The sequence below is a fragment of the Martelella sp. K41-7 genome (genome assembly GCF_055808365.1).
Map to the genome: position 1 here is coordinate 173,014 of NZ_JBVVRV010000002.1, position 56,349 is coordinate 229,362.

The following is a 56,349-nucleotide window of genomic DNA, read 5'->3' on the forward strand; positions in this document are numbered from 1 at the left end:
TTGAAACCCAGCGGCGCTGGAACATTCCGGTCGTAACCGTGATCAACAACAATTCCGGTTTTGGCCAGGGCACGCCGAAGGTTGCCTCGTTTTACGAGGGACGTTCAGGTTCGCCCGAAGAGATCAACCGGTTCGGTCCGACGGATTTCTGTGCGCTGGCCAAGACTTTCGGTGTTGACGGCTATCGCGTGGAGCGCGCTGAGGATCTGGGGCCGGTTCTGAAAGCCGCGATCGCGGCCCGTAAACCCGCGCTTGTCGATGTTGTGACGGATATCCATCCGCGCGCGCCGGAAGCCTGGTCTCCGGCTGCGGGTTGAGATGATGATGGCGCAGGAGGCGGGAAGCGAGACGTTGGCGTGTTGCACGACAGCACGAACGATCCTGCCTTCACGACGTTTGCATTTGGACATTCTTCTGGCTATGTCTCGTTTTTCGAGCCTCTCCGAGATGGAAACTGCCTTGGTCAGAAGAAGACAAGCGCCGACTGCTTCCAGCGGCACAAAAGACTACAGGATTAATTCCGGCCTTGCGCGTGGCCTGGCGGTTCTCAAGGCATTTGGCCCTGACAACAGGCCGATCGGTAACGCCGAGATCGCCGCGCGTGTCGGGCTGTCCAAGGCGACTGTCTCGCGGCTGACGTTTACGCTCACAGAGCTCGGCTACCTCAATTACGATGAGGAGGTGGGGCGCTATTCGCTCGGGCCGGCCGTTCTCACGCTTGGTTATGACGTGATGGCGCAGATGGAGATTCGCGATATTGCGCGGCCCTACATGCAGTCGCTTGCCGAATATGCCAATGCCAGTGTCTATCTCGGTACCGCCGATGGCAATGAGATGATCTATATCGAGGCCTGCCGCACCAAGGCTTCGATGGCGATCCGCCTTGGTGTCGGCTCGCGCATTCCGCTGATCTGCACCGGTATGGGCCGAGCCTTCCTTGCTGCGCTGCCGGAAAGGGAGCGGGAAGCGCAGATCAGCGCGGTCTCGGGAAATTACGGCGATAACTGGCCGGCCGTGGAAGCCAGGGCGCGGGCGCAAATCGCCTTTGCAAAGGAGAACGGCTTCGCTCTCAGCGATGGCGACTGGATCGTTGAGGCCAATTCCGCCGGCACTGTGGTGCGTCGGACGGACGGCTATCCGGTCTATGGCATCAATGTCGGCGGCTTGCGCTCGATCGTCACCAATGAACGGCTGGAGCACGACCTTGCGCCGCGGCTGCTGGATGTGGCCCGCGAGATAGAGCACCTCGCCCGCGGCGTACTCTGAAGGCGTCCGGTTTTCGCAAGCCTCATCCGGGTGAGGGACATCGGTCAACCGCGGTTGTTCTCGCGGGCGGGAGAGTGGCCTGGGAGGTGGCATGAACCAGTCGGACCGGGAGAATGAGCCGCATCGAAAGCGACGGGGGCGCCCCAGGCAGGATGCTGGCGACTTTTCCACCGGTCACGAGCGCCCCTTCGTTCTCTCTCTTGCGCGCGGCATATCAATTCTGCGGGTTTTCCGGGCGGAAGATCATGTTCTGGGAACCCAGGCGGTGGTCGAGCGGACCGGTTTGCACAAGACGACCGTTTCGAGACTTCTGTGCACGCTCACCAGGCTTGGCTATCTGCGCTATCTGCCCGAATATGGAAAATATGCGGTCTCCAACCAGGTCCTGACGCTTGGCTATTCGGCGGTCGGCCGGTTCGGCTTCATCGAAGCGGTGCGTAGTCACATGGACCGGATTGCCGAAAATGGCGATTGCGGCGTGGCGCTTTCGGTGCGTGACGGCACGGAAATGATGTTCGTGGAACTGGTTCGCCGTCCGAGCGCCGTTGCGCTGAACCTGAATGTCGGATCACGCATTCCCGTTTGCGAGACGGCGCCGGGCCGCGCCTGTCTGGCCTCCATGTCGGCAGAGGAGCGGGCGGAGGTCTTCGCAAGTCTTGCCGCCCGCTATGGCGAGACCTTTGAAAACGAGAAAAAGCCGTTGCTCGAGGCGGTGCTCGAGCGCGTTGCCCGCAACGGATATTCCGATGCGTTTGGCGAATGGGTTCCCAACCACAATGCGGTCGGGGTTGTGCTTCGCGCGCCCGTGACTGGCGATATCTTCACCCTCAGCGTTGGCGGAAATGCCGGTATGCTTCCGGCCGACCGGCTGACGAATGTGCATCTGCCGATGTTGCTGCAGGCCGCCGCGGAAATTTCTGCGCCGATGCTGGCCGGTTGTGATGTCGGCAAAGTGCCGAAATAGAAGAAATCACGGTGTTTTTCGCTATTTAAGCTGGCAAGTCCTGTCGACATTGATGCACTTTTGAAATAGAATTTCAAAAGTGGTTGTTGTCCCAAGCCACGGGTAGCGGATCGTATGGTAGGAGAGCCGGATTGATCGCTTCCCAAGAGGAGGAAAACGGGGCTGGGAGGAATTTATGAAAAAGTTTGCAGCTTTCGCTGTCGGTCTGTCGATGGCAGTCGGCACTCTTGCCGGTGCGGCGAGCGCCGAACCGATCGTCATCAAGATCGGACATGGTTCGGAGGGTGATCTGCACCTGCCGGGCGCCGGTCGTACGGCCTGCGTTGCAGCGATGAAGGACTATCTGAGTACATCTTCCGATGGCCAGATCGAGCTCGAGGTTTATCCCGACAGTTCGCTTGGCGGCGCCCGTGCGATGATCGAATCGGCGCAGGCCGGCGTGATCCAGATGGCCGGTGTTTACACGTCGATCATGGTTCCCTTCATGCCGGAAATGGCGATCACGCAGATTCCCTATGTCTTTCCCGACAGCCTGACCGCCTGGCAGGTCATGGAAGGTCCTTTGGGGGACGAGCTGGCCGAGGGCTTCCTTGAGCGTACCGGCCTCAGGGTTCTGGCCTGGCCGGAAGGAGCGGGTTTCCGCAATATCTATTCCGAAAAACCGATCCACAGCGTCGCCGACATGAAGGGCATGAAGATGCGGGTGCCTGAGAACCCGGGGCTACTGGCCATGTTCCGCGCCTGGGATGCCAATACGGTGACGATCAGCTGGAGCGAGCTCTATACCGCCCTGCAGTCCGGAATGGCGGAAGGTCACGATACCGAGCTCTATTCGATGTATTCGAAGAAGCTTTATGAGGTGAATCCCTACGTCACCATGACCCGGCACAGCTACAACCTGCATCCGATCCTCATCAATGAGGAGTTCTTCCAGTCGTTGTCGCCGGAAAACCAGACCCTGATGCTGAAAGCCGGCGATCTGTGCTCGCGCATGGGCAATGCCCAGTCCTATCTCAGTTCGCTGGTGATCCAGGGAGCGATGGAAGCCGAAGGCGCGGTATTTTATTACCCGACTGCCGCCGAGCTCAAGGAATTCCGAGAACTCGCCCAGCAGCCCTATATCGACATGGTTCTGCGCAAGATGGGCGATGACGGGCAGGAATGGGTCGACCGCATCTTTGCCGCGACCAAAGAGGCCGAAAGCCAGCTCTGAGTTTGCTGGCAAGAGCAGGACTGGCGATGCCGCAACGATACCGATCAGGGTGACCTGATTGATAGTGGCGTCGTGGTCCCCGCGCGGACAGTTGTGGGAGCCGGCCTGAGAGCCGCTGCTGCAACCCGCGCGCGGCTCTGGCGGCAGGGAGATCCATTCAATGAAAAAGCTTCTTATCGGATATCAGACTGCCGCTGATGGCCTGGAGAAGGTCTGCATGGCCGTCGCCATCGTTCTGACCGGCATGCTGTTCCTCATCTCGGCCTACGAGATCATCATCAACCAGCTTGTCGGTAACTCGCCGGTCTGGGTGGAAGAGGTCAGCAACCTGCTCTTTGCCTGGGCGATCTTCATCGGCGCCGGCGTGATCGCGCGGCATGGTGGACATATCGGCGTTGAACTCCTCTACGACATGGTCGGTCCGTTCCTGCAGGCGGCTCTAAAGGTCGGCTACGCTGTTCTGACGCTCGTCGTTGTCTTCGTCATGGTCTATTTCGGCTGGAAGATGGCGCTTTTTGTGGGCAAGTACCAGACCTCGCTCTACCTCGATATCTCGCTCTTCTACTATTACCTTTCGGTTCCGGTTGGCGGTGCGCTGCTGGGGCTTTTCAGCGTTGCCGCCGCGCTTCCCGATCCGCGCAAGCAGGCAGACCTCACCCAAACCGCCGGAGTTTGAACCTTGATTGCTATCATTTTTGGCAGTTTCATCCCGATGCTTCTGCTTGGGGTTCCGATTGCGCTCTGCCTCGTGCTGATGACGATCTTCGTCTATGTCGATATCGGCGATCCGCGTCTTTTCCTGCAAATCCCGCAACGCATGTTTACCAGCACAGAGAACATGCTGCTGCTGGCGATCCCGTTCTTCATCATGGCTGGCGAGATCATGAACCGGGCCGGGATCACCGACCGGTTGATGACGCTGTCGTCATCGCTGGTGGGCTGGATTCGCGGTGGCCTTGCCCACACCAATATCGTTTCCAGCATGTTCTTTGCCGGCATTACCGGCTCTGCGGTCTCCGACACGGTCGCTGTTGGCAGCATCATGGTGCCCGCCATGAAGAAGAACGGCTATGGCGAGGACTACAGTGCCGCCGTGACGGCGGCCAGCTCCGTCATCGGCCCGATCATCCCGCCGAGCATTCCGATGCTGATCTATGCCTCGGTGATGAATGTGTCGATTGCCGGCCTGTTTCTCGGCGGAATGGTGCCGGGCATACTGGTGGCGCTGGCGCTGATGGTGACGGCCTATATTGTTGCTGTGCGCAAGGGCTATGGCGAGCGTGCTCCGTTTGTCGGCGTCGTTCAGCTTCTCCTCGCTTTCCTTCGGGGCGCGCCCGCTCTGCTCTTGCCGGTGATCATCATGGGCGGCATTCTCGGTGGCTTCTTCAGCCCGACGCAGGCGTCCGCCGTGGCGGTCATGTATGGCCTGGCGATCGGCTTCCTGTATTACCGCACGCTCAAGCTTTCGGACCTGGTCCCGATCCTGTCCCATACCGTCAAGGCCACGGCGATGATCATGTTCCTGATGGCATGCGCCAAGACCTTCAGTTGGCTGGTGACCTATTTCAATCTCGTCGAGCATGTGACCATCGCCTTCGTGTCGCTGACGGAGAACAAGCTGGTCTTCCTGCTGCTGGTCAATGTCATCTACCTGGTCATCGGCATGTTCCTGGATATGGGTTTCGCCATCATCGTGCTGGGGCCGCTGCTGGCGCCGATAGCTTACCAATACGGCGTCGATCCGATCCATTTCGGCCTGATCACCTGCATGAATCTGACCGTAGGATTGGCAACGCCACCCTTCGGACTTGTGCTGTTTGCGGCCTGCGGGGTCTCAAAGGTCAGTCTGTCACGCATAAGTCGGGCCATCCTGCCCTTCATAGCCGCCGAACTCATAGTCCTGGCGCTGATCACCTACCTGCCGGCGCTGACCATGTATTTCCCGCGCCTGTTTGGATACGCCTAGGTATTTGACCCAGACAGCTTCAAAAGCGCGCCAAAGCCGCGCTGACCCTTGTCAGTGCGGAGCCCGAAGAAGATGAAACCCCGGATTTGCCATTCGACTTCCAATATATGCTCAAGTCCGCCAAGGGCTACCTCAACAACCAGAAGTTGACGAGCCATCGTCTGCAGGATGTCAGTGAAAAAGAGGCTGACTCCAGCAAAATGCACTTTGCGCTCAGCGAGATCCCCTCAACCACCGGTGGCCAGTCGGCTCTTGACGATCTGATGGAGACGGGGGAAACCAATTTTGAGTTGACCGAGGATATGTTCGATCTGTTTTATCCCGGGCAGTATGATCGGCGCATCCAGAGTGTTCAAAGCAGTTTCCCCGGCTTGGCGAAGGCAGGGCTCAGCCCGCATGCCAAGCTCACCCAAGTCTCCAACATCCGCTATCTCATCCGTGATCGCGCGCAGGCGCGACGTTGAAGACCTGCTTGCTAAGCTTGGGATCGACCTGTCGTTTCAGACTGTCGCAGAATGGGCGAGGAAATTTGGCCTGAAGTTCGCCCATCAACTTCGTCGGCGGTCCTGCGGCAATTTTGCTGACAAGTGGCATCTCGATGAGATGGTCGTGTCCATAAAGGGAAAGAAATACTGGCTGTGGCGCGCCGTCGACGCCAACGGCTATGTTCTTGATGCCCTGCTGCAAAGCCGCAGAAACAAGCGGGCCGCTCTTCGGTTGATGCGCAAACTGCTGAAGAGCTAGGGCGTTACACCACGCGCGATGGTGACAGACAAGCGGCGCTCTTATTCCGCCGCAAAGCGACAGCTCATGCCGGGTGTCGAGTACCGTTCGCACAAGGGACTCAACAATCGCGTCGAGAACTCTCACCTTCCCGTGCGACGCCACCGCGCAGGCTGCTGGAAGGATGCGGCCTGACCACCGAAGAATCGCCGAAACTGCCACCTCCCGTCCGCCGCTATCTGAACATTGAAGTCGAAAACCATACGCTTGTGGTCGCCCGGTAAAAGCCTTGCCGCCAGCGATGTGCCGACCAGAGAACAGAGTGGCATGTCGCAAATCATGAACTGTTGATGCGTTTGGCGAATGCAATGAAGATGGCGAAAAGGCTAACAAATGTGCAGACTTGGCTATTGACTGAATTTTAATCCACGCCTAGGCTTCGTTTCAGATATAGGCCCTCTGGCCACAGGCAACCGCGCCCCGTTTGACGTCTTTCAACGACGTAACGGGGCTTTTTGTTTTATGACTTTGGAGTTGAGCGCAATTGTCTAGATCAGGCCCGGTATATCCCCTGACATTGCTGTTTTCAGCCGGGGGCAGCTATGCTCCTCTTGGTCGGGAAGCCGTGGCCGGTGCATTGGCGGCGATTGCGGAGATCAATGCCGACGAGAACCTTCCCATTCGCCTCGCGCCATTGATCGCCGACCCGCAGGGCCAGCGCTACGCCCATCTTGCGGAAGTTGCGCTGCGTGAAGGCGCGCGTCATATTGTTGGTACCATCACATCGACCGGCCGCAAGGAAGTCATTCCTGTGGTTGAAAGGCAGGGCGGCCTGCTATGGTATGCCTTTCCATATGAAGGCTTCGAGGCCAGCGACAGCACGCTTTATTTCGGCGCCTGTCCCAATCAGCACTTACTGCCACTGTTCGATTATGTCCTGCCGCGTTACGGCAATCGGCCCTTCGTTGTCGGATCCAACTACATCTGGGGCTGGGAGGTTGCGCGCATCGCCCGTGAGCTTGCCGAAGCGGGCGGTGGCGGGCTTGCAGGCGAACGGTATCTGCCGCTTGGTCATACGAGCTGTGACCATCTGATTTCTGAAATCCGTGAATGCCGTCCGGATTTCATCCTGTCAAACTTGGTCGGTGAGAGCCTTCATGCCTTTGTGCGCGCCTTTCATGCGCTGGCGCTCGAGGATGAGCGGTTCTCGCCGGAGCACTGTCCGATCGTCTCGTGCAACATGACCGAGGCGGATATTGAGGAGCTTGGCGCCACCGCTTGCGGACATATCACCACGTCGAGCTATTTCGACAGTCTGAATACCCCTGAAAATCGCGCATTCAAGGCGCGTATCGCCGGACGTCAGGGCCACCGCAAGGCGATCTCGTCGTGCTTCGCTTCGGTTTACTCCGCCGTTTCGGTGCTCGGCCATGCCATTGCCGAAGCCGGCACGGACGATCCGAGGATCGTGCGCCGGGTGGTGACCTCGCGCAGGTTCGATACACCGATCGGGGCGCTCTCGGTTGATGCGGCGACGCAGCACGCGGCGCTCTCCTGCCATATGGCGGAAGTCGGACGCGGCGGGCGCTTCCACCTGTTCGATCGCAGCATCGGCCCGATCAAGGCCGACCCCTATCTTTCCGGTAATGCCGCACGGGCCGCTTTCCAGTCGGCGCCGCTTGCTTCAGGAGCTGCGGGGCTGAAGGTGGTCAAATGAAGACGTTCAAGCGACCGGATCTCGCCGGCAAGGAAGCCGTCATCCTGCACCCGCCGCATGCAACCGCCGATGCGCTGGTGCGGCAGCTAGCGCTCCTTCGGATCTCTGCGCGCGTGGTCTGGCCGCAGCTCGATTGCAAGGATGCGAAGGCCGATTTCGTTTTCTTCGATGTCGATGGCGGTCATGAGGGACAGTTTGTCTGGGAACAGGGTTGCGCGCCGATGCCCACGATCGCGTTGATCGGCTCTGAAGCGCCGGGCCGGATAGAATGGGCCATAGAGCAAGGCGCAGATGCCCATCTCCTGAAGCCGATTGGTTCGACCGGCGTCTACAGCGCGCTTCTGGTTGCTAGTCATGCCTTCAACACTGCCCGCAAGCAGACCGACAATATCCGCGCTCTCGAGGGCCGGCTGCGCCAGCGCCCCTCCGTGGTGCAGGCCGTCATTCTGCTGATGGAAGAGGGCGCGCGCGACCAGGAGGTGGCCATGAAAACGCTGCGCGCCATTGCCATGACCTGGCGGATGACGATCGAGGAAGCGGCGGAAGCCATCTGCAACAATGAGGGCCGCACTAAACGCGGCGCATGAAAGACAAGGAGAAAGACGTGTCAGTGACAGAAGGTTTCGCACCCTACGGTGAATATCGGACCTGGTATCGGATCACCGGTGACCTGAAATCCGGCAAGCCGCCGCTGATCGTGGTTCATGGCGGCCCTGGTTGCACGCATGATTATGTCGACAGCTACAAGGATGTCGCCAAGAGCGGGCGCGCCGTCGTCCACTACGATCAGGTCGGCAATGGCAAGTCCACACACCTGCCGGAAAAGGGCGCCGATTTCTGGACCGTCGATTTCTTCAAGAAGGAACTGCACAATCTGATCGATCATCTCGGCATTGGCGATGCCTATTGCGTGCTCGGCCAGTCGTGGGGCGGCATGCTGGGCGCGGAATTTGCAATCGATTGCCCAAAAGGCCTCAAGGCGCTGGTGATCGCAAACTCCCCGGCCGCCATGAAGACCTGGATTTCCGAAGCCAACCGGCTGCGCAAGGCGCTTCCGGGCGGTATTCACGAGACGCTGCTGAAGCACGAACAGGCAGGCACGACGGACAGCGCCGAATACAAGGCCGCCACCGACGTGTTCAACCAGAACCATGTCTGCCGGATCGTGCCGATGCCGCTGGAGGTTCAGCATACATTCGATCAGATCGACGAGGACCCCACGGTCTATCACACCATGAACGGGCCGAACGAGTTCCATGTCGTCGGCACGATGAAGAACTGGTCCGTGGTCGGCAAGCTCTCCGCAATCGAGGCTCCGACCTACCTCATTTCCGGGCGCTTCGATGAAGCGACGCAAGCTTGCGTTACGCCCTTTCTGGACGAGAATCCCGGATGTCCGCTGGACCGTGTTCGGTGCGTCTTCCCACATGCCGCATGTCGAGGAACGGGACGCCTGCATGGCGGCCGTTTGCGCCTATCTCGATGAAAAGGCCGCATGAGCGGCGTGCCATCAACCCAGAAACAGAAAGCAAAAGAGGAACAGCAGTGATGAAGACAATCAGGCATTTGAAGATAGCAGGCGCCGCGCTCGCCGTGGGCCTTCTTGCACAGACGGCGCTTAGCGGCGTTGCCCAGGCGCAGGATCGCGAAGCGCTTATGAAAGAGCACAGCGGCGGCACCATGATGCTGGGCGCGGTTTCGGCGGCCGGCACGATCGACCCGCATGTCAACTACACCGCCGAGTTCTGGCAGGTGTTCCAGATCCTTTACGATGGGCTGGTAAAGTTCAAGCAGGCCTCACGTGCGGAAGGCTATGAGATCGTTCCCGATCTCGCCGAGGCGATCCCGGAACCGCAGGATGGCGGCAAGACCTATGTGTTCAAGCTGCGTGACGGCATCAAGTTTGCCGATGGCACAGACATGACGGCTGAAGATGTCGTTGCCTCGTTCCAGCGCATCTTCAAGATCAACGGCCCGACCTCCGGCTCGTTCTACAACAACATCGTCGGCGCCGACAAATGCCTTGCCGAGTCGAAGAGTTGCACGCTGGAAGGCGGCATTGTCGCTGATGAAGCGGCCGGCACGGTGACCTTCCATCTGGTCGCACCGGATTCGGAATTTTTCGACAAGCTCGCCGTTCCGCACGCCTCGATCCTGCCTGCCGAAACGGCGGCGACCGATGCCGGCACCAGCTATATTCCGGGCACCGGTGCCTACATGATCGAGAGCTATGATCCGAACGACAAGATGGTGATGAAGCGCAATCCGGCGTTTTCGGAATGGAGCGTCGATGCCCAGCCGCAGGGCTACCCGGACGAGATCGTCTACCGCTTCGGCATGAATGAAGAATCGATGATCAACGCAATCCAGAACGGCCAGCTCGACTGGATGTTCGATCCGCCGCCGGCAGATCGGCTGAACGAACTCGGCACGCAATACGCCGACCAGGTTCACGTCAATCCGCTTGCCGCCTTCTGGTATGCGCCGATGAACACCAATCTTGCGCCGTTCGACAACGTCAAGGTGCGTCAGGCCGTCAACTACGCCATCGACCGCAATGCGCTGGTCAATATCTATGGCGGTCCCGTTCTCGCGCAGCCGACCTGCCAGATCCTGCCGCCGGAGTTCCCCGGCTTTGAAGCAAGCTGCCTCTATACCGAAAATCCGGGCACGACCTGGTCGGCGCCTGATATGGAAAAGGCAAAGCAACTCGTCGAGGAATCCGGCACGGCCGGACAGAAGGTGACTGTGGTTTCTGAAGACACCGCGACCTCGCGCGCCATTGGCACCTATCTGCAGAGCGTTCTGGCCGAACTCGGCTATGATGCCACGATGCAGGCGATCTCGCCGAACATCCAGTTCACCTATATCCAGAACACCGACAACAATGTTCAGATCTCGGTCTCGCAGTGGTTCATGGACTATCCGCAGGCTTCGAACTTCCTGAACGTTCTTCTCTCCTGTGCATCCTTCAACGAGGGGTCGGACGCCTCGATCAACATTGCGGGCTATTGCAATGAAGATATCGATGCCAAGATGACTGAAGCGATGCAGACGGCCGTAACCGATCCGGAAAGCGCCAACAAGCTTTGGGCCGAGATCGACAAGGCGTTTATGGAACAGGCCCCGGTCGCGCCGCTGTTCACGCCGAAGAATGTCGATTTCACCTCCAAGCGCGTCGGCAACTTCATCTTCTCCAACCAGTTCCGCTGGCTCATCGACCAGTCCTGGGTGCAGTAACAAGGACGGCTCTGCCGCTCCCGGTCCGCTGGCCTCAAGGGCGAGCGACCGGCGGCGGCAGGGCCTGGAAGACATCACAGACAGGGCGTTTGCGCCCTGTCGCCGGCCAGACGAGATCCACGCCCATGACAGATGCAGCGTTAACAGTGAACCCGGCAGAGCCTAAGCCACGCGTCGGGCAAAGCCCGATGCGCCGGGCATGGCTCATCCTGTCGCGCGACAAGGCCGCGATCGGTGCCTTTGTGGTGCTGATGGTGATTGTGCTCGCCTGTCTCGCCGCGCCGCTCTATGCGAAATATGTCGCGAAATCCGATCCGTTCCGTTCCAATCTCTCGGGCTCGATCGAGATTGACGGCAAGGCCGAGAAGATCATGCAGGCCTCGACCACGGGGCTGGGCCTTGGCGTCACCCCCATCGGCCCCACCTGGCATGGTCAATACATGCTCGGCGCCGACAATCAGGGCCGTGATGTCGCAGCGCGCCTGCTTTACGGCGGGCGCAATTCGCTTCTGATTTCATCGGCGGCAACGCTGATCTGTCTGGTGCTGGCGGCGACCATCGGCATTTCCGCTGGCTTCTTCGGCGGCTGGGTTGATATGGTCCTGTCGCGGATACTGGAAGTTCTGTGGGCGTTCCCGGTCTATCTTCTAGCGATCTCGCTGTCGATCGTGCTCCTGTCGCAGACGATCGTTCTCGGTCCGATCGAGATCAGTTCGGGCAGCCTTGCACTCCCGATCGTGATCATCGGCATCATCTTTGTCCCCTATATCGCAAGGCCAGTCCGCGGACGGGTTCTGTCCTTGCGCGAAAGCGAGTTCGTGCTGGCAGCGCGCGGTCTCGGTATTCCGCGCTGGCGCATCCTGATCAAGGATATCCTGCCGAATGTGACGACCACGCTGATCGTCTACATCCCGATCATGATGGCGCTCAACATCGTCACCGAATCGGCGCTTTCCTTCCTCTCCATCGGCGTTCAGCCGCCGGAAGCGAGCTGGGGTACGATCATCCAGGATGGTCAGGGGCTGTTGTACACCAGACCAATGGTCGCGCTCGCGCCCGGTATCGCGATTGTGCTGACCGTGCTGGCGCTGAATGTGCTCGGCGACAGCGTGCGCGATGCGCTCGATCCCAGAACCAAGATGCGCTGAGGAGCGATCATATGTTTTTTGCAATCCTCCAGCGCCTCGGCCAGATGATCTTTGTGATGTTCGGCATCTCGGCGCTTGTGTTTTTGATCTTCTTTGCAACGCCTGGCTCCGATCCTGCCGCGCGCATTGCAGGGCGCAATGCCGCGCAGGAAACGGTTCAGGCGATCCGCAAGGATTTCGGTTTCGACAAGCCGCTGCCCGTTCAGTATGCGATCATGATGAAGAAGCTGTTCGTCACGCGCGATCTCACCTCCTTCGTCAACCGTGGGCTGGAGGTTGTACCGCAGGTGATGCGGGCCGCGCCAATCACGCTGTCGCTGGTGTTCGGAGCGGCGGTGCTATGGGTGTTCGGGTCGATCGCGGTCGGGGTTCTTGCGGCGATGTACCGCGATACGGTTATCGACAAGGGCCTGATGATCCTTGCGCTGATCGGCGTGTCGATGCCGGTGTTCTGGCTTGGCGAACTGATGAACCTGGTTTCCCAGAGCCGCTTTCATGACACATGGCTTTTCTCCTGGGTGCCGGGTCTTGGCTACAAGCCGTTCTTCGATGGTCCCTGGATGTGGTTCAAGACCCTGGTCATCCCGTGGTTTACGCTGGCCGCCCTTTACATCGGCATCTATGGCCGTGTTCTGAGGGCCAATCTGGTGGAGGCCTATCAGGAAGACTATGTCCGCACCGCACGCGCCAAGGGCCTGTCGCCTGGCCGCGTCATGCTGCGCCATGCGCTCAGAATGTCGATGATCCCGTTCGTCACCATGTTCGGCCTCGATTTCGGCGTTCTCGTCGGCGGTGCAGCGCTTTTGACGGAAGTCGTGTTCGGTCTGAATGGCGTCGGCCGGCTCACCTATCAGGCCATGCTCAACCTCGACCTTCCGATGATCCTCGCGACCGTGATGTACGCTTCGTTCTTTGTCGTGGTCACCAATGCCATTGTCGACATCATCTATGTCGTGATTGATCCGCGGGTGAGGGGCCACTGATGGAAAAGAGCGCAAACGCACCACTGCTCGATGTGCAGGGCCTTTCCGTATCCTTCGCCACCGACCGGGGCCGGGTAAAGGCAATCGACGACGTGTCGTTCCGTGTCGAGAAGGGAGAGATCCTCTCGATCGTCGGCGAGTCGGGATCGGGGAAGTCGGTGACCTTGTTGTCGCTGCTCGGCCTCAACGATCCGAAGACCACCTTCGTCGACGGCTCCGTAGCGTTTCAGGGTAAACGCCTGCTCGAACTGCCGGACCGGGCGCTGCGCCGATTGCGCGGCAAGGAAATCGGTCTGATCTCGCAGGATCCGATGACGGCGCTGACGCCGGTCTACACGATTGGCTGGCAAATTGCCGAGCAGATCCGGACCCACGAGAATGTGTCGAAGAAGGCTGCACGTCTGCGCGCGGTTGAACTCCTTGCCTCGGTGGGCCTGCCCAATCCGAACGAAGCCGTCGACCGCTATCCGCACCAGCTTTCCGGCGGCATGCGCCAGCGTGCCGTCATCGCGATGGCGCTGTCCTGCAGCCCGTCTCTTCTGGTGGCCGATGAACCGACGACGGCGCTTGACGTGACCGTGCAGGCGCAAGTTCTGGATCTGCTTTTGAAGCTGCGGGACGAATTCGGTTCGGCGATCATCCTCATCACTCATGATATGGGCGTGGTCGCCGAAGTCGCGGACCGGGTCCATGTCATGTATGCCGGGCGAATGGTTGAAAAGGGAACGACGACGGAGGTCTTCGACCAGCCGATGCATCCCTACAGTTGGGGGCTGATGGCATCCATTCCGCCGCTTTTCGGCGAAAAGCCGGCGCGGCTTCCCTCGATTTCCGGCATGCCGCCGACACCGCAGCAGGCCCCGACCGGCTGTGGCTTTGCCCCGCGCTGCCGGTTTGCAAGGCCGGAATGCGAGGCCCGTCCGCCGACCCGCCGGGATGGAGACCATTCCGCGCTCTGCGTGCTCGATGGCGCTGAACGCGCGGCGGCGCGACGTGCTGTCTTGGGACATGAGGTGGACGCATGAGCGAGACGACAAGGCGCGAGACGATGCGAACGAACACACCGCTAATCGCAACCCGCGATCTTTCCAAGCACTTCACCGTCGGCAAGACCATGCGGCCCGGTTCGGGCCGGACGCTTTACGCCGTGGAAGACATCACGCTTGAAGTCCATCAGGGCGAAACGCTCGGTCTTGTGGGGGAGTCCGGATCCGGAAAATCCACCTTTGGTCGCTGTCTGACACGGCTTTACGACCCGACCTCCGGGACGCTGGAATTTGACGGCAAGGACATCACACGCACAGGCGAGCGCGGCCTGCTGCCGGTGCGCCGGCGCATGCAGATGATCTTTCAGGACCCCTCGGCCTCGCTTAACCCGAAACGACGCGTGCGCGATATCGTGGGTGAGGCGGTCAGGGTTCACGGCATCCGCAAGGGCAGTGCGGTCAATCACTGGCTCGAAGAGCTGATGGATATCGTCGGCCTCAGCGCGGAATATCTCGACCGCTATCCGCATGAATTTTCCGGCGGACAGCGCCAGCGTATCGGCATTGCCCGCGCGCTTGCGGTCGAGCCGGAGCTGATCGTTGCCGACGAGCCGGTCTCCGCGCTTGATGTTTCCGTGCAGGCCCAGATCGTCAACCTGTTTTCCGAACTGCGCGAACGGCTGAACCTCACCTATATCTTCATCGCGCATGATCTGGCCGTGGTCCGTCAGGTGTCGTCACGCGTCGCGGTCATGTATCTCGGCTCACTGGTGGAAATCGGCGAAACCGATGCGCTCTACCGCGAGCCCCGGCACCCCTATACCCAGGCCTTGCTGTCTGCCGTGCCACAGCCGGAAAACCGCGGCAAACGTCAGCGTATCCTGCTGGAAGGCGAAATTCCAAGCCCGCTCGATCCGCCGAAGGGCTGCAAATTTTGTACCCGTTGTCCTTTTGCCGCCGATCGCTGCCACGCCGAACGTCCAAAGTTACGGGATTTCGGTGATGGCCGTCAGGTGGCCTGCCATTATCCCCTTGGCGCTACAGTAGGCTAGAGCGATGTTTTGAAGTGGCTCGGTTTTAAGTGGTTTGCGGCCTGATTTATGCTGCCGCTGACACTTTTGTCGCAAAGTCGGCGTTTCCGTGTCGGACGTCACCCCGAGATCCAGTGTTTCACGCTCACCTTGTTTCGTTGATATGAAACAAGGCGCATATGCGCATAAGAAACAGTCATGCAGGATTTGTTAGAAACGAGATCCGAACCGACACGCCGCGCCGGCCGTCGCCTCATCGCGGTGCTCAGACAGCATAAAATCAAGGGTTTTTCCGAATTTGTCGACAGCGCGGTAGAAATAAGTCCACTTGCCTTTGACCTGTATATAGGTCTCGTCCATTTGCCAGGAACGGCTGGTCACGGATTTGCGGCGCTGGGCCTGGCTAGCAATCAGCGGCGAATATTTCACCACCCATCTGGCAAGCGTGGCGTGATCAACGTTGCCCCCTCGCTCCGGCGTAATCTCTTCTGGATTACGATAGGAGACAGCATACCGGACGTAGAAAAATACCGCATATAAAATCACACCTTTCGGGTAGTGACTGCCTTTGAAATCGATCATGTTTTCTAAACTCAACATGCCTGCTCATCTGCAAACCAGATTTATGGCATGATCAAACCGGTGGCAAATCTGTTGAAAAGTTTGCGACAAAACAAGACGCTTGGGGGGTGTTTGTCGACACTTAACCTTGACCAACCCATTTGCGACCATCCAAACTGGTTAAGCCGGTTGCTTCCCTTAGGGTCAAAGGGTGACCGCTGTACGAAACTGGAGGAATGATTTTGAAAGCAAACAGATCGCTTTGGCGCAGCCTTACCCTAGCAGCTGCGCTTTCAGTCGCCGCGGCGCCAATCGCCGATGCCTGCACGCGTGTTGTCTATCACGGTCCGGAAGACCGCGTACTGACGGCGCGTTCCATGGACTGGAGCCTGCCAATGCTCTCCAACCTGTGGGTGTTCCCCCGCGGCATGGAGCGAAATGGCGAGGCTGGCGAGAATTCACTGACCTGGACGTCAAAATACGGAAGCATGATTGTCTCCGGATATGATTTCTCCACGGTGGATGGCATGAACGAAGCCGGCCTAGTGGCCAATATGCTTTGGCTGGTGGCGTCCGAATACCCCAAGAATGACGGGTCTACGCCAGAAATGTCGCTGTCGATCTGGGCGCAGTATTTCATGGATAATTATGGCAGCGTTGCTGAAGCCGTCGCCGATATGGAAGCCAATCCTTTCGATGTCGTGACTTCCGACGTTCCCGATCAGCCCGGACGCCTGGCGAAGGTGCATCTTTCGCTCTCGGACGCCAGCGGCGACAGCGCCATTCTGGAATGGCTGGACGGTGAACTGGTCATCCATCACGGCCCGGAATACCGCACCATGACGAACGATCCGCCTTACGATCAGCAACTGGCGGTGAAAAGGTACTGGCAGGACGTCAACCCGCGCGAGGTGCTGCCTGGCACAACCCGTTCTCCCGATCGCTTTGCCCGTGCTGACACCTATATCGACATGGTGGTCCAGTCGGATGAACCGCGCATCGCGGCGGCGGCTGCCATGAGCGTGATCCGCAATGCTTCCGTTCCTTATGGCATCAACACGCCGGACGCGCCGAACCTGTCCACCACGCGCTGGAGGGTCGTCGCGGATCACAAGGACAAGCTGTTTTATGTTGAATCAGCGATCTCTCCGAACCTGTTCTGGGTCGATCTGAACAATCTGGATTTCTCGGCTGAAGCCGGGGTGCGGATGCTGGATCTGGGCGTCGACATGATCGAACTCAAGTCAGGCGAAGTTTCGGCAGAATTCAAGCCCGCCGAACCTTTCCAGTTCGAACCGGTCAACTGAGACATGCCGGCCACCGCATTCCCGTGTGGTGGCCGGATCATCCTTTTCTGTTCAGCAAGGATTGCCCGCCCGCGAATCATCGCCAGCATCAACGGGCCTCATCGTTCAAAGCGCGGATGTTCGCGACCAAGCCAATCTCGGCTAGAACCGGTAGGTAATCCCCACAACCGGCCCGCTCAGCCTGGTGTCATAGACATGACCGTCTTTTTCGTAATCGGTGTCGACGATCTTATAGCCTGCTGAAAATGACAGGTGCTCGCTCAAGGTATAGTTCGCTGTCGAGAGGAAAGACCACGTCAAATCGGAGTTGACGTCAAAGCCGCCGATATCGGCCTGAGCCTGAACCGATAATCTCTCCGTCAGATTGAAAAACACACGGGCACCGACAACGGGATCAATCCAGCCGAAGCTTTCGTCATAACGGACTGATCTGCCAAGTCCACTGGCCGTGATTTCGTTGGAGATCTGCCAAAGACGTATGCCGGCCAAAGCGTCGAACGTAAAATCGGGCGTATCGAGAACGCGGTATCCGCCCTGCACGGTGGCCATGAACTGCCTGGTGTTGAGTTTGCCGGTCGCTTCAAACGGTGGCAGCTGCGGCGTACCCGGAAACGAGTATGTGTTCTCGTCACTTGTATCCGTATACATCATGTCTGCAGAGAGAACGAAACGCTCGTAGCGCCCCCATACATTTACAAAACCGGCAATATTCAGCCCGTCCCGCCCCTCGGAAAAAGAGCGATCGATGTTCACGGTCGGTCCTAAGCCAAAGGGAGAAACCTTCCCCTTGACACCGGTTGCCCACAGATAGGGAGTAATCTGAAGTGCCCAGTCGGCGGCGCTTGCTGAGGAGACTTCCGGGGTCGGGGTGGCACTGTCAGCCGCATGGAGTACTTGCGGAACACACAGAGATACAGCGCATGCAAAGATATATTCTTTCAACGTGTTCCCCCCGTCCGGCAAACGTAAACCTGAAAACCGATTTCAATTGCGTCATCGCCTTTTGTAAGCAGTTTTCATCATAGAAACTAGGTGGCTGTTTGCGGTTCCACAGAAACCGCAAATAAGAAAGAAGGCTCAGCAATGGTTGATCTGGCGCGTTCGATGCCCTGTCCGCCCGTGTCGGCCTTGATGCCCTTTGTGCTGAATAACCCAAACAAAAGCGCGTCGGATATTGAGCCGTCCCCGCAGTTGGACCGGCTTTTGCAATTGAGATACGCGATTGGCGTGCAGTTCGTTTCCGATACGCGAGCGTTTCAGTTACCAGATTTTTAACCGAACAATTCTATTTTCAGGAAAGCCTAATCCGTGTTTTCCCTGAAGTGGATTTCAATGTCGTATTTCCTGAACATGGCACTGGTTCCCTCAATCCTGCTGTTTCTGGTCTTCGGTCTTGCCTTGTTCGCCATGACCTATTGGGTGCTGTGTCTGTTTGCCCGATTTGCGCGCACTGATGCTCTCGTCATTCCGCTGGGCGCCTTCATTGGAACGATCGCGACATCGTGGGCTCTGTCTCTCGGCTTTGTTGCAGCCGACATCTGGGCGCTGCATGCAAAGGCTGACCAGGAACTCACCTCGGAACGATCCGCGATCAATCGACTGATCGGAAACGCAGACGCCGAGGTCCTGAACAGGCCTGACCTTGAAGTGGCGATGGAGTTCTATCGCGAAAAGGTGATCTCGGACGAATGGGGCGCCAACGGAAACCTTCATCCGGCGGCTTCGGTCGAGCAGGCTCTTCAGAGGATACGTATCATCATCATGGATATCGCCGAGGGCGATGCGCCTGCTCCGATCATCAATCAGACCGTTGCCATTTTCAATGATTTGCAGGAAACACGCGATGTGCGCCTCGCCATCGCCAGCACCACCGTCAATCAGTATAAATGGTATATGCTGCTGACACTGACGATCTTAACATCGATCACGATCGCAGTGACCCATGCAGACAGAACACGCGCGGGAAGTATCGCAATTTTCCTTTACGTGCTTGCCGCCACAACAAGCCTCTGGCTGCTGACGGTTCATGCAAGCCCCTATGCCGGTATCGAGACGATAGAGCCAAGCGGGCTGTATCTGAATTTAACCTGACGGTGCAACGTATTTGGGCTCGCGTTCGGCTAAAAGCAGTTTACGCGGATGAATATCATTTCGACGGGGTCGAAGGTTCGTCTCCCATCAAGACCTAATGCGGTCCACCAACTTGGACCACGTCATCTGGGATATTGCCCGCAGGGTCCCGATCCCGGCGTAAACGCAAAACACTCCCTCAAGCCTGTGTGTCATTTTAGAGATGTTGGCCAAGAATCAGAGCGATCCTCGGCCGGTGCTGGTACAAATATGGGTTCTTGGAGAAAGGTAAGCCCGACATGGAAAACTGAATTTCCTCGATGATCGGCCGCAAAAGAAGTTGGGGCGGCCAAATTGGACCGAGCGCGACCCATTCCAGCGCCGTCAGGAAGTGTTCGTGCCGCTTTCTCATCCGCCCGGACATGCGCAGGCCGATTTCGGTGAGGCGATGGTGGTGATCGGCGGCGTGGAACAGAAAGCCCGGTTTTTCGTGCTCGACCTTCCGCATAGCGACAGCTGCTACGTGCGTGCTTATCCGGCGGCGGTAGCCGAGGCCTGGGTCGATGGCCCCGTCCGTGCGTTTGCGTTTTTCGGGGCCGTGCCGCAATCGATCGTCTATGACAATGACCGCTGTCTTGTGGCCAGGGTCCTGCCCGACGGCACGCGTAAGCGGGCGACGCTGTTCAGCGGGTTCCTGTCCCACGACCTGATCCGGGATCGCTATGGCCGCCCCGGAAAGGGCAATGACAAGGGGAATGTCGAGGGCCTTGTGGGCTATGCCCGGCGTAACTTCATGGTCCCCATCCCGCAGTTTCCGACCTGGGATGCGTTCAACGCCTTTCTGGAAGAACAGTGCCGCAAGCGCCAGGGCGACAGGCTGCGCGGTGAGCGCGAGACGATCGGTGAACGGCTGCAGCGCGATCTGGCGGCTATGCGCGCCTTGCCGGCGTCGCCCTTCGATGCCTGCGATCAGGCCAGTGCCAGGGTCACGGCACAGTCTCTCGTTCGCTACAAAACCCGCGCATCGGCCAGGAAGTCGGGAACGATTTCCGTTCGGAACGATGCGCATATTCAAAGTGCCGGATCGTCGCGTGCGCACGGCGATCCGGTGATTATTCCGTGCCCGTCGCCTACGGTCATCAGGACGTTTGGATCCGAGGCTATGTCGATGAGGTGGTGATTGGTTGCCGCGGCGAGATCATCGCCCGCCATCCCCGAAGCTTTGATCGGGACGATGTCATCTTCGACCCTGTGCATTACCTGCCGCTGATCGAGCGGAAGATCAATGCGCTGGAACAGGCAGCCCCTTTGCAGGGCTGGGATCTGCCGGAGGAATTCGCGACACTGTGCCGTCTGATGGAGGGCCGCATGGCAAAACATGGCCGGCGCGAATACGTGCAGGTTCTTCGACTGCTGGAAAGCTTCGATATGGACGACCTACATGCGGCGGTAAAGCAGGCACTGCAACTCGGCGCGATTGGCTTCGGCGCCGTCAAGCAACTGATTCTGTGCCGGGTGGAGCAGCCAATATCCGGGCGAAGATTCCAAATGCAGCTTTGCGCCCCCATGCACGAACATGATGTAATCGCGGGAGCGATGGCCGCCTTTTGACGTGGCGCGATGTTCGTACATCTGGCCGGCTGGCTGTCCCCTGCTAGAATGAAGAACGGGCTCACGATCGCAACCGGGCCCAAACACCGAGCGGAGGACAGCCATGGGCGCATGGGTGGGCCTAACGCCGAGGCGTTACCAGTCCGGCGAGGTCGATAATGACGGCCATATCTCGCGCCGTGGCGACAGTCAGTCGCGTGGTCTGCTTTACGAAGCGGCCGCGGTTATCCTGAACCGGTCGACGGATAACAGCACCCTGCGAACCTGGGCATTGGAGCTTAAAGAGCGCCTCGGGTTCAAGTGAGCGGCCGTGGCTCTGGCACGCAAACTGGCAGTGATCATGCACATCATGCTCCGGACGGGTGAGCTGTTCAAACCACAAGAAACAACGACCTCCACCGCTTGACGTTACAGGCGCTCGCGGGCGGCGATTTGTTCAAACCGTCTTTTGCCGAAAACGTTCTTACAGGACGCACCGAGCCGTCCCTTTCGGGACGTGGCTGAGATTATTCCGCGAAGCGGGAAGCAACCGTCTCGTTAGCAGATTGCGGAACGAACATAGAAAGATCTCACCTGCGGCGATCAGCTTGGCATCGACCGCGTAGACGACCATGACCTGCTATGCCATCGGCCATCTGCGAAACATCGAAATGGGGCCTGAAATCATCGCATATCTGCAAGCAATAGATACCACGCTGGCGCCTTTTGAAGGCCGTTTCATCATTCACGGCGGCCGGAAACATCCTCTGGAAGGCTCTTTCGCCGGCGACCTGATCGCTATCGGCTTTCCCGATCTTGCCCGGACCGAAGCTTGGTATGCTTCGCCGGCCTATCAAGAGATCCTGCCGTTTCGCTCGGACAACGCCGAGGGAGAGGTGTTCATGGTTGAAGGTGTGGGTGCCGATCACCGGACATGTATTCATTGCGACGAGCCTGGACGGGTTCATCGCGCGCGATGACGGCGATATCGCGTGGCTTGTCGAACGCGACGGCCCTGCCGAAGGCCATGGCTACGACGCCTTTATCGAGAAGATCGATGTCATTGTGATGGGCCGGGGGAGCTTCGAGAAAATGCAGGCGATGCGGCCGTGGCCCTACACCCGTCCTGTCGTCGTCCTGTCGTCCTCCTTGGCGCAGGACGACCTCCCGGAGGACTTGGCCGGGAAGGTCCGGGTGTGTGATGCCGCACCGGAGGAGGCAATGCGGATGCTTCATGCCGACGGAAAGCAGAGGGCGTATGTCGACGGTGGTCTTGTCATCCAGTCGTTCCTGCGGGCGGGACTGATCGCCGACATGGTGATCACGCGCGTCCTGGTCCTTCTTGGCGGAGGTCGCAGCTTGTTCGGCAGCATTGCGGCGGACATTCCTGTGTTTCACGAGGAAACCAGGTCCTTTCCCTCCGGGCTGGTCCAGTCGCGCTACCGGGTAGTGGCATGAACCGGACCAGGGGGCGGCCGCCCCGAACGGAAGCGCCGGTTTCCCGCGAGGAGATGGTGACGGCTGCCCTGGATCTCCTGGACCAAAAAGGCGTCGAAGCTTTCACCATGAGAGCCCTTGCCGAACGCCTGAAGGTCAACCCCATGACGATCCACCACCACTTTGGAGGCCGTGACGGCCTGATCGACGCGATGTCGGAATGGAGCTACGCCGGTGTCTCGGCGTCGGACGGCGGGACACCGACGGAGCGGATCAGGGGGCTCTTGAGATCGTATCACGCGCAGGTGCAGCGACATCCGGGGCTGGCCATGCTCATCTTCAGCCGTGCCGCAGTCTTTCCCGAACAGGCCAGGCGGATAACTGAGGAAACCCTGGCGCTTCTGGCAGAGGCTGGCTTGACTTGCTCACAAGACGCGGCTGTGGATCGACATCCTTGTGGACTTCACCCACGGCGCCGCACTGGCCACCGCCATGGGTCAGGCAACGGCCGCCGACCAGTCGGCGGAGGTTTCCCGGTATGACGCGGCACTGGAAGAGCTGTTGAAGGCTTTCAATGAATGAGAGGGGAGCGGGAAAAGTTTGGGGTCAAGCCGCAAGGGCCAGCTTAGCTCGTTTGAGCCGCCCGTCAGCAACCGCTGCTCGCACCTGCAACACCCGGTGAGCGCCGATCGGCGACCAACGCATCTGACGCTTTTTGTTCATAGGTGTATTTGCAAGGCTGTTGGCAGCGCTTTCGGCAGGAGAACTCGAAATCGGCTGACCTGACCAATATCGTTGGCAGTAATTGACAATCGAAGCCTTGCTCTGGACCAGATAGGTGCCAAGATTTCTGATAAGTTCGTACAGGCGCTTGAGCTTGTTATTGGCGTCCTGTCGTCCAGTGCAACTGATAGAGCATTTGCTTCACGGCTCCGGTCGCCTCCCTGAGATATCCGCTCCAAAGGAGATGCGGAAGCCTTGGCACATGAACCCTGACGTCTCGAAGGTAGATATTCAGATCGTCGATATGTCTTATTCCTTCCCAGGTCTGTTCGATATGCCGGCTCTGATATCCGGGAACCGCGCGAATGTAGGCGCCATCAATAAAACGGAAACGGCAGATTCGCTGGCGCGGCTTATACGATACGGGCTAGCAACGTGCCATTATTCAATCTGATCGGCGACTCTGGCGAGCCTGTCGCTGACAGTCCGATGATTATGTGGTCTCGCCGCAGCAATCAGGACCCCATTGGGAACGTAGTGTGGGCCATGACACTGCCTTTGCGAGTTGCAATGAAATGATTTTCGTCCCCATGGCAATGACGCGGTGGACACCTGCTTCTGCCAGTGCAAAATTTCAACGCGCTTCGGAAAGAAGTGCTGCCGCTTGCCTGTCGAGGTAGATCGGCACGGCTTCTCCGGCCAGAATCTCGAACATTTCCTCGGCCACATAATCGTGGATCTCGATGGTTTGGCGGTCATATTTTGTCGTCGTGTAACCGGCTCGAAGCATGATGCGATGACGAATGGCGGGGCGAGGATTGACCAGTCAAGGTCCCGAAACAAATCCGTTGACAGCATATAGAGCAATTTATATTCTCTTAAATGGGACTATATTACATAATAATGGAGCAGCAATCATGAGCCGTCTTATCTCTCAATTGTCATGCGCTTCGGTGCTGACGCTCGCGATGGCCGTAGCCGGCCACGCTCAGGCGCAAACCGAAATCGACGTCGCCATGATCGGCGAACCCGATACGTTCGACCCCATGGTTTCCACCAAGGACGTCGTCAGCATTGTGACCCAGCACTTCGTCGAGACCCTTTTCACCTTCGACGATAACTGGGCGACGGTTCCGCTGCTTGCAGCAGCCATGCCCGATGTCAGCGATGACGGGCTGACCTATGTCATTCCGATCCGCGAAGGCGTCACCTTCCACGACGGCTCCACAATGGATTCGGCCGATGTTGTCGGTTCGCTGGAGCGTTGGCTTAAAGTGGCCTCCCGTGGCAAGAGCGTCGCCGCCGATGTCGACAGCGTCGAGGCGACCGGCGACTATGAGGTGACCATCAAACTCAACCAGCCTTACGCGCCGCTTCTTTCCCTGCTCGCATTCTCCAATTCGGCGGCTGTGGTCTACCCCGAGGAAATCCTTGCCGACCACATCGATAACGTCGTCGGAACCGGTCCTTACGAGATTGCCGACTATGTGCCGGACCAGTACATTCAGCTCGTCCGCTTCGATGGCTATGCCCAGCCAACGGGCGCGGCCGAACGCAAGCAGGTTCCCGATGAAATCCGCTTCGTTCCTGTCGCCGATCCGAATACCCGGGTCGAGGGTCTGCTTTCCGGACAGTTCGATTTCGCCGACAGCCTGTCGACGGAATCCTATGACAGGCTGGAGTCGAGTGACGTCGCCGAGCCATTGCTGCTGGAGCCCTTCGGTTGGCCGCTGTTCGCGATGAACCACAAGAAGGGTCTGATGACCGACATCGAGATCCGCAAGGCCGTTCAGGCCGCTCTACCCTTCGACGATATGCTTTATGCCGCCTTTGGCGACGAGAAATTCTATAAGATCGAAGGCGCGATGTACCCGGAAGGCTGGGTCTGGAACAATGACGGCGGCGTCGAACTCTATAACCAGAATGATATCAAAGCCGCCGCCGAGCACCTGGAAAAGGCCGGCTATGACGGTACGCCGCTGCGCATCCTGACCTCGCGCCAATACGAGTTTCACTACCAGATGGCCCTGGTCGCAAAAGCCGCGCTCGAAGCCGCCGGCTTCAAGGTACAGATGGATGTCGTGGACTGGGCCACACTCGCCGAGCGGCGCAACAACCCCGATCTGTGGGACATTTACATTACCCACTCGCCGTTCCTGCCCGAGCCGGCGCTGATCTCCAGCTTCTCGGCCGAAGCGCGTGAAGGCTGGAATGATCCGGTCAAGAACGAGATCTATGCCCGCTTCACCACCGAGACGGATCCGGAAACCCGCAAGGCCGTATTCAAGGAACTCCAGACCGAGCTCTACGAGAATGTCGGCTTCATCAAGCTCGGCAACTTCAATGCGCTTCAGGGCAAATCGAGGACGCTCGAAGGCGTCAGCGCCTCGCCGTGGCCGCAGTTCTGGAATGCCTCGACGTCCGAATAACGAGGCTCGCCGGCGCGGCATCATGATCGCTGCGCCGGCGGCTCCTGAAAAGGCCGGCTGCTGAAAAGTCCTTCATGGCCGCGGGACGTTGAATGCGCTTATCGTCCGGGGCTCGGATATGCTTCGTCGATATGCCAGGGAATCGAACTGAATGACAAATTACCTCATCAGGCGTTTTATGGGCATGGTGGTCGTGACCTTCCTCGTCCTGACGATTGCCTTCGTGCTTGTGCGGCTGGCGCCGGGAGATCCGGCGGCCCTGATGCTGGGGCCGGACGCAACGCCTCAGGACGTCATGGATCTGCGCGCCAGTCTCGGCCTCGATCAGCCCATTTTCGTGCAATATCTCACCTTCGTCGCCAACGCTGCACAGGGCGATCTCGGCCGCTCGCTGTTCTTCGACAATTCGGTGACCTCAGTGCTGGCGGCGCGAGCCGAACCGACCGTGTTCCTGTCGCTGTTCTCGCTGATCTTCGCCCTCGTCATCGCCACGCCGATCGGCATCTACGCGGCCTACCGGCGCGGCTCCGCGCTGGATCAGTCAGCGGTGACGACCGCCATGCTCGCCGCATCGGTTCCGAGCTTTCTGACCGGCCTGATCTTTCAGCGCTATCTCGCCACCGAACTCGGCTGGTTTCCCGCCTCCGGCTATGGCGGACCCGATGCCGGCTTCCTCGATCGGATGTGGCATCTCGTGCTGCCTTCGATCACGCTCGGTATTGTGAACTCCGCGCTGATCCTGCGTTTCACCCGCGCTTCGATGCTGGACATTCTTGGCGAAAACTATGTGCGCACCGCCCGCGCCAAAGGCATGAGCGAGCGCCGTGTGGTGCTGCGTCACGCGCTCAAGAACGCCGGCATTCCGATCATCACTGTCGTCGGGCTGACCTTCGCGCTGCTGGTGGCGGGCGCCGTCGTCACGGAGCGGGTGTTCAATCTGCCGGGGCTTGGCAGCCTGGTGGTCAATGCGGTGCTGCGACGGGATTATCCCGTGATCCAGGGCACCCTCATCGTCGTGGCGATCCTCTACGTCTTCATCAATCTTCTGACCGACCTTCTCTATCTGGTCATCGACAAGCGGGTGCGGTACTGACCATGGCCGATACGACACTTTCCTCCGGCACGCCGGAAACGGCCGAACCGGAAGGCACGGGCGAACCCGGTTTCTTCCGTGTCCTGCTTGCACGGCGCTCCGTTCAGGTCTCGCTGGTCGTCTTCTTGACGATCGCTATTCTCTGTCTGTTCGCGTCGCTGGTGGCGCCCGCCAATCCCGATGCGATGTCCGTGCGCGAGCGCCTGCAGGGGCCGAGTGCTGCCCACTGGTTCGGCACGGATGCGTTCGGACGCGATGTCCTGTCGCGTCTCCTCTATGCCGGGCGCTCCTCGCTCAGCATCGGACTTTCGGTGGCGATCCTGTCCTCGCTGATCGGCGTGGCGATCGGCCTGACGGCAGGCTTCTTCAGTCGGCTCGACTGGCCATTTTCGCGGTTGATCGACGCGATGATGGCGTTTCCGGACATCCTTATGGCGCTGTCGCTGGTGGCGATCTTCGGCGGTACCCTCACCAATGTCGTGATCGCGCTCTCTATCGTTTATGCGCCGCGCGTTGCCCGCATTGTCCGCGCCTCGACGATGGTCATCCGCGAAATGCCTTATGTCGAGGCCGCCCGGGCTCTGGGAACACGGACCTGGCGCATCATGATCACGCATGCGCTGCGCAACATTGTTTCGCCGATCCTGGTGCAGGCCACCTTCATCTTCGCCTATGCGATGCTGGCCGAGGCCGGTCTCTCCTTCCTCGGCATTGGCGTCGACCCAGAGACCCCGACCTGGGGCATCATGGTCAATGAAGGCCGCCAGTACCTCGACTCCGCCATCTATCTCATCCTGTTTCCGGGCGTTGCCATTTCGTTGTCCGTCCTGACGCTCCAGATCGTCGGCGACGCGCTGCGTGACGCTCTAGACCCGCATCTTGCCAAGGAAGCCTGAATGTCTCTCACCCTCGTCAATTTCCGCATTGTCGGGCTCGATGATGCGCCCGATCAAATCCACATCGGCGATGACGGCCTGGTTGCAAAGGACGCCGCACCAGACGCCCGGACCATCGATTGCAACGGCGCCTTTCTGTCGCCGGGCTGGTGCGACCTGCATGTCCATGTCTGGCATGGCGGCACGGATATTTCGGTGCGGGCCTCGCAGGCAGGCCGACCAACCGGCGTCACGGCCATGGCCGATGCCGGCTCGGCCGGCGAGGCAAGCTTTCACGGTCTGCGCGAATACGTGATCGACCGCCAGTCCGAAACCGTCCGGGCGTTTCTCAATATCGGCTCGATCGGCCTCGTCGCCTGCAACCGGGTGCCGGAACTGATCGACTGGCGCTCGATCGACATCGACAAGACGCTGGCCGTGGTCGAGGCCAATCGCGACGTCATCTGCGGTATCAAGGTTCGCGCCTCGGGTGTAATCGTCGGCTCCTGGGGGATCACGCCCGCCAAGATCGCCAAGCGTGTCGCCGAGATCACCAAACTGCCGCTGATGGTGCATGTGGGCGAACCGCCACCGCTGATTGACGAGGTCTTCGAGCTTCTGACGCCGGGCGATATCGTGACCCATTGCTTCAACGGCAAGGCCGCCGGCTCGATCCGCGACACAGAAGCGCTGTTCAAGATGGCCCAGGATATGGCGGCACGGGGCATATTGATGGATATCGGACACGGCGGGGCCTCGTTCAATTTCGAGACCGCACGCGCCTCGATGGCCGACGGACTGAAGCCGTTCTCGATCTCGACGGACCTCCATCTCCACAGCATCGAGGACCCGGTGCGCGACCTCGCGACCACCATGTCCAAGCTCTACGGCGTCGGCCTGCCGTTCGATGACTGTATCGAAGCGGTCTGCGCCGGACCGCGCGGCGTGCTCGGTCTCAGCGGTCGCGACGGTCTTGCCGCCGGCTTGCGTGCCGATTTCACGGTTTTCGATTTCGCCGAGGCATCGCTGCCGGTGCTCGACAGCCAAGGCAACACGATGACGCTGGAACGGCTGTTCGAGCCGCGCATGACGGTGATCGGCAACGACGTTCAGCCAGCGGCGCGGAGGGCCTCATGAACGAGGACACCATTCTGGATGTCCGGGGACTGAACGTGCGGTTTCGCGGAAACGGGCGCGAAACGGCAGCGCTGCGCGACGTCAGCTTCAGCATCGGCCGCGGTCGGACACTTGCGCTGGTGGGCGAGAGCGGCTCCGGCAAATCGGTGACTTCGCTGGCGCTGATGGGCCTGCTGCCACCGAACGGCAGGATCGCAGCGGGCACGCTTGCCTATCGCCATCGCGACGGCCGCGTACTCGAACTGACCGAACTTGGCGAGGCGGAGCGACGCCGGCTCCGCGGCGTACAGATGTCGATGATCTTTCAGGAGCCGATGTCGTCGCTCAACCCGCTTTTCACGATCGGAGACCAGATCGGCGAAATGCTGTTCCTGCACGAGAGCATGGACGCGGCGACGCGACGCAAGCGCACGATCGAAATGCTGGAACTGGTCGAGATCCCGGGTGCCGCAAGACGTATGGACAGCTACCCGCACGAACTGTCGGGCGGCATGCGCCAGCGGGTGATGATCGCCATGGCGATGATCTGCAAGCCTTCGCTTCTGATCGCCGATGAGCCGACGACCGCGCTCGATGTCACCATCCAGGCGCAGATCCTCGACCTGATGCGGCAGTTGCAGAAGGATTTCGGCATGTCGATCCTGTTCATCACCCACGACATGGGCGTGGTGGCCGAGATGGCGGATGATGTCGCGGTGATGTATGCCGGCGGGGTGGTCGAGCAGGCCAGTGTGGACGCGCTCTTCAACGATACCCGGCATCCTTACACGAAAGGGCTTCTCGCCTCGATACCGGGGCCATGGCGCCGGCGTGGCGACCGGCTGGTGCCGATTCCGGGTTCCGTACCGCCGCTTGCCAGCCTGCCGCCGGGATGCGCTTTCGCGCCCCGCTGTGGCTATGCCGAGCCGCGCTGTCGCGAGCCGGTGGCGCTGACGCGCAAGGCGCCCGAACATCTCGCCGCCTGCATCCTCGAAGGTGTTGAGGCGCCATGACAGAGCCGTTTATCCGCATTCGCAACATGACCAAGACGTTCGGCCCTTCGAGCGACCCGGTCTATGCCGTCAACGACGTCAGCTTCGATATCCCGAAAGGATCGATAACGGGGCTGGTCGGAGAGAGCGGTTCGGGAAAGTCCACGCTCGGCCGCAGCCTGCTCAGGCTGATCGAGCCGACATCGGGCAGCACGGTTTTCGACGGCTGTGACCTCAACAGCCTGAAGGCCGGTGACCTGAGGGCCATGCGGCAGCGCATGCAGATGGTGTTTCAGGACCCGGTCTCCTCCCTCAACCCGCGGCTTTCGGTCGAGGCGATCATTGCTGAAGGTCTTGTCGCTCATGGCATCGGCTCGCGGCGCACCCGCCGTGACACAGTGGCCTCGCTTCTGGAAGAAGTCGGGCTCACCGCCGACCATATGCGGCGCTATCCGCACGAGTTCTCGGGCGGCCAGCGTCAGCGCATCGGCATTGCCCGCGCGCTGGCGCTGGAGCCGGAATTCATCGTCGCCGACGAGAGCGTTTCCGCTCTCGATGTGTCGATCCAGGCGCAGGTGCTCAATCTGCTGCTCGATCTGCGCGAACGGCGTAACCTGACCATGCTTTTCATCGCCCACGATTTGTCGGTGGTCGACTATCTCTGCGATCAGGTCGCAGTCATGTATCTGGGCCGGCTGATGGAAATCGGTCCCGCCGCCGATATCCACGAGCGTCCGCGCCACCCCTACACGCTGGCGCTGAACTCGGCAATTCCGATGCCGCGTCCTGGCGCGGCACGCAACCGGGAGGTTCTCAAGGGCGATATCCCCAGCCCGATGTCGCCGCCGTCCGGATGCGTCTTTCGTACCCGCTGCGCGCATGCGCGCGAGATCTGCGCCTCCGGCATTCCTTCGCCTGTGGAGGTTTCTCCGGGTCATTACAGTCACTGCAAGAGAATAGAGGCAATTGGTGAAAATTGATAATTTGCAGGAGTCGCCCGAGGCGAGACTCGTCCGGTCCGGCCTCGCGCTCCCGGCGGATCCGCCCCGGCCGGTCGGTTCGTTCTGCAACGTACGCCGGTCCGGAAACCTACTGTTCGTATCCGGTCAGGGGCCCGTTCTCGCCGATGGCACGCTCATGACCGGGAAGGTCGGCGACACCGTTTCGGCGGAAGAGGCGCGCGAACATGCCGAACTTGTCGCGATCAACATTCTGACCGCCCTGCGCGCATTTTGCGACGGTTCGCTCGACAGGGTGCGAGGCGTTGTGAAGCTGCTTGGCCTCGTCAACGCGACGCCGGAGTTTTCGCGCCACCCCTATGTCATCGACGGCGCGTCTGATCTGCTCGCGCCCATCTTCGGACAGGCCGGCATTCACTCGCGCTCCGCGTTTGGCGTGGGCTCGCTGCCCAACCAGATCACGGTCGAGATCGAGGCGATCTTCGAAATCGATGCGGACGGCATTCAAGCCGGGACGACGGCGGACGTTCTATGACCCACGGCTCGTTCGACAAGTTTTGCGGCCTCGCGCACCTGCACGGAAATGCTGTCGAACTTCTCCTCAAGCCGGTGACGCGGCATGACCACGGACATGGTGAGCTGGCAGGCGCCGTCAGCGTCGCGGACGGGAGCGGCGATACAGACAACGCCCTCCTCGGAACTGCCCGACTGCACCGAAAGCCCTTCGAGAAAATCCTTGCGACTGCGCTCGGAAAGCGCTTCCGGATCGGTGTCGGCGAGCCCGGTGTTGGAAGGGCGGGCGCTTTCGGCGAAGGCGGCGGTGCGTTCGGCCGGATCGAGGTGGCCGAGCAGAAGCAGGCCCGAAGCGGTCCAGTTGAGCGGAACGCGGGTTCCGACGTCGGAGGTCACGCGGAATTGGCCCTCGCCCTCGGCCATGCCGATGACGACCATCATGCCGCCGTCGCGGGCGCACACCTGAACCATCTCGCCGGTTCGTCGGCTGAGCGCGAGCATTGCCTTCTCGGCCTCGACATACATGTTCATGCGCGAGCGGTAGGCAAGGCCGTAGTGCATAAGCCGCGGCCCGAACCAGACAAGGTTCTCGGACGTCCGGCTCAGCATGCCACGTTCGACCAATTCATCGATCAGTCGGTAGATCGTGGAAACCGGCGCGGCGGCGCTCTTGGCGAGTTCGTAGGCAGTCATGGGGCGCCTGTAGTCGAGCAGGATATCCATGATCTGCAGCGTTCTGTCGATGCCGCTGGTGCGCGAGCGCGGCGCTTTGCTGGTGTCTTGCATTCCAGTTCTGACCTTCTTTGATTGCAGTTATCTTATTTCATAATTATGGAGTATTTTTCAATGGGCAAAGACCAACCCTCCACAACGCCCGACTGGCGCTGGCACGACGAAAACGGTTTCCGGCGCGTCGTTAACGTCGCCGGCACGATGACGGGGCTCGGCGCCTCGGTTGCGCCGAGCCCGGAGGTTCCGCGCGAGACAGCGGCCGCCACCGAGCATTTCGTCGATATGCATGAATTGCAGGCGCTCGCCAGCAGGACGATTACGGAACTGACCGGCGCCGAGGCGGGCTGCCTGACAGCTTCGGCGGGGGCCGGCATATCGCTTGCGGTGGCGGCCTGCATCACCGGCCTCGATCCGGCGCGGGTGGAGGCGCTTCCCCTCAACCCCGGCCCGAAGTCTGGGGTCGCAGTACAGATGGGGCATCTATGCGAATACGGGTCGTCGATCACGACCGGCATCGTGCTTGCCGGCGCGAATGTCCGCGTCGCCGGCACGGCAACGCTGTGCAAGGACTTTCAGCTTTCCGCGGTTCTCGATGAAAATACCGCGGCCGCGGTTTACGTGGTGTCGCATCACGTAGTGCATTACGGCCAGATCCCGTTCGAGCGCTTTGCACGGCTTGCCCATGAAAAGGGTGTGCCGGTGATCGTCGATGCAGCCTCGGAATATGATTTGCGCGGCTTTCTCGAGAAGGGCGCGGACCTGGTCATCTATTCCGGTCACAAATTCCTCGGCGGCCCCACCTCGGGCATCATTGCCGGCCGTCGCGATCTTGTGCGGGCCTGCTATCTTCAGAATATCGGCATTGGCCGCGGTATGAAGATTGGCAAGGAAAGCATCATGGGCGCGATCGCCGCCATGCGGGCCTGGATGAAGCGCGACCACGCCGCTATCCGCGCGCGGGAGACGGCGGCGCTTGAGCTCTGGCGCGAGGCGCTCAGCGATCTGCCCGGCATTTCCGCCTATCGCGTTCCCGACCCGACCGGCAATCCGCTGGAACGGCTGCAGATCGACGTCGATCCGGACAAGGCCGGCGCGGGCGCTCCCGTGATCACGGCTGCCCTCGGCAGACGCGATCCGGCCATCATCGTGCGCGGCCATGAGGCCGAGCTCGGATACTTCCAGCTCGATCCTTGCAATCTTCTGCCGGGCCACGCCGAACTCGTCGCCGAAGCGCTCAGGGACGAAATCTTGCGTGGTTCGTGGGAGGGGATCGACCCGGACGAGGCGCTCGCCTCCGGCCGCAACGGCGGCACGGAAGGCTATCTGCGCTGGCTTGGCAACGGCTGAGGCAGCGAGGCTCTATCTGGTACTGGTGCATTTTCGCGAAAGGCAGGTGTTTCTGCCTGAACGCGAAGTGCATGAGGATCCGGACAGGAGAGTCTTACCTAGTACCCACGGTCCCGTGGAGGGCCCTGCGGCTTGCGTAGCACTGGCCATCCTTAACGCTTTGGGGCTGACCACATGGTCGTCAGGCTGCGCGCGACAATTGGATACGTCAACGGCCATCGTCAGTCCAAACGTTGCACCGGTGGCATTTGAAAACACCGAAGATGGCGCCGTCGCTGTCGCGGTGATCCAGCCCGGATTTGATCTCGTTGACCAACCGCTGGAGAGGCAACCTCATGGACTGAAGGACAAAACCGTGACGCACATTTTCCGCATGGAAGGCGAAAGATCGTTCGCTTCGATATCCAGGATGCCCTGTAATCACTGTGCCAAACTATGTCGGGGGCTTTGTCACGTAAACCGGCTTGCAGTTGTCTGCATTTCGGGTTGGGCGTAGATTTCGGCGACGCAAACATCCGATATCTGCTTCAAGGGACACCGTTTTCCGCCGCAGATAGTCGCTCACGCAGTCTGGCTTTACCTGCGGTTCAACGTGAGCCTGCGTGAAGTTGAGGAAATGCGCTGGAGAGAAGTTCCGGCTCTGGCGTGCAGTGGATCGGTATGGCACCGTTCCTGAAGAAATCTTGCAGAAGCGCCGCGACAAAAGGGTGGCCCAGCGCCTGCTGGTGGCGTTGATAAAGCGCTATGGCTTTGTTCCAAAGCGGATCATCACCGACAAGCTCCGTTTCTATGGCGCGGCAAAGGCGGACGTGGCACCCGGCCTCGATCACTGGTCGCACAAGTGTCTCAACAATAGGGCCGAGAACAGCCACCTGCCGTTTCGAAAACGGGAACGAACCATGCAAGGCCACCGGTCACCGGGAGCATTGTATGGTTCGTCGCCATGCACTCCGCTAGCCGCAATTGCCCTTCAGTTCCAGCCCGCCGCGTTTGATCGTGCTGCCGAGCGCCGTTTCCACCACAACGGCAATCCGGCCGAACTCGATATCCCGCTCTTCCGCCTGGAAATGCGCGATCACATCGATTGGCCGCCGCCGATCATAGCCATCCTCGCCATTCAGCCGGGGCAGGGCCGGACCTCAGCGGTTTCCTGATGCTCTGGCCAGGTCACTGTCAGCGCCGGCAGCAGGCTTTCGCGGATCGCGCTGGTGCGCGCCCGCTTGACCTTGCCTTCACCGGCAAATTCAGGAATCGCGGACAACCGTTCATGATCCATCCGACCTTAGCGCACGATTGTGAAATGCTCTTGTTCTGACCCCTATAAAGCGAGAAGTGCGGTTGCAAGTGTCTGATCGACGACGAGATGGGTCACCAGTCCGCCTTTGATCGCCGCATGGGTTGCCTGCAGGCGGTCAGCGCCGCAGACGACGAGGAGGCGTTTGCGCGCCGCTTTCAGGTTTTCGATGCTCGCCGCGATGATCCGGTTCTGGGGTTCGAGCGGCATGTCGTTGCCGTTTTCGTCGATGTAGCGGCAACAATAGATACCGACGCTGCCCGCCTGTCGTGCTGCGCGCAAGGCTTCGGGCGTTGCCATGCCGGCCGTTGCCAGATGGGTATCGTCGGCGACATTGCCAACGGAGGCGATCGTGAGGTCGAGATCGGCCAGGCGGGCAAGTTGGGTCTTGATCGTGGGTTCGCTGCGAAAGGCCTCGGCAAGTTCGACGGACGAGACAATCCCCGGCGCATGCAGCGTGAAGCAGTTTGCGCCGAGCTTGTTCGCAACCTCGATGGCGCAGATTTCGGAGGCCGGAACGCGGTCTGAATCCTTCGACCCGATCAACTGACACACTTCGATGTCGCTCATCGGTGCGCGCGGCATGGCTTTCGCCATGGCTGCAATCGTCTCGCCCCAGGCAACGCCGATCCGGTCACCCGGCTCAACGATATCGAGGGCCGCCATGGCTGCGACCCGGGCCACGAGCGGCAGGTTTTCCTTTCTGCCGTTCTTGGCCGGCGGCGCCTCGATGCTGGCCACATAGACATCCTCCAGGCCGAAGCGGGCGCAGAGGTCGCGGGAAAGCGAAGAGCCCGCAAGCAGCGCGCCATCGACCTGGATTTCGACGATTCCCTTTTCCCGGCATTCGCGCAGCATATTGACGACGGTTGCCCGCGAGATCTTGAACCGCCGGGCAATTTCTCCCTGGGTCAGCCCCTCGCCGTAGTAGAGGAGAGCGACATTGGAAAGAAGCGCATCCTTCTCTCCGCCTGCCGACGTATGGCGCCGCGCATGTTTCATCGTTCAGCTACTGACGTCCTTGTTTCCTGATTGCCCGTAGTTCTTTCGAAACCAGTTATAGCAGCGTGCCTGTTCTTCGGCAGACAATTCTTCGACGCCGCCGCGCAGCATTGCAAAATGCGTCGTTTTTGCCGCTTCTTCCAGATACATGGCGATCGAGGTTGCCTCTTTTGCAGACGTGCCCATGGTGAAAACGCCGTGCGCCTTGACAAGGGCGGCCCAGCCGCCATCCGCCGCCTCGATGACCGCGCGGCCGGTGTCGACCTCGCCAGGCGTCGCATAGCGCGAGCAGGGCACGTCACGGCCGATCATGTGTGTGATCGGCGTCAGCACGGCGGGTATCCGCTCGCCGCGTGCGGCAAAGCTTGTCGCGTAGGGCGAATGCGTGTGCGCGATGCCGAAGACATCGTCACGATGGCGGTAGATATAAAGGTGAACGCCTGTGTCGACCGAGGGCTTCATGTCGCCATCGACAATATTGCCGTCTAGATCGACCACCACCATGGTTTCAGGCGTCAGCTTGGCGAATTTGACACCGGATGGCTTGATGACGACGAGGCCGGTCTCCGGGTCACGCGCCGAAACATTGCCGCCAGAGCCCACCACCAGACCGGCAGCAGGCAGCTCATGGTTCTGTTCGCAGACAAGCGCCTTGAGGTCTTCCAGCATCAGCTTGTCTCCTTGTTGGGGATTCCGTGGGGATAGACGACGATTTTCAGCGACTTTTCCGCCTCGACCAGCATGCGGAAGGCCTCCGCGCTGTCGGCGATGTCGAAGCGGTGCGAGATGGCATCATCCGCCCGGATCCGTCCGGCCTCCAGAAGGCGGATATAGCTGTAGGTGTCGCGATGGTCCGACGAGTAGCGTGAGGTGACGGTAATCTGGTCGAAATAGGCTTTGTGACCGTCCTGCACCCAGTCTGTTTCCGGTGGCAGCGGCGCGCCGAGATGCAGGCAGCCGCCCGGCTCGACCAGCGCCATCGCCTGCTGCCAGGCCGCCGGGAAGGGCGCAATGACGATGACTGTGTCGGCCAGCCTCCCATTGTTGAGGGCCCGCATTTCGGCCACGGCATCGGCGGTCTTCGGATTGATGGTATGCGTCGCGCCGAAAAACCGCGCCTTTTCCAGCCGCCATTCGGAAAAATCGAGCGAAACGACCTTTCCGGCGCCAAAGAGCGGGGCCAGATGCACGAAGCCCTGTCCCATGAAACCGGCGCCGACGACCGCCACGGTGTCACCCGGCTGAATATTGCAGACCTTCAGGCCGGACAGCACGCAGGACCAGGGCTCGATGGTCGTCGCGGCCTCGTTGGAAATGCTGTCGGGCAGCTTGTGGGCGTCCATGGCCAGATGCTGCGCCGTCACGCGGTAATATTCGCAAACGCCGCCCGGATCGAGCTTCATCTTCGAATAGAACGGGTCGCGGGTAAAGTGACCGCGCAGCGACCAGTGCGAATTGACGCGGCCGACATGGTGGTTGACGAACAGCCTGTCACCGGGTTTGTAGTCGGTGACGCCATCGCCCACTTTCACCACTTCGCCGACCGGCTCATGGCCGAGAACCTTCGGCTGGGCCTTTTTGTACCAGGCCATGGTTTCGCCACCGCACAGGCCGCATGCCAGCGTCTTCAGGAGAACTTCGCCGGGGCCGATTTCGGGAACAGGCCTGTCTTCCAGCCGGATATCGTCGAGCGCGTGATAGACGGCCGCTCTCATCATTGCGTTCATTCGTTCTCCTCCTTCAGTGTATTGAGCGCGGTCTGAAGGGTACGCATGGCTGATGAGATCAATGCGTAGCGACGATAGACCGCGGAGTATTTTTCATGGGTTTCAGGGTCGGTGCGATAGATGACGGTGGTTTCTTCGCGCTTCGAAAGGGTAATGGCATCGCCAAGGCCTGCCGCCGCCGCACCGAGGCAGGCTGCGCCCCAAAGGCCCTGATCAGACGCTGCGGAAACCACGATGTCCTGTCCGATCACATCGGCGATGATCTGGCACCAGACCGGGTTTTTCGACCCGCCTCCGGTCAACTGGACCGGGGTTTCGGGAAGACCGTCTTCCGCCGCAAAACAATGGCGCAGGCTCATGGCCGTGCCTTCCATCACCGCACGGCCCATTTCGGCCTTGGTCGTATCGGCCTTCAGGCCATGGAATTGCGCGCGAATGTCGGGTGACACGAAGGGCGCGCGTTCGCCGTTCAGATACGGCAGGAACGTCACGCCATTGGCGCCCGCCGGCACGCTTTCGACCAGTGCATTGAGTTTGCCCGCGATCTCGTCGGTTGATTCGCCGCCAAGACTCTTCGGGTGAAGCGCAGTGAACCAGTCGAATGCGGACGCGCCGGTTGAGGGGGCGAGAATGCGAATGATCGCCTGGCTGGTCGGATGCAAAGCGGATGCCCCGACCGGCGTTTCGGTGGGTGCCACATGATCGGTCAGAATGTTGACCACCGCCGTCGTGCCAAGGATCATCATGGTCTGTCCCGGCTGATCGAGCCCCATGCCGACAATCATGGCGGCGAGGTCGAGAGTGCCCACAGAAACCGGCAATCCTTCGGGAAGGCCGGTCTTGAGCGCGGCTTCCGGCGATACTGTGCCGAGCTTGTCTGCGGCCTGTTTGGGGTGCGCGAGAATGTCGCCGAGATCGCTGCACTCAAGCAGGTCAATCTGGCGCTTGCCATAGCTGCGCTTGTCGAAATCGATAAGGGGGATCGAGGCGTTGGAGAAATCCGTCGCGACTTCGCCTGTGAGCCGGTAGCCGATCCAGTCGGCGCAGGTAAACGCGGCGCTGGCGCGCGCGGTAATGTCCGGCCGGTTCCTGCGCAGCCAGCGCCACAGCATCGCCGAGGTGCCGGGCCACAGATCGGTATGGCAGCCAAGACCGACGGCGCCTGTTGCCCCTTTTTCCATGAGCGTCTCAAGATCGGCGGATGCGCGGGTATCGCTCCACAGCATGGCATTGGCGCACGGCGTGCCGTCTTCATCCATCAGCCACAGACCGTCGCCCTGCGCGCAAACACCCAGCGCGGAAAACGAAGCGCCTTCGCATTTCTCCGACAGTTCGCGAAGGCAATCGGCCGTCAACGTCCAGATCGTTTCCATATCCTGTTCGGCATGGCCCCGCGCTGGGCGCGAGACCTTGTTGACGCGGGCAGACGTGGCGACGCACCGCCCCTGCGGGGTGTAGGCGGCGACCTTGATTGCGGTCGTACCGACATCCAGTCCAATTCTCAGTTCAGTCACGAAAGCTCCTCCATAGATTTCTACAATTGAAATATTTCTTGACTTTTGTAAAGCCAATTGTTCTTGTTCACGTGACACTGACGTGTCTGAAAGTTCTAAGGGAGGAGAACATGAATAAAATTTTCGCTGCGGCCCTCATGGCCGCCGCTGCAGGGCTGTACGCGATTCCGGCGACAGCGCAGGAAGAGAACCTGTCACTTGAAGGCAAGACCATTGGCGTTGCCGTGGTCGGGACCCAGCATTTCTGGGATCGCGAGGCTTTCAATGGCGCCACCTCCACGGTCGAGGAACTCGGCGGCACGGTTGTGCCTGTCGATGGCGGCCGTGACAATCAGGTCCATGCCGATAACCACGATGTGCTCTTGAATCGCGGCGTCGATGCCGTGATCTCGATCCTCGGTGACGGATCGGTGGAGCCGAAATTCGAGGCGCTGACGAATGCCGGTATTCCGGTCTTCACCGTCGATCATCCCTCGCCCTATTCCATCAACAACACCACATCGGATAATTATTCGATGGGCACGACGATCGGCCGCTACATGGCCGATGCAATCGGCGGCAAAGGCAAGGTCGCTGTCTTCAACGCCTTCGAGGAATCGCTCAGGATCTGCGGCATCCGCACGGGGCTGTGGAAATATGTGCTGCAGGACTATCCGGAAATCGAAATCATCCAGCCGGAACTGGCCGAGGAATTCGCCAACGCGCCGGAGGATGCCCGTCGCCAGACGCTCGATCTTCTGAGCCAGTATCCTGAAGGCACGATCGACGCGATCCATGTCGGCTGCTGGGATCAGCCTGCCATCGGCATTGTTCAGGCGCTGGAGGAAACCGGGAGGACAGAGATCAAGGTGACCGCACTTGATGGTGGGCCGGAAACGCTGGAAATCATGGCCGAAGAAGGCAGTCCCTTCGTCGCCAATGTCGCCCAGCAGCCTTACGTGATCGGGGCGACCGCGGCGAAGAATGTCGCGCGTTATTTCGCCGGTGAGGAACTTCTGCCACAGACTTACGTGGACGTGGTTCCGGTCTATGGCCCGGAAGAGGCACGCCAGGCCTATGAGGCCTTGGGATATGGCAGTCTGAACTAGACTTACGTTTTGACCGGGGCGGCCGTCCTATGCCGGCGGCCGCCGCAATACCGGGCTTAAACGGCAGAAGATCAAACAAATGCGAGGCGATATGTCCGACACTGCGTTTCGGCTCAAGGATATCGTCAAGATATTTCCCGGTGTGAAGGCGCTCGATGGCGCCAATCTTTCCGTTCTGCCAGGTGAGGTCCATGGCCTCGTCGGTGAGAACGGCGCGGGAAAATCGACGATCATCAAGGTTCTGGCGGGCATCTACCAGCCGGAAGACGGCACAATCGAGATTGGCGGCACGACACTTCAGCCGGCCACCGCCGACAATGTGCATGCGGCCGGCGTCCGGTTCATTCACCAGGAACTGCATCTGGTGCCGCATTTCACGGTCACTGAATCCGTGTTCATGGGGCAGGAAATGTCCGGACCGCTTGGTCTCGCAAAAGCCGCCATGCGCCGCAAGGCGGAAACCTTCATCCGCGAAACCCTCGGCGTCGAACTGCCCGGGAACCGGTTGATCCGTGATATCGGACCGGCGGAGCGCAAGTTGGTGCAGGTCGCCCGTGCTCTGATCGATGGCCATGCGAAAGTGGTGGTTTTTGATGAGCCGACGGCGCCGCTTGCAAGCGAGGAAGTGCAGAAGGTGATGCATGCCATCGCCAGGCTAAAGGCACAGGGGATCGCGATCCTTTATGTCTCGCACTACCTGAACGAGATCACCGATATCTGCGACCGCGTAACGGTGTTCCGCCAGGGGCGGGATGTTGGTGTGTTCGAGACGGTGACGGACGACATCGCGCCCGAACTTGTCTCCGCGATGATCGGTCGTGAGCTTGATGCCTTTTTCCCGGACAACCGCCGTGTGCCCGGTGAAGTGGCTCTTGCAATCAAGAACCTTGGCGACGGTCATGCCTTTGAGGGCGTCAATCTTGATATCCGGCGTGGCGAAATCTTCGGTATTGCCGGGCTGATCGGTTCGGGCCGTGAGGAGCTGGTCGATACGCTATACGGACTGCGCCGCGCCGACGCCGGGACGGTTTCGCTCGATGGCCGGCAGGTGCAGGTGACGACGGCGGCAAAGGCGGTTGAGCAGGGATTTGTGCTGGTGCCGCGCGACCGCCGCCATGACGGCCTGGTGCTGTCGATGACGGTTGAGGAAAATGCAACGCTGGCAACGCTGGACGAAAATGCCGCCTTCGGTCTCGTCGACAGGCGCAAGACGCGCAAGACAACCGAAGGCCTGATCGGCGAACTTGATATCCGCCCGAAAAACCCTGCGGCCGTCACCCGGTTCCTCAGCGGTGGAAACCAGCAGAAAGTGGTTCTTGCCCGCTGGCTTGCCAAGGATGCGCGGGTCTTCATTTTCGATGAACCGACCGTTGGCGTCGATGTCGGCGCAAAGGCGGAAATCTACCAACTCATCGAGCGACTGGCCGAGGCCGGGGCCGTCGTTTTGATCTCGTCATCGGACCCTGTCGAACTTGTGGGCATTTGTGACCGTGTGGCGGTGATGATGCGCGGCGCTGTCAGCCGGACGATTGATCGCAAGGATCTGCATGTGGACCATCTGGTTGCCGTGACCACTGGCGCTGACGACATGGGAGGAACAGTGCATGCTCAGTAAATCCATCGCCCGCCATCGGCTGATGGCCGAGTTTGTGGGGTTTCTGCCGCTGATCATCTTTCTGACGCTTCTGGCCTATGTCGGCCTGAACGCCCCCAATTTCATGACGTTTTTCAATATGAAGCTGATCTTGATGCAGAGCCTGCCGGTGGTTTTGCTGGTCACCGGACTTTCGGCCGTGGTGATGGCGGGTGGTGATGATGTGGTGTCCGGCGGTATCGACCTCTCGATCCCGGCAACGGCTGTTCTGTGTGCCGGCATCACCGCCGTTCTGCTTGGCTCGGGCATGTCGTTATGGGTGGCTTCGCTTGCCGCTCTTGCCGCAGCGCTTGTTGCAGGTGCGGTCAATGCGGCGCTGATCACGCGACTGCGGATGACGCCGCTTTTGACCACGCTTGCCATGTTCGTTGCGCTGGTCGGAATCAACAACATGGTGACATCGCGCCGGCGCATCAATCTGACCGATGGGCATATCGGCCTGCTGCGCGAGGATTTCATCTTCGGCATTCCGCTCGGCATCGTGATTGTCGCCGTCGTTGTCCTCGTCGCCTATCACCTTTTGCATCGCACCCGCTGGGGGCTCAATCTGCAAGCCGTCGGCGGCAGCCGGGATGCTGCTGAAATCTCCGGCCTCAAGGTCGACCGGTTGGTTGCCCAATCCTATCTTCTGGCCGCCTTTATGGGCTTTCTGACCGGGTTTTTCGTGCTCGCGCGCGGCAATGGTTATTCGCCGGGTGTTGAAAACAATCTCATGCTGGAAATGGTTCTGGCGAACTTTCTGGGCGCAGCCTTCTCGCCGCGCCGGGTGGTGACCATGTGGGGCGCTGTCCTTGGCGCTGTTCTGGTCGCCGCCATTTCAATCGGGCTGAAGACCATCGGCGTCAACGTCTTCTGGACCGACCTCGTCAAGGGCGCGCTCATTCTGGTGGTCGTGGCGCTGTCGGCAATTTCGCAAAGGGTGCAGTAATGATGAGTGAGACCGCAGGCATGAAGCTCTGGCGCGATATCATCGTCCGGTTCGGGTTTCTGATCGTCTTTGCGTTTTTCGTCGTGTTCTTCGCGGCCTGGAATCCGGTTTTTATTCAGGGCCAGAACCTGATGAACATCATCGAGGGGTCTGCGATCCTGATGATCATCGCGCTTGGCATGACGATGATCGTTGCGACCGGCGGTATCGACCTTTCCGTCGGTATTGCGCTTGATTTCGGCGCCGCCTTCTCGATTGTCGCGATGAAGAGCTTCGGCATCCCGTGGTTCGGCGCGGCGTGTATCGGGATTGCCGGCGGTGCTCTCGTCGGGCTGTTGAACGCCGCTCTGGTGGTCGGGCTACGGATCAGTCCATTCCTCGCCACACTGGGCACATTCTTCATCGGCTCCTCCGTGCAGCGGATCTTCACCAATGGCGGCGGCCCGATCTCCTACCGGCAGATGCCGGATGAGTTCAGAAGCTTTGCGCTCGGCAATCTCTTCGGTATTCCATCGGAAGTGATCATCGCCTTCGTGCTGGCGGTCATCTATTTCCTGCTGCTGGAGCGCTCGGTCTGGGGCAGGCGTATCCATGCCATGGGCATGCAGCGTTCTGCCTCCATCGTTGCCGGCATCAAGGTCAATCGTATCTTGTTCTTATGCTTTGTCATGGCATCGGCGACATGCGCCTTTGGCGGGCTGATTGCGTCTGCCAATATCCGAATGTTCACACCGCTTTCAGGCTTTTCCTATCTGCTCGATGCGATTGCCGCCGTCTTCATTGGCGCCGCTCTTCATCCGCGCGGGCGGCCGAATGTGCCGGGAACGGTGGCGGGCGTGCTGTTCCTCGGCGTGGTGACCAATGGGCTGAACCTCATGGGCCTGAACTTCAACACCAAGGATGCGCTGTCCGGGATTATTCTTGTCGCAGCGCTCGCGCTCGCCGTCGCCCAGCGCAACATGCGCAACGGATGATAATTAAAAAGGCCCCGCGGGAGCGGGGCCAAAAGCCTAGCCGATCGGCGGCCGGTCGATCGAAAGCGGGGGCAGGTGCCGGTCCCATTTTTCGACCCGTACGAGGCAGGTGTGGGCGATATTGCCCTGAGACAGGCCGGAGCTACCCTTGTCGATGGTCAGCGCATTGGGATTGCCGTGGACTTCGAGTGGGGCGCCGTCGACGATCTGCGGATCATACCAGGCCCCTGTCGGCAGGAAGATGCAGTCGGGCCGCAATCCATCATCGAAGCGCAGTCCCGCCAGGCAGCGACCCCGTTCATTGGAAAGCAGGATGATGTCGCCTTCGCAAAGCCCCTTCGCTCTGGCGGTATCGGGATGCAGGTAGGCTGCCTCACGGCCCTTTATCTTGTCGGCAAGCGATTCCGCGCCGCGATCATTCTGCGAGTGCAGCCGCGTGTCGGGCTGGCCGGAAACGAGCTGCAGCATGCCGGGTTCAGCGTCCCCCAGCCATTCCACCGGCGGTATCCAGGTCGGGTGACCGGGGCAGTCGGCAAGGTCCATGGCTGCGATCTTTTCGTTGAAAAGCGTGATCCTGCCGCTTTCGGTGGCAAGCGGCGCGCCTTGCGGATCGGCGGCGAAGGCCGAGAGTGCGATCCGCACTTCTTCTGCGTCCGGAATGTCAAACCGGCCTTCCTCCTTGAAGATTTCGAAGGCGGGCAGGGCGAAGCCATGGGCATCGGCCGTTTTTTGCGCGCGCTCCCATAGACGCTCAAGCCATTCGGCTGCACTCTTGCCCTTGGTAAAGGCGTCGCCAAAGCCCATCCGGTCAGCAAGGCGGGAAAAGATCTCGAAATCGTCCAGCGCCGCGCCTATCGGCGCATCCAGCGCAGACATGTAGATCAGGGCCGGGTCGCGCCGGTTCATCATGATGTCGTTGCGCTCCAGCGGCGTGGTGGCCGGAAGCACGATATCGGCGCGCCGCGCTGTCGCGGTCCAGCTGTGCTCGTTGACGATCACGGTTTCAGGCTTCGACCAGGCCTTTTCAAACCGGTGCAGGTCCTGATGATGATGGAACGGATTGCCGCCCGTCCACCAGACGAGACGGATATCCGGATAGGTCCGTTGGTCACCATTATAGCGGTATTCCGAACCCGGATTGAACAGCATATCGGCAATGCGGGCAACGGGAATGAAGTCGCTGACCGGGTTGACGCCCTGCGGCAGGGAAGGCCAGGGGATCAGCCGTGTTGGCCTGCCGACCGGCGTGGTGCAGCCATAGCCGAAAGCGTAACCGCCCCCCGGAAGGCCGATCTGGCCGATGATGGCGGCAAGCGCAAGCCCGGCCCAGATCGGCTGCTCGCCGTGGTCGCCACGCTGCATCGACCAGGTCATCGAGATCAGGCTGCGCTTTTCGGTGAGCTGGACGGCCATCTCGCGGATCATGCCCGAGATCGATGTCGCATATATTGGCGGCCCATTCCGCGGATTTGACTGTGCCGTCACTCTTGCCGCTGAGGTAATCGCGGAAGGTTTCATACCCGCTGGTGCAGTGGTTGAGAAACGTCTCGTTTGCCCGCCCTGCGGCGACGATTTCGTGGCAGAGCGCCAGAATGAGGGCCGTATCCGTGCCGGGACGGATCGGCCACCATTCGGCATTGTCGAGATCACCACGGCGCGGCGATACCGAGATCAGCCGTGACCTGCCCTTGGCGAGGTTCTCAAGCCAGGGCGCGACCTCGTGGCGAGACGTGCCGGACGAGGCAACCTGCGCCGTTCTGGGCGAAATGCCGCCAAAGGCGAGCATCAGCTCGCACGCCTCGCTGACGGCCGGCATGGCGGTTACCTCATCCTGAAACGCCCGGTTGGAGAGCCCCAGAACATGCGGGAAAAGCACTTCGGCGGCAGCGTGCGAATAGGTCTCGCGGGCGCCGACAAAGCCACCGGCAAGATTGAGGAAGCGGCGCATCTGGCTTTGCGCATGATGAAAGCGCCCGGCGCTTGACCAGCCGTAGGAGCCGGCGAATATCGCGCCGTTTCCGTGTTTTTCGCGCACCCTTGAAAGCTCTGCGGCGCAATGATCGAGTGCCTCACCCCAACTGACTTCCACGAATCGGTCAGCCGCGCGGTTGCTGCCGCCGTCGCCATCAAGCCAGCCCTTGCGGATTGCGGGTTTTAACACCCGGCTGTTGCGGTCTCGCGATGCGCTTTGCCAGCCGCGGCCGATCCGTGAGGGTTGCGGATCGCCTTCGACGGGCTCAAGCGTGTCGTTTTTCCGGTCGATGCGGTAGCTCCCCCAATGGGCGGCCGTGTAGGGCATTTTATCCTCACATATGCGGGTCGAGAATGATCTTGATCTGCACTTCGTCCGGGTCTGGACGTCGTTCGAGCGCGTCCTTAAAAGCTTCCAGCGGATAGCGGTGGGTGACGCAGGCATCCCCATCTACAAGACCGCGGCTCATCAAGTCCAGCGCCGTTCGGTAGGTAAACGGCGCCAGATGCCCGCCGCGGATATCGAGCTCCTTGAACTCACCGAAAATGTTGAGATCGACGGCGACCGGCTGCTTGTAAACGCCAAAGACGACGAGCCGGCCGGCCTTGCGCAAAAGCTCCAGGCCGAGCGTGAAGGCCTGTGTCTGTCCCGATGCCTCCAGATAGACATCGGCGCCGCGCCCGCCAGTAAGGTCCAAAAGCGCCGTTTTCAGCGCGGGGTCGTCCGGGTGAAAGGCCATGTCGGCCCCGCGTTGCAATCCAAGTGTCCGTTTGGCCGCGCCGGGGTTGACGAGAATGAGCTTGCGCGGCGTTTTCAGCCGGGCGGCCTGCAGCATGCCCATGCCGATGGGGCCTGCGCCCGAGACAATGACGACGTCTTCAAACGTGATATCGGCACGCTCGACGCCATGGATGGCATTGGCCAGCGGTTCGGTGAAACAGGCGGCATCGTTGGAGAGATTGTCCGGCACCTTGTGGACCACCGCGTCTGCCGGATAGATCATGTATTCCGCCCAGCCGCCATCAAGCGTCGCGCCGAGCACGTCCATCGTGTCCGAAAGGTGATAGAGGCCGCGTTGCCGGAAGAAATCGTTGCCATAGGTGATGTTGAGTTCGGCCACCGCCCGGTCACCGACCTTTATGCCGTGGCGCGCGCCGGCACCTTCGCCAAGCCCCACGACCGTGCCGGTGAATTCATGGCCCGGCGTGAAAGGGAAGGGCAGCGCCCAGGGGGCCGTGCCGTCCCACATCGCGCGATCGGCAGCGCAGATGCCGCTTGCATCAACCTGCACAAGGACCTCCCCGGCGCGCGGCTTTGGAATTGCAATATCCGTTTCCAGACGGTGCTGATGCCCGAAGCCCAGGCATTTTATCGCCCTCATCGTGCCCATTCGTTCCTCCCTTTTTGCGAGCGGCGCCTCACCGGCCGCGGTGCGGCGAATATAGAGACAGTGGCTCCAGACACAAATCGCTTGATTTTTACAAATGACTGAATTAATGACTTTTGTAAAGTTTGAAGGAGGAGCTCAGTGAGAAATTCCAAATCCACCGAAGAGGTTGCTCTCGGCATTCGTCGCCGCGTTTTCGAGCATTCGATCCGCAATAACGGAGGCTATCTCAGTCAGGCCTGCTCGGCTGGTGAGCAGCTTGCGTGGCTCTATAACGAGGAGCTCAATCTCGGCGCGCCGACACTGCCAATGGTGCCGAAACCCTTTGAGGGCGTCCCCTCGGCGCAAAACCCCGACTATCACACCGGCGCGGGTTACAACGGTCCGGCCAAGCCAGAATTCGACCGGCTGTTCATAGCGCCCGCCCACTATGCTCTGGTGGCCTATGCGACGCTGATCGAGGTAGGCCGTATGGCGCCGGAAGGCCTTTCCATGTTCAACAAGGACGGGTCTTCGGTCGAGATGATCGGCGCGGAGCATTCACCGGGCATGGAGGTGCATAACGGCACGCTTGGCATCGGCCTTTCGACGGCGGCAGGGCTGGCCTATGGCCGCCGCAGGCGGGGCGACACCGGCCGCACCTGGGTCTTCATGTCCGACGGCGAGGTGCAGGAGGGGCAAACCTGGGAGGCGGTTCAGGCCGCGGCCTATCATGGCATCGACAATCTCTACGCGATCATGGACGTCAACGACCAGCAATGCGACGGCGCGATGAATTCGGTGATGGAGGTCGGCGACATCAAGACCAAGTTCAACGATTTCGGCGCCGTTTGCGTCGAGATCGACGGGCACGACATTGATGGCATGCGTGAAGCGGTCAAGGTGCCGCATGAAGGTAAACCCTTGATTATCCTGGCACGGACAAATCCCTTCAACGCCATGCCGATCCTGGAAGAGCGTTTCCCGCGGCTTCACTATGTACGCTTCAAATCCGAGGATGAGCGTCAACGCATGAATGTGTCGATTGCCGGCGATCTCGGCATCGAACCGATCGACTACGCCCACTGAGGAGACGGGAAAATGGTAGAAATGGTATCACGCCCCTATGCTGCGGCGTTTGAGAAATTTGCGGCGGGAAACCCCGATATTCTTTGCCTTTCGGCGGATTTGACCTCGTCCTGCGAGATCGATGGGTTTCGCGACCGGTATCCCGATCAGTTCCTCTCGCTCGGCATGGCCGAGCAGAACATGATGAGTTTTGCCGGGGGGCTGGGGTTGGCCGGGTTCCGTCCCTTCATCCATACGTTCGGCGTCTTCATGTATCGCAGGCCCTATGACCAGTTGATGGCCTCTGTCGCCTATCCGCGCCGCAAGGTGCGGCTGATGGGCTTTCTGCCCGGTGTCACCACGCCCGGCGGTATGACCCACCAGTCGATCGAAGATATCTCTGTCATGCGGTCGATCCCCAACATGACGATTCTCGAAACCGGCGATGCGACCGAGGTGGAGAGCATCTGCGAGGCCGCTGACAGTATTGACGGTCCGGTCTGGTGCCGCGTGCTGCGGGGCTCGGTGCCACGTCTGTTCGACACGCCCATCAAGGTTGGCGAGATGCGGGAGCTGAGTGCCGGTGACGATGTTCTGGTCGTTACCGCCGGCATTACCACGGAAGAGGCGATGCGCGCGCGCTCGGCGTTGAAGAATGCGGGCCTTTCGATCCGGCATCTGCATCTCCATACGATCAAGCCCTTTGACGCAAAGGCGCTGCTCGATCATGTCGGCTCGGTTCGCCATGGCGTGATCACGCTGGAAAACCACGTCACCGAGGGCGGCATTGGCTCGCTCGTCGCAGAGACGATGGCAGATGCCGGTGTCGGCAAACGCCTGATCCGCCTCGGCCTCAAGGACACGTATGCGCATGGCGGCTCGCGCAGCTATCTGATGCGCTATTACGGGCTTGATGCACTGGCCTTGGTGCGCGGCGTCGAAGACCTTGTTGGCGAGAGCTTCGGCATTGATGAAAACGATCTGGATTCGGCCCGCGTCGAGGATGTCCATTCGCTGGTCAAGGCAGAGGCGCTTTAGCCTCAGGGGCGATATCCGTTGATTTGGCTCAGGCTGTGTTTCAGGCTTGGTTCGACAAGCCTGAATGATGCGTCATTTGCTTTGGCTGAGGGTCGGGCAGGTGGCGCATTTGCAGCCTGGCTGTGACGGCCGTTGATGAAGTTCACGGACAAATGCCCCGTCTGGCTTCGCCAAAACAAAGTGATGTCGCCGTTATTTTAAAGGGTTCTGACGAGAAGGGGCATGCCGACGCATTCATAGCGCGTGCTATCAGCTACAGTTAACCTGACATCACTGGAGTGTTACCTCTGAAGGGCTAGAGCCTCCGCTAGATCACATCACACTTCTGCTCAAATCCTTGGCAACGGACAGTCATCCGGGCCAGCTCTGGGCGAGGATCTCCACCGCCCGGACAATCTGGGCCTCATTCAGCGCCGCATAGCCGAGGCGCAAGGCTTGCTGCGCTGGACGTTCCAGAGTGAAGCGTGTTCCGGGCAGAAGCGCAAGCCCTGCCGCTTCGGCGCGCTCCGCCCATGTTTCCGCCGAAACATTCTTAGAGCGTAGCCACAGAGCCAGACCGCCAGCGGGACTGTCGAAGTCGATCCGCCCGTCCAGATGCGCCGACAGCGCCGACGCCAGGACATCACGGCGGGCGCGATAGATGCGACGCGCCTTGCGCGCATGGCGACCGAGATCGCCGTCGCGGATCAGGTCTGCCAAGGCGGCTTCTAGCGGTGCGTCGCCCTGCCGGTCGATGGCTGCGCGGGCTGTGGCCATACGGGTAAACAGGGGCTCTGGGGCCGTGGCATAGCCGAGACGAATTCCGGGCGAGAGCAGTTTGGACAACGACCCCACATAGATGAGCGGCAGGTCTGCCGGTGCTCGGGTTGCGAGCGGCAGGACCGGGCGCCCTTCGAAACGATATTCGTGGTCGTAATCGTCCTCGATTAACGTGATGCCATAGCGCTCAACCAGTTCTAAAAGCTGCAGTCGCCGTGCCGCGCCCATGGTCACCGTCGTCGGATACTGGTGATGGGGCGTGACATAGATAGCCGCGATGCGCGAGTCGGTCGCGATCGCCTCCTCAAGGGCCGTGACCGACAGCCCGCCCGCATCGACGGGAATGCCCCGCACGGTGGCGCCTGCTGCACGGAAGGCCTCCCACGCAAGCGGGTAGCCGGGTTCTTCTACCGCAATCGCCTGACCGGGTTTCACCGCCGCCTTTGCCGCCAGAAAAAGCGCCATCTGGCTACCCCGTGTAATCAACAGCCGCGCCGGATCGGCAACGACGCCCCTGTCTGAGGTGAGGTAGGACGAGAAGCGCGTGACGCAGAACCGGTGTGCCGCGGGCATCGCCATAATCCGTGCCGGTCCGGAAAGCCGGCGACAGCAATGCCCGGCGGAAGGCCCGCGCCAGCGCCTTGTCCGGCACCAGATTGGGGTCGGGGGCGCCGTCACTGAAGGCCAGGTGCGGGCGAACCATCGCAGGTTCGAAGGGTGTTGAGACGGCGACAGGCTCAACCATGTTGTCAGGAAGATCCTCGGCAACGAATGTTCCGCGCGCAGGCTCGGCATGCAGCCAACCCTGTGTCGTGAGCTCCTGATAGGCCGCATCGACCGTATTGCGGTGCACATCCAGCTCGCCCGCCAAAGCGCGCGTGCCCGGCAGGCGGGTGCCGGGCTTCAGGCGTCCGCGCATGATGTCACGCGTAATCGCCCCGGCGATCGCCAGGAACAACGGTCCGGGCGCGTCTTTCTCGATATCCAGCGCAAGCGGATCAGATGCCATGACAACCGGCCTATTCAAAATTTCAAAACTGGATCTTTTATACAGGCCAGATATTCACGATAGAAATGTCAAAACGCAAGAGGCTCCCATGTCAAAAACAGCCCTGATCCTGCGCCATCTCGCCTTCGAGGACCTTGGCAGCTTTGCTCCTGTGCTTGAGGAAGAAGGGTATCGGTTCATCCACGTCGAAGCTGGTATCGATGTCTTGCCGGATCCGCTCGCGGCCGATCTCGTGGTGGTGCTCGGTGGCCCCATCGGAGTGAACGACGACCATGCCTATCCCTCTATGCGGACGGAGCGCGACTGGCTGGCCCCGCGCCTTGCCGCCCGTCGTCCGACACTTGGCATCTGCCTTGGCGCCCAGCTTATGGCGGCAGCACTTGGCGCCAGGGTCGCCCCGATGCCTCTCAAGGAAATCGGTTTCTCCGCCCTGACGCTGACGGCATCCGGCGGCAACAGCCCACTTAGCCATCTGAGCGATATTCCTGTTCTCCACTGGCATGGCGAAGCATTCGATATTCCTGACGGTGCGAACAACCTCGCCGGCACGGCGGCCTGCACCACCCAGGCCTTTGCCATGGGAGCAAATATTCTGGGGCTGCAATTCCACCCCGAAGCCGGCGAACGTCCCGCCTTCGAACGCTGGCTCATCGGCCATAGCGTGGAACTGGCCGACGCCGGCATCGACCCGGCCGGTCTGCGCCACGATGCCGAAACGCACGGCCGGTCGCTGAAGCGCGCCGGTCAATCCATGCTGCAGGCATGGCTGCGGGACTTGCCGGCATGACCGCAATTACCCTTTTGACCGGTCGCGCCACGCCGTTGCCGGGAAGCGACGCACAAAGCGGCATCGTGAAGACGCCGGCAGGCAGACCGCTTTGGCTCGGGCCCGAAGGCTTCGAGAGCGACGAACAGGCCGACCGGCGCGTTCATGGCGGTGTCGAGAAGGCGGTGCATCATTATCCGCTGGATCATTACCCGCTCTGGCGTGGAGAGCTCGGCGACCCGCCGGCGCTTGGCGCACCCGGCGGATTTGGCGAGAACATCTCGGCATCCGGATTCACTGAAACCACTGTTGCAGTGGGCGACATCTTCCGGCTGGGCACGGCGCTGGTGCAGGTCTCGCAGGGGCGCCAACCGTGCTGGAAGCTCAATCGCCGTTTCAACGTGCCGGACATGGCCCGCCGCGTGCAAAAGACCGGCCGCACCGGTTGGTATTACCGAGTGCTGGAACCAGGCATCGTGGCAACGGGTGACCGGCTCGACCGTGTCGAGCGGATAACATCGGACTGGACCTTGCATCGGCTATGGCACGCGTTTTATGTCGACCGCATGAATCTCGATGAACTGAAAGGCATTGCAGCCTTGGAGGTGTTGGCCGATGGCTGGCGGAAATACGCCGTCCGTCGGCTTGAAAGCGGCCGGGTGGAAGACTGGCGCAACAGACTGGACGGCCAAGCATGACCCCACCCCCTTCGTGATCTCGATCCAGAGCCAGGTCGTGTTCGGCCATGTCGGCAATTCCGCGGCCCTGTTTCCGATGCAGGCGGCAGGGCTGGAGGTGGCGGCGATCCCGACCGTGATCTTTTCCAACACGCCCGACTATCCTACACTGCGCGGGCGGGCGCTTCCGCCGGAATTCTTCTCAGACCTGTTGCAGGGCGCGCGCGAACGCGGCCTGCCGGAACGCGCGGACTTCATCCTGACGGGTTATATCGGCTCGCTTGATGTGGCGATGATGGTGGCGGATTTCGTGGCCGAGGCCAAAGCCGTCAACCCGCAGCTTATCTATGTCTGTGACCCTGTGATGGGCGATGCCGGGCCAGGTCTCTATGTGCCGGAAGCCATTGCCGACGTCATGCGCGATCGCCTGCTGCCGATGGCCGAAATCGCCACACCGAACCCGTTCGAGCTAAGCTGGCTGACCGGGCAGAGTGTCGCCACCCTCAAGGACCTCGAAACAGCAAGAACCTTTCTTCGCATCGCGTCCGGCGCCCATCTTATCGCCACGGGCTGCGCGCTCGAAGATACACCCGCTGGCAAAATAGAAAGCGTCATTCTCGGCGCTGACATTGCAAGCCGTCATCCGGTAGAGCATCTGCCGGTCGCGTTGCCGGGAACGGGCGATCTGTTCGCCGGGCTGATCGTCGCGGGGCGCGCGCGCGGATTGTCCCTGCCGCAGACCGTAGAGAGGGCGCAGCGCCTCACCTCCCGCGCGCTGATTCACGCCCGGACCCTTGGCGCCGGCGAAGTCGTTCTTAGCGAACCGGAGTTCCTCCGCGAACTTCTGACTTTTGGTTCCTGCTTACCCTTGCCCGTCGATGCGCCTGGCGCAATCGGAACCCATCGGGTGAGGAACGGACGTTCCCCGCACTAGGCGCAGATGTCCGCTTTGGCATGACGTCCTCCGATATCTGTCAATCTGAAATCGGCCCCATTTTCTCATCCTGACCGCCAAGCTTTTGTTCGGGTGCTAGGCTTTTTACGCGGATGAATATCACAACGAAGGTCGAACCCCTTCAAGACCTGATGCTGTCTGCAAATACGGGCTGTGTCACGGTCGTGCTTGGTTGGCAGCGTAAAATCCACCGTATTGCCGTTCCGGATCATCGGGGCATATGGGAGAACCCGGCGGTTGATCGTACTATAATCGACCTCGAAGCAGCGTTCGTGGAACCCCTCTTCCAAATCGCGATAGCTGAGCGGATAGCGCAGATACCAGACCACCCCGTCAATGGCGGATTTCGTTAGGTCCGGTGGCTAAACCATCACCACACAATGAGGCCGGGCCTATTTAAGAAGCCGGTCTCCTCAGATCGGCTAATTGTCCTGCCGAGGGGCCTCGCTAAAGTACCGGGGTTGGCAGTTCCTGCCCGGCAAACTGCGCCTCGAGAGTGCCGCCGAACCGAGCTTGCCGCCTTCAAGCGCATTAAGAAGCGCGTCTTCATCAATATTCGATGCGCGTGAGATGTTGATCAGCATTCCCTCAGGGCCGAGCGCTTCGATCACGGGCTTGTTGACGATGTGCCGTGTTGCCTCGGACGCTGCCAGCGTGACAAACAGGAAATCACAACCCTCAGCGAGTTTTGTCGCGCTTTCGACAAAGGTCCAGTCGGGCGCATAGTCCTTTGCGGCAACATCACTGTAGAAGATTTCCATGTCAAAACCGGTCAGGCGGCGGCCAACCTCATAGCCGATGCGGCCAAGGCCGAGAATACCGGCGCGCTTTCCGTGAACGCGGTGCATCAGCGGATAAAGACCCTTCGAGGCCCAGTGGCCGCTTCTGGCCCAGGCTTCGGCGCCGACCATACCGCGTGACTGGCACATCATCATCGCAACACCGAGATCCGCCACATCCTTGGTCAGAACATCCGGCGTGTTGGTAACACGAATACCGCGTTCGCGTGCCGCATCGAGATCGACGGCATCATAGCCGACGCCGTAAACGCTGATGATTTCCAGCGCCGGAAGCGCTTCGATCAGTGCCCGGTCGGCACCAAGTTCACCACGGGTGGCAATGCCACGGATACTGGCTGCATGCGCCTTGATAAAGGCCTGCTTGTCGGCGGCTTCGAACAGGCGATGCATGGTGAAATGCGCGTTCAGTCGCTCATCATCCCAGCTGGGGTAAGGACCGATTTGCAGGATTTCAGCTTTCGTCATGAGTGTCTCCGTTTTTGTTATCGATATCATTCGGCTCTAAATAGAAGAGCCACAGCTTGAGTGCTGGTGGCTCTCGATTTCAGGACAGATTGTTGCGGTCGAGCAGCTCGAGAAACAGCGCCGAATGATCCAGATCTCCACCCCCAAGCCGGGTCACAAGATCGGCGAAGCGATCACGCTGCAGCATCGTCAGCGGCAGGGAAAGCCCCATCGCATTGCATTCCGCCAGCACATTTTCCAGATCCTTCAGTTGGAAGGCAGAACGTCCGCCGGGCGTGAAGTCACTCGATTGCATGCGGGCGCCGTGCTGCTGCAAAATGACGGAATCGGCGAAACCGCCCTGGAGCACGGCGCGGAAACGTGCCGGGTCCACACCGCCCTCGCGGACCAGAAGCGTCGCCTCAGCCACAGCACCGATGGTGATGGCAACAATCGCCTGATTGGCGAGTTTGGCCAGTTGTCCGCTGCCCGGGGGGCCAAGCAGGATCGCGTTTCCCATCGGTTCAAAAACCGTGGCGATACGCGCGAAAGCGTCGTCGTTGCCACCGGCCATGATCGCCAGACTTCCCACCGCGGCGCCGCGCGTTCCGCCGCTGACCGGCGCATCGATATGGCTGACGCCGCGTTTTGCCAGCATTGCGGCATGGTCGCGCGCCTCTTCGGGCTTGATCGAACTCATGTCGATGACGGTTGCGCCATCCGGGATATGTTCAGCCACGCCCTGGGCGAACAGAAGATCGGCAACGGCCGGGCCATCGGAAACCATGGTGATCACGACATCGGCTCCGGCCACTGCGGCAGCAGGCGTTTCAGCGACAGACGCGCCCGCCTTTTCGAGCGCCGCTGTCTTGCCTGTGCTTCGGTTCCAGACGGTGAGGGAAAAGCCTGCCTTGATGAGATTCAGCGCCATCGGCGCCGACAAGGTCTGACCAGATCCGGCCTCGCTCACTGCAATGCCGCAGAGGCGGGGCCGCGTGCCTTCATCATGATGTCAGGGCTGTATTGCCAAGTTGTTTGTGATTGGTTGCAAGGCGGCGCGGCTGCTGTTTTTTCAAGCAGTCATTTCTGCAGTGTAATCGGACCACAGGCAGAAGGCATCTGTCCTGGCGTGTCGCCAGGAGCGGGCTGGGAGGTTGTTCCGACGGGGACGAAAGATGGTATTTATCTGATCGTGGGCTGACAGGAAGCGCTGTGCTTGGCGGGGCGATTTGAACCGCCCCATGATCTTCTCTCGCTTCCTGGTCTGGCGGTGTGCGTTTTCAATTCTGTTGTTCAGGCTCTTGTGGCCCCGATGATCAGCATCCGGGGCCAGATTTTGTATCGGCTTGATGTAGCCGCGCAGCTTGTCCGTTACGACGACACGCGGTTCACCGAATGGCTTGACCAGGTGAGAGGAAAAGCGCTTTGCGGCCTTGGTGTCGCGGCGAGCTTGAACCAGAATATCGAGTACGTCACCATCGGCGTCAATGGCCCGCCATAGCCAGAATTTCTTTCCGCTGATCGTGATGACGGCCTCATCCATATGCCACTTATCGTTTGGCTTGGGCCGGTCTTTGCGAATGCAATCGGCAAAATGTCGGCCAAAGCGCTTGAGCCAGAAGCGAGCCGTTTTCCTGCTCACGATAACACCGCGTTCAGCAAGAAGGTCTTCCACATCGGCCGTGCTCAGAGCAAACCGATGATAGGCCCAGACGGCGTAGGCGACAACTTCACGCGGAAAACGAAACCCCGTCAAACGAGGGAAAGTGCTCGGTAAAGTCATGCCGCCTCGTTAGACGAAACACCGGGGTCAAACAACTTGGCAATACCGACAGCGGGCCTTCAATGGCCCGTGCACGAAGTGGCAACCGACGTGCAGAACAAGCAGGCTGGTGCAGGCCTTTCGACAGCATCATTGCAGGATCGCCTTTTGCCGGAGTCGCGAATGTCGGCGTGTACCGCGGACGGCACTGTCTATCCGGCAACCAGAACCGCATTGAGATCGACGAGGTAGCGGTCGGAAAGAGGAAGGCTGGCGGCGCCAAGCGAACGGCCGTTCGGTCCGATCGTGCCTTCGAGAACCTTGGGTTTCTCGATGCCGGGGGCATCGGTCTGATTGAGGATTGCTGCCGTTCTCGCGACGATCTCGGCCCGCACGTTGCCCGGCAGCCAGCCATCGATCAACACCGCCGCGACATCGACGACACAGCAGGCTGCGACAATGGCAACGGCAAGGCTCCGGCAGGTTTCGTCCAGCCAGGGTTCCAGTATGCTTTCGTCCAACACCCAGTCATCCGGCGGCCCCCACAGGCTTTCGCTGGATTGTCCGGCAT

At 60.2% G+C, this 56,349-nt stretch carries 52 protein-coding genes and 11 pseudogenes (2 of these 63 cut by a window edge); 43 read left to right on the forward strand and 20 right to left on the reverse strand.

The features are described 5' to 3' along the window. From AC0L7L_RS21235 to AC0L7L_RS21310, 16 genes and pseudogenes are all read left to right on the forward strand, one after another. Positions 1-317, forward strand: partial view of a thiamine pyrophosphate-binding protein gene (locus tag AC0L7L_RS21235; protein WP_272214417.1) — the 3' portion only. 1,378 nt of this gene lie to the left of the window's left edge; 317 of the gene's 1,695 nt are visible here — the last part of the coding sequence; its start codon lies off the left edge, out of view; its stop codon occupies positions 315-317. Positions 318-459: 142 nt separating this feature from the next. Continuing rightward, complete coding sequence (locus AC0L7L_RS21240; RefSeq protein ID WP_272214416.1) at positions 460-1,266, forward strand: IclR family transcriptional regulator; 807 nt, start codon at positions 460-462, stop codon at positions 1,264-1,266. A 91-nt stretch (positions 1,267-1,357) separates the two neighbouring features. Beyond that, positions 1,358-2,230 (forward strand): IclR family transcriptional regulator, encoded by an 873-nt coding sequence (locus tag AC0L7L_RS21245; protein ID WP_473514189.1) that lies wholly within the window; start codon positions 1,358-1,360, stop codon positions 2,228-2,230. A 175-nt stretch (positions 2,231-2,405) separates the two neighbouring features. Continuing rightward, a complete protein-coding gene (locus AC0L7L_RS21250) occupies positions 2,406-3,443 on the forward strand; it encodes a TRAP transporter substrate-binding protein (RefSeq protein WP_473514190.1) in 1,038 nt (345 codons plus the stop codon). 160 nt (positions 3,444-3,603) lie between these two features. Continuing rightward, positions 3,604-4,119 (forward strand): TRAP transporter small permease, encoded by a 516-nt coding sequence (locus AC0L7L_RS21255; RefSeq protein WP_272214411.1) that lies wholly within the window; start codon positions 3,604-3,606, stop codon positions 4,117-4,119. A 3-nt stretch (positions 4,120-4,122) separates the two neighbouring features. Further along, positions 4,123-5,409, forward strand: a complete 1,287-nt coding sequence (locus AC0L7L_RS21260) for a TRAP transporter large permease (RefSeq protein WP_272214410.1) — start codon at positions 4,123-4,125, stop codon at positions 5,407-5,409. 41 nt (positions 5,410-5,450) lie between these two features. Next, positions 5,451-5,873, forward strand: coding sequence for a Tc toxin subunit A-related protein (locus tag AC0L7L_RS21265; RefSeq protein ID WP_473514269.1), 423 nt, complete (start codon positions 5,451-5,453; stop codon positions 5,871-5,873). Continuing rightward, a pseudogene (locus AC0L7L_RS21270) lies at positions 5,863-6,294 on the forward strand (IS6 family transposase); the annotation flags it as partial. The gene AC0L7L_RS21265 and the pseudogene AC0L7L_RS21270, both read left to right, overlap by 11 nt. 415 nt (positions 6,295-6,709) lie before the next feature. Continuing rightward, entirely contained in the window at positions 6,710-7,849 is a 1,140-nt protein-coding gene (locus AC0L7L_RS21275; protein ID WP_272214407.1) for a transporter substrate-binding protein, read from the forward strand. After that, entirely contained in the window at positions 7,846-8,436 is a 591-nt protein-coding gene (locus AC0L7L_RS21280) for an ANTAR domain-containing response regulator (RefSeq protein WP_473514191.1), read from the forward strand. The genes AC0L7L_RS21275 and AC0L7L_RS21280 overlap by 4 nt, the downstream gene beginning before the upstream one ends. After that, a pseudogene (locus tag AC0L7L_RS21285) lies at positions 8,433-9,348 on the forward strand (proline iminopeptidase-family hydrolase). The gene AC0L7L_RS21280 and the pseudogene AC0L7L_RS21285 overlap by 4 nt, the downstream one beginning before the upstream one ends. A 49-nt stretch (positions 9,349-9,397) precedes the next feature. After that, positions 9,398-11,089: an ABC transporter substrate-binding protein gene (locus AC0L7L_RS21290; protein WP_272214687.1), complete on the forward strand. Its 1,692-nt coding sequence runs from the start codon at positions 9,398-9,400 to the stop codon at positions 11,087-11,089. Between the two features lie 125 nt (positions 11,090-11,214). Further along, on the forward strand, positions 11,215-12,237 hold the full coding sequence (locus AC0L7L_RS21295) for an ABC transporter permease (RefSeq protein WP_272214403.1): 1,023 nt from the start codon (positions 11,215-11,217) through the stop codon (positions 12,235-12,237). A gap of 11 nt (positions 12,238-12,248) precedes the next feature. Beyond that, positions 12,249-13,220 (forward strand): ABC transporter permease, encoded by a 972-nt coding sequence (locus AC0L7L_RS21300; protein ID WP_473514192.1) that lies wholly within the window; start codon positions 12,249-12,251, stop codon positions 13,218-13,220. Beyond that, entirely contained in the window at positions 13,220-14,245 is a 1,026-nt protein-coding gene (locus tag AC0L7L_RS21305; protein ID WP_272214401.1) for an ABC transporter ATP-binding protein, read from the forward strand. Before AC0L7L_RS21300 ends, AC0L7L_RS21305 begins: the two co-directional genes overlap by 1 nt. Beyond that, positions 14,242-15,258, forward strand: coding sequence for an ABC transporter ATP-binding protein (locus tag AC0L7L_RS21310; protein WP_473514193.1), 1,017 nt, complete (start codon positions 14,242-14,244; stop codon positions 15,256-15,258). Before AC0L7L_RS21305 ends, AC0L7L_RS21310 begins: the two co-directional genes overlap by 4 nt. A gap of 222 nt (positions 15,259-15,480) precedes the next feature. On the opposite strand, the pseudogene AC0L7L_RS21315 reads toward AC0L7L_RS21310, so the two are convergent. Next, a pseudogene (locus AC0L7L_RS21315) lies at positions 15,481-15,819 on the reverse strand (IS6 family transposase); the annotation flags it as partial. Between the two features lie 215 nt (positions 15,820-16,034). On the opposite strand from AC0L7L_RS21315, the gene AC0L7L_RS21320 reads away from it, so the two are divergent. Further along, on the forward strand, positions 16,035-17,105 hold the full coding sequence (locus AC0L7L_RS21320) for a linear amide C-N hydrolase (RefSeq protein WP_473514194.1): 1,071 nt from the start codon (positions 16,035-16,037) through the stop codon (positions 17,103-17,105). A gap of 141 nt (positions 17,106-17,246) precedes the next feature. Here AC0L7L_RS21320 and AC0L7L_RS21325 read toward each other — a convergent pair whose 3' ends face one another. Next, positions 17,247-17,858 carry a hypothetical protein gene (locus tag AC0L7L_RS21325; protein ID WP_473514195.1) on the reverse strand — a complete coding sequence of 204 codons (612 nt, stop codon included), beginning with the start codon at positions 17,856-17,858 and terminating at the stop codon, positions 17,247-17,249. 330 nt (positions 17,859-18,188) lie between these two features. Here AC0L7L_RS21325 and AC0L7L_RS21330 point away from each other — a divergent pair, with 330 nt between their 5' ends. From AC0L7L_RS21330 to AC0L7L_RS21360, 7 genes and pseudogenes are all read left to right on the forward strand, one after another. After that, a complete protein-coding gene (locus tag AC0L7L_RS21330; RefSeq protein ID WP_473514196.1) occupies positions 18,189-18,380 on the forward strand; it encodes a hypothetical protein in 192 nt (63 codons plus the stop codon). Between the two features lie 33 nt (positions 18,381-18,413). Beyond that, positions 18,414-19,196, forward strand: a complete 783-nt coding sequence (locus AC0L7L_RS21335) for a bestrophin-like domain (protein WP_473514197.1) — start codon at positions 18,414-18,416, stop codon at positions 19,194-19,196. Positions 19,197-19,551: 355 nt separating this feature from the next. Next, a pseudogene (istA, locus tag AC0L7L_RS21340) lies at positions 19,552-20,786 on the forward strand (IS21 family transposase); the annotation flags it as partial. A 100-nt stretch (positions 20,787-20,886) separates the two neighbouring features. Continuing rightward, positions 20,887-21,192 (forward strand): annotated as a pseudogene (locus AC0L7L_RS21345) (transposase); the annotation flags it as partial. Positions 21,193-21,397: 205 nt separating this feature from the next. Then, positions 21,398-21,745, forward strand: a complete 348-nt coding sequence (locus AC0L7L_RS21350; protein ID WP_272214394.1) for a DUF1330 domain-containing protein — start codon at positions 21,398-21,400, stop codon at positions 21,743-21,745. Then, positions 21,684-22,223, forward strand: a complete 540-nt coding sequence (locus AC0L7L_RS21355; RefSeq protein WP_473514198.1) for a dihydrofolate reductase family protein — start codon at positions 21,684-21,686, stop codon at positions 22,221-22,223. The genes AC0L7L_RS21350 and AC0L7L_RS21355 overlap by 62 nt, the downstream gene beginning before the upstream one ends. Positions 22,224-22,658: 435 nt before the next feature. Continuing rightward, the gene (locus AC0L7L_RS21360; protein ID WP_272214391.1) at positions 22,659-22,784 is read left to right on the forward strand and encodes a hypothetical protein; all 126 of its coding nucleotides are present in this window, start codon (positions 22,659-22,661) and stop codon (positions 22,782-22,784) included. A 24-nt stretch (positions 22,785-22,808) separates the two neighbouring features. On the opposite strand, the pseudogene AC0L7L_RS21365 reads toward AC0L7L_RS21360, so the two are convergent. Next, a pseudogene (locus AC0L7L_RS21365) lies at positions 22,809-23,447 on the reverse strand (hypothetical protein); the annotation flags it as partial. A 112-nt stretch (positions 23,448-23,559) separates the two neighbouring features. After that, positions 23,560-23,715, reverse strand: coding sequence for a hypothetical protein (locus AC0L7L_RS21370; RefSeq protein WP_272214390.1), 156 nt, complete (start codon positions 23,713-23,715; stop codon positions 23,560-23,562). Positions 23,716-23,842: 127 nt separating this feature from the next. Here AC0L7L_RS21370 and AC0L7L_RS21375 point away from each other — a divergent pair, with 127 nt between their 5' ends. From AC0L7L_RS21375 to AC0L7L_RS21405, 7 genes are all read left to right on the forward strand, one after another. Beyond that, a complete protein-coding gene (locus AC0L7L_RS21375; RefSeq protein ID WP_473514199.1) occupies positions 23,843-25,354 on the forward strand; it encodes an ABC transporter substrate-binding protein in 1,512 nt (503 codons plus the stop codon). A gap of 151 nt (positions 25,355-25,505) precedes the next feature. Beyond that, complete coding sequence (locus AC0L7L_RS21380; RefSeq protein WP_272214387.1) at positions 25,506-26,447, forward strand: ABC transporter permease; 942 nt, start codon at positions 25,506-25,508, stop codon at positions 26,445-26,447. Between the two features lie 2 nt (positions 26,448-26,449). Then, on the forward strand, positions 26,450-27,343 hold the full coding sequence (locus AC0L7L_RS21385; protein ID WP_272214386.1) for an ABC transporter permease: 894 nt from the start codon (positions 26,450-26,452) through the stop codon (positions 27,341-27,343). Then, positions 27,344-28,459, forward strand: coding sequence for an amidohydrolase/deacetylase family metallohydrolase (locus AC0L7L_RS21390; protein WP_272214385.1), 1,116 nt, complete (start codon positions 27,344-27,346; stop codon positions 28,457-28,459). Further along, positions 28,456-29,451 (forward strand): ABC transporter ATP-binding protein, encoded by a 996-nt coding sequence (locus tag AC0L7L_RS21395; RefSeq protein WP_272214384.1) that lies wholly within the window; start codon positions 28,456-28,458, stop codon positions 29,449-29,451. The genes AC0L7L_RS21390 and AC0L7L_RS21395 overlap by 4 nt, the downstream gene beginning before the upstream one ends. Beyond that, positions 29,448-30,410, forward strand: coding sequence for an ABC transporter ATP-binding protein (locus tag AC0L7L_RS21400; RefSeq protein WP_272214383.1), 963 nt, complete (start codon positions 29,448-29,450; stop codon positions 30,408-30,410). The genes AC0L7L_RS21395 and AC0L7L_RS21400 overlap by 4 nt, the downstream gene beginning before the upstream one ends. Further along, on the forward strand, positions 30,400-30,924 hold the full coding sequence (locus AC0L7L_RS21405; RefSeq protein WP_272214382.1) for a RidA family protein: 525 nt from the start codon (positions 30,400-30,402) through the stop codon (positions 30,922-30,924). Before AC0L7L_RS21400 ends, AC0L7L_RS21405 begins: the two co-directional genes overlap by 11 nt. On the opposite strand, the gene AC0L7L_RS21410 is transcribed toward AC0L7L_RS21405, so the two are convergent. Then, on the reverse strand, positions 30,894-31,688 hold the full coding sequence (locus tag AC0L7L_RS21410) for an IclR family transcriptional regulator (RefSeq protein ID WP_272214381.1): 795 nt from the start codon (positions 31,686-31,688) through the stop codon (positions 30,894-30,896). The genes AC0L7L_RS21405 and AC0L7L_RS21410 overlap by 31 nt on opposite strands. Before the next feature lie 60 nt (positions 31,689-31,748). Here AC0L7L_RS21410 and AC0L7L_RS21415 point away from each other — a divergent pair, with 60 nt between their 5' ends. From AC0L7L_RS21415 to AC0L7L_RS21425, 3 genes and pseudogenes are all read left to right on the forward strand, one after another. Then, the gene (locus AC0L7L_RS21415; protein ID WP_272214380.1) at positions 31,749-32,981 is read left to right on the forward strand and encodes an aminotransferase class V-fold PLP-dependent enzyme; all 1,233 of its coding nucleotides are present in this window, start codon (positions 31,749-31,751) and stop codon (positions 32,979-32,981) included. A 173-nt stretch (positions 32,982-33,154) separates the two neighbouring features. Then, a pseudogene (locus AC0L7L_RS21420) lies at positions 33,155-33,401 on the forward strand (nuclear transport factor 2 family protein); the annotation flags it as partial. Positions 33,402-33,477: 76 nt separating this feature from the next. Beyond that, positions 33,478-33,945 (forward strand): annotated as a pseudogene (locus tag AC0L7L_RS21425) (IS6 family transposase); the annotation flags it as partial. On the opposite strand, the gene AC0L7L_RS21430 reads toward AC0L7L_RS21425, so the two are convergent. From AC0L7L_RS21430 to AC0L7L_RS21455, 6 genes are read right to left on the reverse strand one after another with little or no spacing between them, the layout of a single operon-like run. Then, positions 33,935-34,060: a hypothetical protein gene (locus AC0L7L_RS21430; RefSeq protein ID WP_272214379.1), complete on the reverse strand. Its 126-nt coding sequence runs from the start codon at positions 34,058-34,060 to the stop codon at positions 33,935-33,937. The pseudogene AC0L7L_RS21425 and the gene AC0L7L_RS21430 sit on opposite strands and share 11 nt — an antisense overlap. 38 nt (positions 34,061-34,098) lie before the next feature. After that, on the reverse strand, positions 34,099-34,242 hold the full coding sequence (locus AC0L7L_RS21435; protein WP_272214378.1) for a hypothetical protein: 144 nt from the start codon (positions 34,240-34,242) through the stop codon (positions 34,099-34,101). A 57-nt stretch (positions 34,243-34,299) separates the two neighbouring features. After that, positions 34,300-35,277 carry a sugar-binding transcriptional regulator gene (locus AC0L7L_RS21440; protein ID WP_272214377.1) on the reverse strand — a complete coding sequence of 326 codons (978 nt, stop codon included), beginning with the start codon at positions 35,275-35,277 and terminating at the stop codon, positions 34,300-34,302. 3 nt (positions 35,278-35,280) lie between these two features. Beyond that, positions 35,281-35,946 carry a class II aldolase/adducin family protein gene (locus AC0L7L_RS21445; protein WP_272214376.1) on the reverse strand — a complete coding sequence of 222 codons (666 nt, stop codon included), beginning with the start codon at positions 35,944-35,946 and terminating at the stop codon, positions 35,281-35,283. Next, positions 35,946-37,004, reverse strand: coding sequence for a zinc-binding dehydrogenase (locus AC0L7L_RS21450; RefSeq protein WP_473514200.1), 1,059 nt, complete (start codon positions 37,002-37,004; stop codon positions 35,946-35,948). The genes AC0L7L_RS21445 and AC0L7L_RS21450 overlap by 1 nt, the downstream gene beginning before the upstream one ends. Further along, positions 37,001-38,518, reverse strand: a complete 1,518-nt coding sequence (locus AC0L7L_RS21455) for an FGGY-family carbohydrate kinase (protein WP_473514201.1) — start codon at positions 38,516-38,518, stop codon at positions 37,001-37,003. Before AC0L7L_RS21455 ends, AC0L7L_RS21450 begins: the two co-directional genes overlap by 4 nt. Positions 38,519-38,655: 137 nt before the next feature. Here AC0L7L_RS21455 and AC0L7L_RS21460 point away from each other — a divergent pair, with 137 nt between their 5' ends. The 4 genes from AC0L7L_RS21460 to AC0L7L_RS21475 all read left to right on the forward strand — a co-directional run bounded on the left by AC0L7L_RS21460 (position 38,656) and on the right by AC0L7L_RS21475 (position 43,162). Further along, positions 38,656-39,606: a sugar ABC transporter substrate-binding protein gene (locus AC0L7L_RS21460; protein ID WP_473514270.1), complete on the forward strand. Its 951-nt coding sequence runs from the start codon at positions 38,656-38,658 to the stop codon at positions 39,604-39,606. A 91-nt stretch (positions 39,607-39,697) separates the two neighbouring features. Continuing rightward, positions 39,698-41,221, forward strand: coding sequence for a sugar ABC transporter ATP-binding protein (locus AC0L7L_RS21465; protein ID WP_272214372.1), 1,524 nt, complete (start codon positions 39,698-39,700; stop codon positions 41,219-41,221). Further along, a complete protein-coding gene (locus AC0L7L_RS21470) occupies positions 41,211-42,188 on the forward strand; it encodes an ABC transporter permease (protein ID WP_473514202.1) in 978 nt (325 codons plus the stop codon). Before AC0L7L_RS21465 ends, AC0L7L_RS21470 begins: the two co-directional genes overlap by 11 nt. 2 nt (positions 42,189-42,190) lie before the next feature. Further along, a complete protein-coding gene (locus tag AC0L7L_RS21475; RefSeq protein ID WP_272214370.1) occupies positions 42,191-43,162 on the forward strand; it encodes an ABC transporter permease in 972 nt (323 codons plus the stop codon). A 36-nt stretch (positions 43,163-43,198) separates the two neighbouring features. Here AC0L7L_RS21475 and AC0L7L_RS21480 read toward each other — a convergent pair whose 3' ends face one another. From AC0L7L_RS21480 to AC0L7L_RS21490, 3 genes and pseudogenes are all read right to left on the reverse strand, one after another. Then, positions 43,199-44,587, reverse strand: coding sequence for a molybdopterin-dependent oxidoreductase (locus tag AC0L7L_RS21480; protein ID WP_473514203.1), 1,389 nt, complete (start codon positions 44,585-44,587; stop codon positions 43,199-43,201). Positions 44,588-44,717: 130 nt separating this feature from the next. Then, positions 44,718-45,584 (reverse strand): annotated as a pseudogene (locus AC0L7L_RS21485) (molybdopterin-dependent oxidoreductase); the annotation flags it as partial. After that, positions 45,469-46,524, reverse strand: coding sequence for an alcohol dehydrogenase catalytic domain-containing protein (locus AC0L7L_RS21490; RefSeq protein WP_473514204.1), 1,056 nt, complete (start codon positions 46,522-46,524; stop codon positions 45,469-45,471). The gene AC0L7L_RS21490 and the pseudogene AC0L7L_RS21485, both read right to left, overlap by 116 nt. A gap of 138 nt (positions 46,525-46,662) precedes the next feature. Between AC0L7L_RS21490 and AC0L7L_RS21495 the strand changes: the two genes are divergently transcribed. Together AC0L7L_RS21495 and AC0L7L_RS21500 are read left to right on the forward strand one after the other, a co-directional pair. Then, on the forward strand, positions 46,663-47,589 hold the full coding sequence (locus AC0L7L_RS21495; protein WP_473514205.1) for a transketolase: 927 nt from the start codon (positions 46,663-46,665) through the stop codon (positions 47,587-47,589). A gap of 12 nt (positions 47,590-47,601) precedes the next feature. Then, entirely contained in the window at positions 47,602-48,606 is a 1,005-nt protein-coding gene (locus AC0L7L_RS21500; RefSeq protein ID WP_473514206.1) for a transketolase family protein, read from the forward strand. A gap of 351 nt (positions 48,607-48,957) precedes the next feature. On the opposite strand, the pseudogene pdxR reads toward AC0L7L_RS21500, so the two are convergent. Continuing rightward, a pseudogene (gene pdxR, locus AC0L7L_RS21505) lies at positions 48,958-50,374 on the reverse strand (MocR-like pyridoxine biosynthesis transcription factor PdxR). A gap of 88 nt (positions 50,375-50,462) precedes the next feature. Here pdxR and AC0L7L_RS21510 point away from each other — a divergent pair. From AC0L7L_RS21510 to pdxY, 3 genes are read left to right on the forward strand one after another with little or no spacing between them, the layout of a single operon-like run. Further along, positions 50,463-51,161 carry a glutamine amidotransferase gene (locus AC0L7L_RS21510; protein ID WP_272214360.1) on the forward strand — a complete coding sequence of 233 codons (699 nt, stop codon included), beginning with the start codon at positions 50,463-50,465 and terminating at the stop codon, positions 51,159-51,161. Next, positions 51,158-51,838 (forward strand): MOSC domain-containing protein, encoded by a 681-nt coding sequence (locus AC0L7L_RS21515; protein ID WP_473514207.1) that lies wholly within the window; start codon positions 51,158-51,160, stop codon positions 51,836-51,838. Before AC0L7L_RS21510 ends, AC0L7L_RS21515 begins: the two co-directional genes overlap by 4 nt. Next, the gene (gene pdxY / locus AC0L7L_RS21520) at positions 51,756-52,751 is read left to right on the forward strand and encodes a pyridoxal kinase (protein ID WP_272214358.1); all 996 of its coding nucleotides are present in this window, start codon (positions 51,756-51,758) and stop codon (positions 52,749-52,751) included. Before AC0L7L_RS21515 ends, pdxY begins: the two co-directional genes overlap by 83 nt. Before the next feature lie 167 nt (positions 52,752-52,918). On the opposite strand, the pseudogene AC0L7L_RS21525 reads toward pdxY, so the two are convergent. The 5 genes and pseudogenes from AC0L7L_RS21525 to AC0L7L_RS21545 all read right to left on the reverse strand — a co-directional run. After that, a pseudogene (locus AC0L7L_RS21525) lies at positions 52,919-53,110 on the reverse strand (IS6 family transposase); the annotation flags it as partial. 84 nt (positions 53,111-53,194) lie between these two features. Continuing rightward, positions 53,195-54,037: a 2-hydroxyacid dehydrogenase gene (locus AC0L7L_RS21530; RefSeq protein ID WP_272214357.1), complete on the reverse strand. Its 843-nt coding sequence runs from the start codon at positions 54,035-54,037 to the stop codon at positions 53,195-53,197. Positions 54,038-54,116: 79 nt separating this feature from the next. Beyond that, positions 54,117-54,947, reverse strand: coding sequence for an NAD(P)-dependent oxidoreductase (locus tag AC0L7L_RS21535; protein WP_473514208.1), 831 nt, complete (start codon positions 54,945-54,947; stop codon positions 54,117-54,119). A 141-nt stretch (positions 54,948-55,088) separates the two neighbouring features. Beyond that, complete coding sequence (locus tag AC0L7L_RS21540) at positions 55,089-55,799, reverse strand: IS6 family transposase (RefSeq protein ID WP_272214355.1); 711 nt, start codon at positions 55,797-55,799, stop codon at positions 55,089-55,091. Between the two features lie 191 nt (positions 55,800-55,990). Then, positions 55,991-56,349 carry the 3' portion of an ROK family transcriptional regulator gene (locus AC0L7L_RS21545; RefSeq protein ID WP_272214354.1) on the reverse strand. The gene runs 856 nt beyond the window's last position, so the window shows 359 of its 1,215 coding nt (coding positions 857-1,215); its start codon lies beyond the right edge, outside the window; its stop codon occupies positions 55,991-55,993.

Coding starts and splice junctions, on each gene's coding strand:
- AC0L7L_RS21295 (WP_272214403.1), top strand. CDS start 11,215: ATGACAGATGCAGCGTTAACAGTGAACCCGGCAGAGCCTAAGCCACGC.
- AC0L7L_RS21375 (WP_473514199.1), top strand. CDS start 23,843: ATGAGCCGTCTTATCTCTCAATTGTCATGCGCTTCGGTGCTGACGCTC.
- AC0L7L_RS21460 (WP_473514270.1), top strand. CDS start 38,656: ATGGCCGCCGCTGCAGGGCTGTACGCGATTCCGGCGACAGCGCAGGAA.
- AC0L7L_RS21540 (WP_272214355.1), bottom strand. CDS start 55,799: ATGACTTTACCGAGCACTTTCCCTCGTTTGACGGGGTTTCGTTTTCCG.
- AC0L7L_RS21415 (WP_272214380.1), top strand. CDS start 31,749: ATGGGCAAAGACCAACCCTCCACAACGCCCGACTGGCGCTGGCACGAC.
- AC0L7L_RS21445 (WP_272214376.1), bottom strand. CDS start 35,946: ATGCTGGAAGACCTCAAGGCGCTTGTCTGCGAACAGAACCATGAGCTG.
- AC0L7L_RS21490 (WP_473514204.1), bottom strand. CDS start 46,524: ATGGGCACGATGAGGGCGATAAAATGCCTGGGCTTCGGGCATCAGCAC.
- AC0L7L_RS21515 (WP_473514207.1), top strand. CDS start 51,158: ATGACCGCAATTACCCTTTTGACCGGTCGCGCCACGCCGTTGCCGGGA.
- AC0L7L_RS21280 (WP_473514191.1), top strand. CDS start 7,846: ATGAAGACGTTCAAGCGACCGGATCTCGCCGGCAAGGAAGCCGTCATC.
- AC0L7L_RS21250 (WP_473514190.1), top strand. CDS start 2,406: ATGAAAAAGTTTGCAGCTTTCGCTGTCGGTCTGTCGATGGCAGTCGGC.
- AC0L7L_RS21305 (WP_272214401.1), top strand. CDS start 13,220: ATGGAAAAGAGCGCAAACGCACCACTGCTCGATGTGCAGGGCCTTTCC.
- AC0L7L_RS21320 (WP_473514194.1), top strand. CDS start 16,035: ATGATTTTGAAAGCAAACAGATCGCTTTGGCGCAGCCTTACCCTAGCA.
- AC0L7L_RS21500 (WP_473514206.1), top strand. CDS start 47,602: ATGGTAGAAATGGTATCACGCCCCTATGCTGCGGCGTTTGAGAAATTT.
- AC0L7L_RS21395 (WP_272214384.1), top strand. CDS start 28,456: ATGAACGAGGACACCATTCTGGATGTCCGGGGACTGAACGTGCGGTTT.
- AC0L7L_RS21245 (WP_473514189.1), top strand. CDS start 1,358: ATGAACCAGTCGGACCGGGAGAATGAGCCGCATCGAAAGCGACGGGGG.
- AC0L7L_RS21400 (WP_272214383.1), top strand. CDS start 29,448: ATGACAGAGCCGTTTATCCGCATTCGCAACATGACCAAGACGTTCGGC.
- AC0L7L_RS21440 (WP_272214377.1), bottom strand. CDS start 35,277: ATGAAACATGCGCGGCGCCATACGTCGGCAGGCGGAGAGAAGGATGCG.
- AC0L7L_RS21370 (WP_272214390.1), bottom strand. CDS start 23,715: ATGCTTCGAGCCGGTTACACGACGACAAAATATGACCGCCAAACCATC.
- AC0L7L_RS21535 (WP_473514208.1), bottom strand. CDS start 54,947: ATGGCGCTGAATCTCATCAAGGCAGGCTTTTCCCTCACCGTCTGGAAC.
- AC0L7L_RS21350 (WP_272214394.1), top strand. CDS start 21,398: ATGACCTGCTATGCCATCGGCCATCTGCGAAACATCGAAATGGGGCCT.
- AC0L7L_RS21465 (WP_272214372.1), top strand. CDS start 39,698: ATGTCCGACACTGCGTTTCGGCTCAAGGATATCGTCAAGATATTTCCC.
- AC0L7L_RS21530 (WP_272214357.1), bottom strand. CDS start 54,037: ATGACGAAAGCTGAAATCCTGCAAATCGGTCCTTACCCCAGCTGGGAT.
- AC0L7L_RS21330 (WP_473514196.1), top strand. CDS start 18,189: ATGGTTGATCTGGCGCGTTCGATGCCCTGTCCGCCCGTGTCGGCCTTG.
- AC0L7L_RS21475 (WP_272214370.1), top strand. CDS start 42,191: ATGAGTGAGACCGCAGGCATGAAGCTCTGGCGCGATATCATCGTCCGG.
- AC0L7L_RS21300 (WP_473514192.1), top strand. CDS start 12,249: ATGTTTTTTGCAATCCTCCAGCGCCTCGGCCAGATGATCTTTGTGATG.
- AC0L7L_RS21380 (WP_272214387.1), top strand. CDS start 25,506: ATGACAAATTACCTCATCAGGCGTTTTATGGGCATGGTGGTCGTGACC.
- AC0L7L_RS21410 (WP_272214381.1), bottom strand. CDS start 31,688: ATGCAAGACACCAGCAAAGCGCCGCGCTCGCGCACCAGCGGCATCGAC.
- AC0L7L_RS21470 (WP_473514202.1), top strand. CDS start 41,211: ATGCTCAGTAAATCCATCGCCCGCCATCGGCTGATGGCCGAGTTTGTG.
- AC0L7L_RS21290 (WP_272214687.1), top strand. CDS start 9,398: ATGAAGACAATCAGGCATTTGAAGATAGCAGGCGCCGCGCTCGCCGTG.
- AC0L7L_RS21510 (WP_272214360.1), top strand. CDS start 50,463: ATGTCAAAAACAGCCCTGATCCTGCGCCATCTCGCCTTCGAGGACCTT.
- AC0L7L_RS21310 (WP_473514193.1), top strand. CDS start 14,242: ATGAGCGAGACGACAAGGCGCGAGACGATGCGAACGAACACACCGCTA.
- AC0L7L_RS21480 (WP_473514203.1), bottom strand. CDS start 44,587: ATGATCCGCGAGATGGCCGTCCAGCTCACCGAAAAGCGCAGCCTGATC.
- AC0L7L_RS21390 (WP_272214385.1), top strand. CDS start 27,344: ATGTCTCTCACCCTCGTCAATTTCCGCATTGTCGGGCTCGATGATGCG.
- AC0L7L_RS21255 (WP_272214411.1), top strand. CDS start 3,604: ATGAAAAAGCTTCTTATCGGATATCAGACTGCCGCTGATGGCCTGGAG.
- pdxY (WP_272214358.1), top strand. CDS start 51,756: ATGGCTGGCGGAAATACGCCGTCCGTCGGCTTGAAAGCGGCCGGGTGG.
- AC0L7L_RS21450 (WP_473514200.1), bottom strand. CDS start 37,004: ATGAACGCAATGATGAGAGCGGCCGTCTATCACGCGCTCGACGATATC.
- AC0L7L_RS21385 (WP_272214386.1), top strand. CDS start 26,450: ATGGCCGATACGACACTTTCCTCCGGCACGCCGGAAACGGCCGAACCG.